Origin of the sequence: Chungangia koreensis, from assembly GCF_042651785.1 — a bacterium.
Taxonomy (GTDB): Bacteria; Bacillota; Bacilli; order Bacillales_A; family Planococcaceae; genus Chungangia; species Chungangia koreensis.
In genome coordinates, this window is record NZ_JBHSEC010000019.1 from 115,343 (window position 1) to 173,013 (window position 57,671).

56 protein-coding genes and 1 riboswitch (1 of these 57 cut by a window edge) are annotated in these 57,671 nt (G+C 44.0%); of the genes, 15 read left to right on the forward strand and 41 right to left on the reverse strand.

Annotation, left to right across the window (positions count from 1 at the left end; translation table 11 throughout):
• Positions 1-615: 615 nt before the first annotated feature.
• From rho to ACFOZY_RS09720, 6 genes are all read right to left on the reverse strand, one after another.
• On the reverse strand, positions 616-1,902 hold the full coding sequence (rho, locus tag ACFOZY_RS09695) for a transcription termination factor Rho (RefSeq protein ID WP_378154804.1): 1,287 nt from the start codon (positions 1,900-1,902) through the stop codon (positions 616-618).
• Positions 1,903-2,060: 158 nt separating this feature from the next.
• Entirely contained in the window at positions 2,061-3,074 is a 1,014-nt protein-coding gene (glpX, locus tag ACFOZY_RS09700; RefSeq protein WP_378154806.1) for a class II fructose-bisphosphatase, read from the reverse strand.
• Between the two features lie 12 nt (positions 3,075-3,086).
• Positions 3,087-4,394 (reverse strand): UDP-N-acetylglucosamine 1-carboxyvinyltransferase, encoded by a 1,308-nt coding sequence (locus tag ACFOZY_RS09705; protein ID WP_378154809.1) that lies wholly within the window; start codon positions 4,392-4,394, stop codon positions 3,087-3,089.
• Between the two features lie 65 nt (positions 4,395-4,459).
• Positions 4,460-5,113: a fructose-6-phosphate aldolase gene (gene fsa, locus ACFOZY_RS09710; RefSeq protein ID WP_378154811.1), complete on the reverse strand. Its 654-nt coding sequence runs from the start codon at positions 5,111-5,113 to the stop codon at positions 4,460-4,462.
• 82 nt (positions 5,114-5,195) lie between these two features.
• Positions 5,196-6,053: a class II fructose-bisphosphate aldolase gene (locus ACFOZY_RS09715; protein WP_378154813.1), complete on the reverse strand. Its 858-nt coding sequence runs from the start codon at positions 6,051-6,053 to the stop codon at positions 5,196-5,198.
• Between the two features lie 301 nt (positions 6,054-6,354).
• Complete coding sequence (locus tag ACFOZY_RS09720) at positions 6,355-6,711, reverse strand: response regulator (RefSeq protein ID WP_378154815.1); 357 nt, start codon at positions 6,709-6,711, stop codon at positions 6,355-6,357.
• 155 nt (positions 6,712-6,866) lie between these two features.
• On the opposite strand from ACFOZY_RS09720, the gene ACFOZY_RS09725 reads away from it, so the two are divergent.
• Positions 6,867-7,379: a DUF2529 family protein gene (locus tag ACFOZY_RS09725; RefSeq protein WP_378154817.1), complete on the forward strand. Its 513-nt coding sequence runs from the start codon at positions 6,867-6,869 to the stop codon at positions 7,377-7,379.
• A 47-nt stretch (positions 7,380-7,426) separates the two neighbouring features.
• On the opposite strand, the gene ACFOZY_RS09730 is transcribed toward ACFOZY_RS09725, so the two are convergent.
• The 7 genes from ACFOZY_RS09730 to ACFOZY_RS09760 all read right to left on the reverse strand — a co-directional run bounded on the left by ACFOZY_RS09730 (position 7,427) and on the right by ACFOZY_RS09760 (position 17,352).
• Positions 7,427-9,028 (reverse strand): CTP synthase, encoded by a 1,602-nt coding sequence (locus ACFOZY_RS09730; RefSeq protein WP_378154819.1) that lies wholly within the window; start codon positions 9,026-9,028, stop codon positions 7,427-7,429.
• A gap of 237 nt (positions 9,029-9,265) precedes the next feature.
• A complete protein-coding gene (gene rpoE, locus ACFOZY_RS09735; protein WP_378154821.1) occupies positions 9,266-9,820 on the reverse strand; it encodes a DNA-directed RNA polymerase subunit delta in 555 nt (184 codons plus the stop codon).
• Between the two features lie 463 nt (positions 9,821-10,283).
• Entirely contained in the window at positions 10,284-13,538 is a 3,255-nt protein-coding gene (icmF, locus tag ACFOZY_RS09740; RefSeq protein WP_378154824.1) for a fused isobutyryl-CoA mutase/GTPase IcmF, read from the reverse strand.
• Between the two features lie 21 nt (positions 13,539-13,559).
• Positions 13,560-14,186, reverse strand: coding sequence for a TetR/AcrR family transcriptional regulator (locus ACFOZY_RS09745; protein WP_378154826.1), 627 nt, complete (start codon positions 14,184-14,186; stop codon positions 13,560-13,562).
• An 8-nt stretch (positions 14,187-14,194) separates the two neighbouring features.
• Positions 14,195-15,334, reverse strand: a complete 1,140-nt coding sequence (locus ACFOZY_RS09750; RefSeq protein ID WP_378154828.1) for an acyl-CoA dehydrogenase — start codon at positions 15,332-15,334, stop codon at positions 14,195-14,197.
• A 14-nt stretch (positions 15,335-15,348) separates the two neighbouring features.
• The gene (locus ACFOZY_RS09755) at positions 15,349-16,485 is read right to left on the reverse strand and encodes an acyl-CoA dehydrogenase (RefSeq protein ID WP_378154830.1); all 1,137 of its coding nucleotides are present in this window, start codon (positions 16,483-16,485) and stop codon (positions 15,349-15,351) included.
• A gap of 15 nt (positions 16,486-16,500) precedes the next feature.
• Complete coding sequence (locus ACFOZY_RS09760; protein ID WP_378154832.1) at positions 16,501-17,352, reverse strand: 3-hydroxybutyryl-CoA dehydrogenase; 852 nt, start codon at positions 17,350-17,352, stop codon at positions 16,501-16,503.
• Positions 17,353-17,411: 59 nt separating this feature from the next.
• On the opposite strand from ACFOZY_RS09760, the gene ACFOZY_RS09765 reads away from it, so the two are divergent.
• Entirely contained in the window at positions 17,412-17,588 is a 177-nt protein-coding gene (locus ACFOZY_RS09765) for a hypothetical protein (RefSeq protein ID WP_378154834.1), read from the forward strand.
• 150 nt (positions 17,589-17,738) lie between these two features.
• Here ACFOZY_RS09765 and ACFOZY_RS09770 read toward each other — a convergent pair whose 3' ends face one another.
• The 10 genes from ACFOZY_RS09770 to speE all read right to left on the reverse strand — a co-directional run bounded on the left by ACFOZY_RS09770 (position 17,739) and on the right by speE (position 30,771).
• Positions 17,739-18,926 (reverse strand): acetyl-CoA C-acetyltransferase, encoded by a 1,188-nt coding sequence (locus ACFOZY_RS09770; protein ID WP_378154836.1) that lies wholly within the window; start codon positions 18,924-18,926, stop codon positions 17,739-17,741.
• Positions 18,927-19,225: 299 nt separating this feature from the next.
• The gene (locus tag ACFOZY_RS09775) at positions 19,226-21,376 is read right to left on the reverse strand and encodes a (Fe-S)-binding protein (protein WP_378154838.1); all 2,151 of its coding nucleotides are present in this window, start codon (positions 21,374-21,376) and stop codon (positions 19,226-19,228) included.
• A gap of 287 nt (positions 21,377-21,663) precedes the next feature.
• Entirely contained in the window at positions 21,664-22,650 is a 987-nt protein-coding gene (locus ACFOZY_RS09780) for a nuclease-related domain-containing protein (RefSeq protein WP_378154840.1), read from the reverse strand.
• Between the two features lie 156 nt (positions 22,651-22,806).
• Complete coding sequence (locus tag ACFOZY_RS09785) at positions 22,807-24,255, reverse strand: adenosylcobinamide amidohydrolase (protein WP_378154843.1); 1,449 nt, start codon at positions 24,253-24,255, stop codon at positions 22,807-22,809.
• Position 24,256: 1 nt separating this feature from the next.
• Positions 24,257-25,249, reverse strand: coding sequence for a FecCD family ABC transporter permease (locus tag ACFOZY_RS09790; protein WP_378154845.1), 993 nt, complete (start codon positions 25,247-25,249; stop codon positions 24,257-24,259).
• The gene (locus tag ACFOZY_RS09795; protein WP_378154847.1) at positions 25,242-26,210 is read right to left on the reverse strand and encodes an ABC transporter substrate-binding protein; all 969 of its coding nucleotides are present in this window, start codon (positions 26,208-26,210) and stop codon (positions 25,242-25,244) included. Before ACFOZY_RS09795 ends, ACFOZY_RS09790 begins: the two co-directional genes overlap by 8 nt.
• Before the next feature lie 120 nt (positions 26,211-26,330).
• Positions 26,331-26,511, reverse strand: a riboswitch (cobalamin riboswitch).
• Between the two features lie 336 nt (positions 26,512-26,847).
• A complete protein-coding gene (argS, locus tag ACFOZY_RS09800) occupies positions 26,848-28,515 on the reverse strand; it encodes an arginine--tRNA ligase (protein ID WP_378154849.1) in 1,668 nt (555 codons plus the stop codon).
• Entirely contained in the window at positions 28,512-28,940 is a 429-nt protein-coding gene (locus tag ACFOZY_RS09805; protein ID WP_378154851.1) for a YwiB family protein, read from the reverse strand. Before ACFOZY_RS09805 ends, argS begins: the two co-directional genes overlap by 4 nt.
• A 121-nt stretch (positions 28,941-29,061) precedes the next feature.
• Positions 29,062-29,934, reverse strand: a complete 873-nt coding sequence (speB, locus tag ACFOZY_RS09810; RefSeq protein WP_378154853.1) for an agmatinase — start codon at positions 29,932-29,934, stop codon at positions 29,062-29,064.
• Between the two features lie 3 nt (positions 29,935-29,937).
• The gene (speE, locus tag ACFOZY_RS09815; protein WP_378154855.1) at positions 29,938-30,771 is read right to left on the reverse strand and encodes a spermidine synthase; all 834 of its coding nucleotides are present in this window, start codon (positions 30,769-30,771) and stop codon (positions 29,938-29,940) included.
• A gap of 191 nt (positions 30,772-30,962) precedes the next feature.
• Between speE and ACFOZY_RS09820 the strand changes: the two genes are divergently transcribed.
• Positions 30,963-33,008 (forward strand): transglycosylase domain-containing protein, encoded by a 2,046-nt coding sequence (locus tag ACFOZY_RS09820; RefSeq protein WP_378154857.1) that lies wholly within the window; start codon positions 30,963-30,965, stop codon positions 33,006-33,008.
• Positions 33,009-33,147: 139 nt separating this feature from the next.
• The gene (locus tag ACFOZY_RS09825) at positions 33,148-33,363 is read left to right on the forward strand and encodes a hypothetical protein (RefSeq protein WP_378154859.1); all 216 of its coding nucleotides are present in this window, start codon (positions 33,148-33,150) and stop codon (positions 33,361-33,363) included.
• Between the two features lie 202 nt (positions 33,364-33,565).
• Here ACFOZY_RS09825 and ACFOZY_RS09830 read toward each other — a convergent pair whose 3' ends face one another.
• A complete protein-coding gene (locus ACFOZY_RS09830; RefSeq protein ID WP_378154861.1) occupies positions 33,566-34,090 on the reverse strand; it encodes a YwhD family protein in 525 nt (174 codons plus the stop codon).
• 66 nt (positions 34,091-34,156) lie between these two features.
• Between ACFOZY_RS09830 and ACFOZY_RS09835 the strand changes: the two genes are divergently transcribed.
• Positions 34,157-34,342, forward strand: a complete 186-nt coding sequence (locus ACFOZY_RS09835; RefSeq protein ID WP_378154863.1) for a 2-hydroxymuconate tautomerase — start codon at positions 34,157-34,159, stop codon at positions 34,340-34,342.
• A gap of 70 nt (positions 34,343-34,412) precedes the next feature.
• On the opposite strand, the gene ACFOZY_RS09840 is transcribed toward ACFOZY_RS09835, so the two are convergent.
• From ACFOZY_RS09840 to ACFOZY_RS09850, 3 genes are all read right to left on the reverse strand, one after another.
• A complete protein-coding gene (locus tag ACFOZY_RS09840) occupies positions 34,413-34,742 on the reverse strand; it encodes a hypothetical protein (protein WP_378154865.1) in 330 nt (109 codons plus the stop codon).
• A gap of 88 nt (positions 34,743-34,830) precedes the next feature.
• Positions 34,831-35,340 carry a YwgA family protein gene (locus ACFOZY_RS09845; RefSeq protein ID WP_378154867.1) on the reverse strand — a complete coding sequence of 170 codons (510 nt, stop codon included), beginning with the start codon at positions 35,338-35,340 and terminating at the stop codon, positions 34,831-34,833.
• A 17-nt stretch (positions 35,341-35,357) separates the two neighbouring features.
• A complete protein-coding gene (locus ACFOZY_RS09850; RefSeq protein ID WP_378154869.1) occupies positions 35,358-36,659 on the reverse strand; it encodes an HD domain-containing protein in 1,302 nt (433 codons plus the stop codon).
• Between the two features lie 208 nt (positions 36,660-36,867).
• Here ACFOZY_RS09850 and ACFOZY_RS09855 point away from each other — a divergent pair, with 208 nt between their 5' ends.
• On the forward strand, positions 36,868-37,509 hold the full coding sequence (locus ACFOZY_RS09855; protein ID WP_378154871.1) for an RsfA family transcriptional regulator: 642 nt from the start codon (positions 36,868-36,870) through the stop codon (positions 37,507-37,509).
• A gap of 113 nt (positions 37,510-37,622) precedes the next feature.
• Here ACFOZY_RS09855 and lipL read toward each other — a convergent pair whose 3' ends face one another.
• On the reverse strand, positions 37,623-38,438 hold the full coding sequence (gene lipL / locus ACFOZY_RS09860; protein WP_378154873.1) for an octanoyl-[GcvH]:protein N-octanoyltransferase: 816 nt from the start codon (positions 38,436-38,438) through the stop codon (positions 37,623-37,625).
• Between the two features lie 174 nt (positions 38,439-38,612).
• Here lipL and hemQ point away from each other — a divergent pair, with 174 nt between their 5' ends.
• The gene (gene hemQ / locus ACFOZY_RS09865; protein WP_378154875.1) at positions 38,613-39,368 is read left to right on the forward strand and encodes a hydrogen peroxide-dependent heme synthase; all 756 of its coding nucleotides are present in this window, start codon (positions 38,613-38,615) and stop codon (positions 39,366-39,368) included.
• A 78-nt stretch (positions 39,369-39,446) separates the two neighbouring features.
• The gene (gerQ, locus tag ACFOZY_RS09870) at positions 39,447-40,028 is read left to right on the forward strand and encodes a spore coat protein GerQ (RefSeq protein WP_378154877.1); all 582 of its coding nucleotides are present in this window, start codon (positions 39,447-39,449) and stop codon (positions 40,026-40,028) included.
• A 48-nt stretch (positions 40,029-40,076) separates the two neighbouring features.
• Here the strand turns inward: gerQ and ACFOZY_RS09875 are convergent, their stop codons facing one another.
• From ACFOZY_RS09875 to ACFOZY_RS09900, 6 genes are all read right to left on the reverse strand, one after another.
• Entirely contained in the window at positions 40,077-41,117 is a 1,041-nt protein-coding gene (locus ACFOZY_RS09875; RefSeq protein ID WP_378154879.1) for a hypothetical protein, read from the reverse strand.
• A 123-nt stretch (positions 41,118-41,240) separates the two neighbouring features.
• The gene (locus ACFOZY_RS09880; protein ID WP_378154881.1) at positions 41,241-41,615 is read right to left on the reverse strand and encodes a DUF423 domain-containing protein; all 375 of its coding nucleotides are present in this window, start codon (positions 41,613-41,615) and stop codon (positions 41,241-41,243) included.
• Between the two features lie 15 nt (positions 41,616-41,630).
• Positions 41,631-41,873 carry a YwdI family protein gene (locus ACFOZY_RS09885; protein WP_378154883.1) on the reverse strand — a complete coding sequence of 81 codons (243 nt, stop codon included), beginning with the start codon at positions 41,871-41,873 and terminating at the stop codon, positions 41,631-41,633.
• A 58-nt stretch (positions 41,874-41,931) separates the two neighbouring features.
• The gene (locus tag ACFOZY_RS09890) at positions 41,932-42,054 is read right to left on the reverse strand and encodes a hypothetical protein (RefSeq protein WP_378154885.1); all 123 of its coding nucleotides are present in this window, start codon (positions 42,052-42,054) and stop codon (positions 41,932-41,934) included.
• A 50-nt stretch (positions 42,055-42,104) separates the two neighbouring features.
• Complete coding sequence (locus ACFOZY_RS09895) at positions 42,105-42,770, reverse strand: uracil-DNA glycosylase (RefSeq protein ID WP_378154887.1); 666 nt, start codon at positions 42,768-42,770, stop codon at positions 42,105-42,107.
• Positions 42,754-43,533 carry a DUF4230 domain-containing protein gene (locus ACFOZY_RS09900; RefSeq protein ID WP_378154889.1) on the reverse strand — a complete coding sequence of 260 codons (780 nt, stop codon included), beginning with the start codon at positions 43,531-43,533 and terminating at the stop codon, positions 42,754-42,756. Before ACFOZY_RS09900 ends, ACFOZY_RS09895 begins: the two co-directional genes overlap by 17 nt.
• Before the next feature lie 192 nt (positions 43,534-43,725).
• Between ACFOZY_RS09900 and pdxK the strand changes: the two genes are divergently transcribed.
• The gene (gene pdxK / locus ACFOZY_RS09905; protein ID WP_378154891.1) at positions 43,726-44,559 is read left to right on the forward strand and encodes a pyridoxine/pyridoxal/pyridoxamine kinase; all 834 of its coding nucleotides are present in this window, start codon (positions 43,726-43,728) and stop codon (positions 44,557-44,559) included.
• 56 nt (positions 44,560-44,615) lie between these two features.
• Here the strand turns inward: pdxK and ACFOZY_RS09910 are convergent, their stop codons facing one another.
• From ACFOZY_RS09910 to ACFOZY_RS09925, 4 genes are all read right to left on the reverse strand, one after another.
• The gene (locus tag ACFOZY_RS09910) at positions 44,616-46,424 is read right to left on the reverse strand and encodes a cation:proton antiporter (RefSeq protein WP_378154893.1); all 1,809 of its coding nucleotides are present in this window, start codon (positions 46,422-46,424) and stop codon (positions 44,616-44,618) included.
• Between the two features lie 248 nt (positions 46,425-46,672).
• On the reverse strand, positions 46,673-47,701 hold the full coding sequence (locus ACFOZY_RS09915) for an ABC transporter permease (protein WP_378154895.1): 1,029 nt from the start codon (positions 47,699-47,701) through the stop codon (positions 46,673-46,675).
• On the reverse strand, positions 47,698-48,585 hold the full coding sequence (locus ACFOZY_RS09920) for an ABC transporter permease subunit (RefSeq protein WP_378154897.1): 888 nt from the start codon (positions 48,583-48,585) through the stop codon (positions 47,698-47,700). Before ACFOZY_RS09920 ends, ACFOZY_RS09915 begins: the two co-directional genes overlap by 4 nt.
• A 99-nt stretch (positions 48,586-48,684) precedes the next feature.
• Positions 48,685-49,725 carry an ABC transporter permease gene (locus tag ACFOZY_RS09925; RefSeq protein ID WP_378154900.1) on the reverse strand — a complete coding sequence of 347 codons (1,041 nt, stop codon included), beginning with the start codon at positions 49,723-49,725 and terminating at the stop codon, positions 48,685-48,687.
• A gap of 151 nt (positions 49,726-49,876) precedes the next feature.
• Here ACFOZY_RS09925 and ACFOZY_RS09930 point away from each other — a divergent pair, with 151 nt between their 5' ends.
• The 3 genes from ACFOZY_RS09930 to ACFOZY_RS09940 all read left to right on the forward strand — a co-directional run bounded on the left by ACFOZY_RS09930 (position 49,877) and on the right by ACFOZY_RS09940 (position 52,466).
• Positions 49,877-50,230 (forward strand): YojF family protein, encoded by a 354-nt coding sequence (locus ACFOZY_RS09930; RefSeq protein ID WP_378154903.1) that lies wholly within the window; start codon positions 49,877-49,879, stop codon positions 50,228-50,230.
• Positions 50,231-50,241: 11 nt separating this feature from the next.
• Positions 50,242-50,928, forward strand: coding sequence for a bacillithiol biosynthesis deacetylase BshB2 (bshB2, locus tag ACFOZY_RS09935; RefSeq protein ID WP_378154905.1), 687 nt, complete (start codon positions 50,242-50,244; stop codon positions 50,926-50,928).
• Positions 50,929-51,119: 191 nt separating this feature from the next.
• Positions 51,120-52,466, forward strand: a complete 1,347-nt coding sequence (locus ACFOZY_RS09940) for a YjiH family protein (protein WP_378154907.1) — start codon at positions 51,120-51,122, stop codon at positions 52,464-52,466.
• 156 nt (positions 52,467-52,622) lie between these two features.
• Here the strand turns inward: ACFOZY_RS09940 and ACFOZY_RS09945 are convergent, their stop codons facing one another.
• Positions 52,623-53,564, reverse strand: coding sequence for an L-threonine 3-dehydrogenase (locus tag ACFOZY_RS09945; RefSeq protein ID WP_378154909.1), 942 nt, complete (start codon positions 53,562-53,564; stop codon positions 52,623-52,625).
• A 183-nt stretch (positions 53,565-53,747) separates the two neighbouring features.
• On the opposite strand from ACFOZY_RS09945, the gene ACFOZY_RS09950 reads away from it, so the two are divergent.
• Genes ACFOZY_RS09950 through ACFOZY_RS09960 form a run of 3 tightly spaced genes read left to right on the forward strand, consistent with a single transcriptional unit; the run spans position 53,748 to position 54,743 of the window.
• A complete protein-coding gene (locus ACFOZY_RS09950) occupies positions 53,748-54,380 on the forward strand; it encodes a hypothetical protein (RefSeq protein ID WP_378154911.1) in 633 nt (210 codons plus the stop codon).
• A 5-nt stretch (positions 54,381-54,385) separates the two neighbouring features.
• Complete coding sequence (locus ACFOZY_RS09955) at positions 54,386-54,556, forward strand: hypothetical protein (protein WP_378154913.1); 171 nt, start codon at positions 54,386-54,388, stop codon at positions 54,554-54,556.
• A 55-nt stretch (positions 54,557-54,611) separates the two neighbouring features.
• A complete protein-coding gene (locus ACFOZY_RS09960; RefSeq protein ID WP_378154916.1) occupies positions 54,612-54,743 on the forward strand; it encodes a hypothetical protein in 132 nt (43 codons plus the stop codon).
• Here ACFOZY_RS09960 and ACFOZY_RS09965 read toward each other — a convergent pair.
• Both ACFOZY_RS09965 and ACFOZY_RS09970 read right to left on the reverse strand, forming a co-directional pair.
• A complete protein-coding gene (locus ACFOZY_RS09965; protein WP_378154918.1) occupies positions 54,733-55,923 on the reverse strand; it encodes a glycine C-acetyltransferase in 1,191 nt (396 codons plus the stop codon). The genes ACFOZY_RS09960 and ACFOZY_RS09965 overlap by 11 nt on opposite strands.
• Before the next feature lie 118 nt (positions 55,924-56,041).
• Positions 56,042-57,671, reverse strand: partial view of a hypothetical protein gene (locus ACFOZY_RS09970; RefSeq protein ID WP_378154921.1) — the 3' portion only. Its footprint extends 482 nt past the window's final position; the window shows 1,630 of its 2,112 coding nt (coding positions 483-2,112); its start codon lies off the right edge, out of view; it ends in the stop codon at positions 56,042-56,044.

Here is a 57,671-nt window from a genome sequence, read left to right on the forward strand (position 1 = left end):
AAACTACTATACCATAAAAAGGGAATAAAACCCAAGTAATTAGTTGTGTACGGAATGACGGTTAATGAGTCGATGCCTGTTTACACCTATCGATTTTATTATGTTAATAGTAACTGAAAATCGTAATCGGTAATATATCTCTATAATCGGTTATATATTTGGGTAATCGGTAATATATCCGGATAATCGGTAATAAGTGTCCCATAATCGGTAATAAAACCACTTAATCGGTAATAAATAAATTGGCTGGTGATCCAGTCGATTTATTTTAAACAACTGTCGTTTGTCGTAACCTCAATTCGGTAATCGGTTATATATTTGGATAATCGGTAATATATCCGGATAATCGGTAATAAGTGTCCCATAATCGGTAATAAAACCACTTAATCGGTAATAAATAAATTAGCTGCTGATCCAGTCGATTTATTTTAAACAACTGTCGTTTATAGTAACCTCAATTCGGTAATCGGTTATATTTCTCTATAATCGGTTATATATTTCCACAATCGGTTATAAACTCGGATAATCGGTTATAAAACTAAATAATCGGTTATAACACCTTTTCAACTTACAAAAAACAAGCCCGGTTTCAATATCCGCCGGGCTTGTTTCTATTTAGAGAAGACCTTTCCCATTACGATGGGCTTTCATCTCTTCATTTAACATATTAAAGAATTCTTCGTTTGTTTTTGTTTGGCGAAGCTTTTTCATGAAGCGCTCTGTAAAGTCTGGTGAGTCAGAGAAGGTTTTGCGGATGGCCCACAGTTTTTCAAGCTGATCCGGTTCCAAAAGTAGTTCTTCTTTCCGCGTTCCTGAACGACGGATATCAAGTGCTGGGAAGATCCGACGTTCGGCAAGTTGGCGGTCAAGATGAAGTTCTAAGTTCCCTGTACCTTTAAATTCTTCGTAGATGACTTCGTCCATACGTGAACCAGTGTCTACAAGAGCGGTTGCCAAGATGGTCAAGCTTCCGCCTTCCTCGATGTTACGAGCAGCTCCAAAGAACCGTTTTGGGCGGTGGAATGCAGCTGGATCGATACCGCCGGATAGTGTACGGCCGCTTGGCGGGATGACAAGGTTGTATGCACGGGCCAAACGCGTAATGGAATCCATCAGGATAATGACATCCCGTTTATGTTCAACGAGTCGCATGGCTCGCTCTAAAACTAATTCCGCCACTTTTACGTGGTTTTCCGGCACTTCATCAAATGTAGAGCTGACAACGTCTGCGTCTACTGAACGCTCAATGTCCGTTACTTCCTCTGGGCGTTCATCGATTAGCAGGACAATTAGTTCTGCTTCGGGATAGCTCGTTGTGATGGCATTGGCAATTTCCTTCAAAAGTAGCGTTTTCCCGGCTTTCGGAGGTGCAACGATCAGTCCACGTTGACCGAAGCCGACTGGTGCCACGAGGTCCATAATCCGGGTAGAAAGTTTTTGAGGAGTTGTCTCAAGTTTGATTTGACGGTCAGGGTAAAGTGGCGTCAATGCAGGGAAATGAACGCGCTCTTTTGCTGTTTCCGGGTCTTCTCCGTTTACTGCTTCTACTTGAAGAAGTCCATAATATCGCTCATTTTCCTTTGGCGGACGTACTTTTCCGGTTACCCGATCACCATTCCGCAGATCGAAGCGTCGGATTTGGGAAGCGGAAATATAAATATCCTCTGAGCTTGGTGAATAATTGATTGGGCGCAGGAAACCGAATCCTTCTGACTGGATAATCTCCAATACGCCTTCCATGAAGAAATAGCCCTCTTGCTCCGCGCGTACTTTTAAGATTGCAAATATCAGTTCTTTTTTTGTTAGTTTGCTATAATAGGAAATTTTCAAATTCCGCGCAAGCGCATAGAGCTCCTTGAGCGTCATATTTTCCAATTCTGCAATTGTCAATGTCTGTGACATTTGGAAACACCACTCTTTTTTATTTTGTTGTAATGATGGTCAATTTTTTGGGGAAGGATTTTGTCTACTAGTTGTTGATGAGAAGAAGTGTGCGGGTTACCGCAGGGATTTCCCCCGTCATGTAACGGCATGACGGGATCCCTCTAATCAAAGACCGATTAGTCCTCCATAACAAAGTGAGGTTTTTTCTTTAAGCTATGGCGTCCTTCGACGAAGCGGACCGTTCCGGATTTTGCACGCATAACAAGTGAATGTGTCAAACCGAACGTCCCCTTGAATTGGACACCGGAAAGAAGTTCTCCGTCCGTAACGCCAGTTGCTGCGAAGATACAGTCATCGCCTTTCACAAGGTCTTCCATGCGAAGAATACGATTGACGTCCAATCCCATTTTAATACAGCGTTCTGCTTCAGCGTCATTGGAAGGTAACAGTTTACCAATCAATTCTCCGCCTAAACATTTGAGACCTACTGCAGCGATGACCCCTTCAGGTGCACCGCCTGAACCAAACAGGATATCGACACCCGTTTTGTCGAATGCCGTATTGATGGCACCCGCTACGTCTCCATCATTAATGAGTTTAATGCGAGCGCCTGCTTCGCGAATTTGTTGGATGATGTGTTCGTGACGGGGGCGGTTCAACACAGTTGCCACAACGTCCTCGATATCCTTATTCTTCGCTCTTGCTACTGCTCGGAGATTATCAATGACAGGAGCATCGATATCAACTTGTCCGACCGCTTCAGGTCCTACTGCGATTTTCTCCATATACATATCAGGTGCATGCAATAAATTACCCCGATCTGCTATCGCTAAAACTGCTAAAGCGTTCCAGCCGCCGGATGCAACAATATTTGTACCTTCTAATGGATCCACGGCTACGTCAACTGCCGGTCCGTGGCCCGTTCCTAATTCTTCTCCAATATATAGCATCGGTGCTTCGTCCATTTCACCTTCACCGATTACAACGACACCTTGCATCGGAATCGTGTCGAACACCGTACGCATCGCTGTTGTCGCTGCGTCATCGGCTTCGTTTTTCAGTCCTCTTCCCATCCATCTGGCTGAGGAGATCGCTGCCGCCTCCGTTACCCGTACTAATTCCATTGATAAACTGCGTTCCATTGCCGTTGTTCCTCCGTTCGCTTGTCTGTCCTTAAAACCATTTTTCATTGTAGCATAACTTTAATCGTTGCGTTTCGTAGATCTTTCGGAATCCTCTTTGGAAGATGTAGGGTCCGGCACCACTTCTTTACGGATTTCAGCCCCAATTCCCCTCATTTTTTCGATCAGATCACTGTAACCGCGTTCAATATGTTGGATTTCTTGGACTTCCGTTTCACCTTCTGCAATAAGACCTGCAAGAACAAGTGCTGCACCCGCACGGAGATCGGACGCACGTACTGTAGCCGCTTGGAGTGTGGCCGGTCCGGAAATGATGGCCGTCTGCCCCTCCACTCTAGCGCCCGCGTTCATTCTGCGGAGCTCGTCTATATGCTTAAATCGCGCACTATAAATCGTATCTGATATGACAGATGAACCAGCAGCTTGTGTAAGCAATACAGAGAAAGGTTGCTGAAGATCGGTTGGGAATCCTGGATACACCAAGGTTTTGACATCCACCGATTGAAGGGTAGGCGCTTTCGGAATGAAAATACGCTCCTCTTCCTCCACGACCGTCACACCCATTTCACGAAGCTTTGCGGTGAGAGCTTCTACGTGGAATGGAATAACATTGTCGATGGTCATTCCATCACCTGCTAAAGCAGCCGCAATCATGAAAGTACCTGCTTCGATCCGGTCAGGAATGATGGTATGGTTTGTGCCATGGAGTTTTTCAACTCCGTCAATCCGAATGATGTTGGTTCCGGCACCTTTGATGTTTGCCCCCATATTGGACAGCAATGTTGCTACATCAATGATTTCCGGTTCCTTTGCAGCATTCTCGATAATCGTCCGGCCTTTTGCCAATACAGCAGCCAGCATGATATTGATGGTGGCACCTACGCTGGCAACGTCCAGGTAAATTTTAGCACCGCGAAGTTCTTCAGCTCTGAGATAAATCGCTCCGTGTTCATTTGTCACCTTCGCACCGAGCGCTTCAAATCCTTTAATATGTTGGTCAATCGGGCGAGGCCCTAAGAAACAACCTCCTGGCAGACCGATGGCAGCCTTTTTGAAACGCCCAAGCATGGCACCCATTAAATAATAGGAAGCACGCAGCTTTTTCACATTCCCATTGGGTAAGGGAATATCGATCATCGGTCTCGGGTCAATCGTCATGGTGCCGTTTTCGAAAGAGACGTCACCGCCGATTTCTTCTAAAAGTGCTTTCAACGTCCAAACATCTAAGATTTCCGGGAGTCCTTCGATTGTAACAGGGGAATCGGCAAGAATGGAGGCGGGAATGAGAGCGACAGCGCTATTTTTCGCGCCGCTCACTTTGATAGTTCCTTGTAGCCTCTTACCGCCGGTTATTTTATAAACTTCCATAGGGATAAGATTCTCCTTCTCTTAGAACGGAAGAGTCACGATCTAAGATCATGCCTTTAGTTCAATTACAATTCGCTGTTGTTGCGATTGTTCCAGTCTTTTAAAAACCCTTCAATTCCTTTGTCTGTCAGTGGATGGTTAAATAACATTTTCAATACTTTGAATGGCGTTGTCGAGATATCAGCTCCACTTAATGCTGCATCTGTAATATGCTGCGGGTGTCGGATGGAAGCTGCGATGATTTCCGTTTTAATATCGTGAATCGTGAAGATATCTGCAATTGTGCGGATCAGTTCCATGCCATCTTGGCCGATATCGTCGAGACGACCTAAGAATGGAGAAACATATGTCGCACCAGCACGTGCAGCAAGCAACGCCTGGTTCGCACTGAAGATCAACGTGACATTCGTTTTGATTCCTTCTTTTGCAAATGTGGAACAAGCTTTCAAACCTTCTGGAGTCATTGGGAGCTTAACCGTAATATTTGGGGCAATTGCTGCAAGTTCGCGTCCTTCTTTGATCATCCCTTCAGCATCGAGCGCAATCACTTCTGCGCTGACTGAACCATCCACTAATTCGGTAATCTCACGAAGGCGGTCATGGAATGAAATATTCTCTTTCGCCACAAGGGATGGATTCGTCGTTACTCCGGAAATAATGCCCCAGGAGTGTGCTTCTTTAATCTCTTCAAAATTAGCTGTATCAATGAAAAACTTCATTCGTTTTGCCTCCTGTATAATGGAAAAATAGGAGAAGTGTCCAATGACACCTTCTCCTTTTTTAGCAGTTCAATCTGATCAATCACGCTTTTTGGGAGCTGCCAAAAATACGCATTTTCTCTTTTACTGTTTCTTTGATGGCTTCTCGTGCTGGACCTAAGAATTTACGTGGGTCATATACATTTTTATCGTTTTCAAGGATTTCTCGGATCACTTTCGTAGCCGCAATTTGGTTTTCTGTATTGACGTTGATCTTCGCTGTTCCAAGTGAAACCGCACGCTGGATATCCTTTGTCGGAATTCCTGTACCCCCGTGTAATACGAGTGGGAGTTCAGACTGGCCAGAGATCTCTTCCATTTCTTTGAAGCCTAAGTTCGGTTCTCCCTTGTACGGGCCATGAACAGAACCGAGTGCCGGTGCCAAGCAGTCAATGTTCGTACGTTTAACAAGCTCTGCACATTCCGCAGGGTCAGCATAAATGACGCCATCCGCCACTACATCGTCTTCTTGTCCGCCAACTACACCAAGTTCAGCTTCTACTGACACTCCGCGTTCGTGTGCATACTCAACAACTTTGGATGTGATTTCAACATTTTCTTCAAATGGTTTATGTGATGCATCAATCATTACCGAAGTGAAGCCAGCATCGATCGCTTCCTTACATTTTTCAAAGCTGGACCCGTGATCGAGGTGAATTGCCACTGGCACAGTGATGTTGTAGGACTCCATAAGCCCTTTCACCATATGTACAACCGCTACAAATCCGCCCATATATTTACCCGCACCCTCTGATACACCAAGGATGACCGGGGATTTCTCTTCTTCTGCAGCCTGAAGGATCGCTTGCGTCCATTCAAGATTATTAATGTTAAATTGGCCGATTGCATAGCCTTCTTTCTTACCTTTGATCATCATTTCCTTCATTGAAACTAATGCCATTGGGGAAGCCTCCTTTTGAGATTAAGCACATGCCTATTCAACTGATTCCGTTGGACGCGCGCTTTCCACAGGCCAACAGGATGTTGGTCAGAAAGGCGTTTCCACAGGTCGTGGCGCTTTTAGCCTTGGACCGACATGACATCGGTCAGAAAGGCATTGCCTGCCTCGCTATTCCCGCATGAGTCTCGCGCCTTACGCTTCAATCATTTGATTCAGCATAGCTTGTAATGAAACATTTCCCTATTAGTTATAACCGTTCTTATCATAACAAAAACAGGCTGTGTATTCCACTGCCTGTGTTTTACCGGATGGCTTCGTTGACGGCGTCCCGGATTTCGTAAATATTGAAAGGTTTTGTAAAGTATTTTGCGGCGCCTAATGACAAGGCTTCCTGGATCAGATCCAATTCGCCGTATGCCGTCATCATCATGACGGGAACGTCTGGCCATTTGGCTTTCATGTTTTTCAGAATTTCCAGTCCGTCCATGCCGGGGATTTTCATATCAAGGAGGACACAATCAATTTTCTTTTTCTCTGCTATGCTGAGTGCTTCCAAACCATTTGAAGCCAGGAAAGTTTGATATCCTTCCCTTTTGAACACTTCGCCCAATAACAATCGGATTCCATGCTGATCATCAACAATCAATAATTGTTTCACGCTGAAACCGCCCCTTCTATATGTGCATAGATTACTTCTGTATTACATTCATTTCGATACTTTTACACAAATTCCTTCTTTTTCAAACGGATATTGGAAGTTTTTGCGTTTTCATGCGCTGGCCGATATAATTTAACGCTGAGGTGAAAGATAACATGAAGATGCTTACTACACAATTAACCGGTCTTTTCCAACGAATTTCGACGAATGAGGAGGAATTGGTGGAAGAAACTGCCCGTTTGTTAGCCCAAGCCGCTGTCGGCGAAGGCGTGATCTATTTTGCAGCTTTTGGCGAAATGAAGGCTGTTGCCTTGAATGCATTAGAAAGTGCAGAGCCATTTCAACGTGCAAAGCTTTGGACACCGGACACCGAAGTAAAGAAATCTGACCGGGTATGGATTTTAACACGCCATGCAGATCACCAGGACGCTCTGGAACTTGCCCAACAATTGTTTGATGAGTTCATTCCGTTTGCTGCCATGGCAGCCGAGCCTGCTGGAGAAGGTAACCGTTTGAGTGACTTGGCGTATACATATATCAGTCTACGAATTTCCAAAGGACTATTGCCAAACGAAATGGGCGAACGAGTCGTGCTGCCACACGCATTGGCTGCTTTGTATGTATATGAAGCAGTGAAACTGGAATTTGACGAAATGGCTTCCGAATAAACATGATAACGGGCAGCAACCTTTTTCAATGGTGCTGCCCGTTTTTTTTATTTTTGATTTTCCAATGACGCTTTGATGAATTCACGGAATAACGGTGTTGAGCGTGTCGGGCGGGATGCGAACTCCGGATGGAATTGGCAAGCGACAAACCACGGATGATCCGGAATTTCAATGATTTCCACAAGACGGTCGTCAGGGCTTGTACCAGAGAAGACGAATCCTGCAGCTTCAAATTGTTCACGGAATGCGTTGTTGAACTCATAACGATGACGGTGGCGCTCATTGATAAGATCTTCGCCATACGCCTCGCGTGTTTTCGTACCTTCCTTCAATTTACAAGGATACATACCAAGACGTAATGTTCCACCGATGTTCAGAACATCTTTTTGATCCGGCATTAAATCGATGATCGGGTAAGGAGTATCATGCTGAAGTTCCGCGGAGTGAGCCCCTTCCAATTTCAATACGTTGCGTGCAAATTCAACAGACGCCAATTGCATGCCAAGGCAGATTCCGAAGAATGGAACATTATTCTCACGTGCATATTGAGTTGCTGCAATCTTTCCTTCAACGCCACGATCTCCGAATCCACCAGGGACAAGGATTCCATCTGCATCTTTTAATAACTCTGCTACATTTTCAGTGTTCACATGCTCGGCGTTAATCCAATCCACTTCAATATCTGCATCGAAATCATAACCTGCATGACGCATCGCTTCAACGACTGAAATATACGCATCTTGCAGCTCTACGTATTTTCCGACAAGTGCAATCCGCACTTTCTTCCGGAGGTTTTTAACCCGTTCAACTAAAGCAATCCACTCGGACATGTCCGCTTCCTTAGCTTCAAGTTTCAAGTGATCGATCACGATTTGGTCCATATGTTGATTTTGAAGCATCAACGGTAATTCATATAATGTTTCAGCATCAATGGATTCGATGACTTCACTTGCTTCGATGTCACAGAACAAGGCAATTTTGTCCTTCATGTCTTGAGGAACAGGAATTTCAGAGCGAACGACAATAATGTTCGGCTGGATTCCAAGACTGCGTAGTTCTTTAACGCTATGTTGAGTCGGTTTTGTTTTTAATTCCCCAGCTGCACGGATATATGGCACGAGCGTACAGTGTACGTACATGACATTCGTTTTGCCAAGATCATTACGAAGTTGACGGGCAGCTTCAAGGAACGGTAATGATTCGATATCACCAACAGTTCCGCCGATTTCTGTAATGACCACATCTGCATCGGTTTCCTTGCCAGCACGCTGGATCCGTTCTTTGATCTCATTTGTTATATGCGGGATCACTTGAACAGTTCCCCCAAGATAGTCGCCGCGGCGTTCTTTCATAAGAACTTCCGAGTAGACTTTACCTGTCGTCACATTACTGAACTTATTTAAGTTAATGTCAATGAAACGCTCATAGTGACCTAAATCGAGATCCGTCTCTGCACCGTCTTCCGTTACGAACACTTCCCCATGTTGGTATGGGCTCATAGTTCCCGGGTCAACGTTGATGTACGGATCAAATTTTTGGATTGTGACTGAAAGACCACGGTTTTTTAATAATCTTCCGAGGGAAGCAGCTACAATCCCTTTTCCTAATGATGATACTACGCCGCCTGTTACAAAAATATACTTTGTCAAAGCTCTTCCTCCGTTTCGTTATTTATGAGCTTCACACGGACAGGATGTGACCAATTGAATCCATTTAGACATGATTGTCGCTCTGAATCTGATTTAGTTCAACTCCAGCAATCCATGCGGATAAAAAAAGAAAAGCGCTCCTCCTGCGGTTGCAGGGGGAACGCATAACGTTTGAGTCGTATCTCCTTTTTAAGGAGCCCAATAAAATCTTATCCAGAATGGATGGTGATGTCAAGGTTAATCTTCTTCGACTTCTTCGTCATCGATGGCTTCTTCGTCATCATCAATGATTTCGAGATCATCGTCATCTTCGATCAGATCTTCTTCGATTTCTTCAATTTCATCAATTTCTTCATCTTCTTCAAAATCGATGTCCTCTTCATCTTCCACATCATCGTCTTCAACGAACTCATCGAAGTCTTCCTCGAATAGGATTTCATCCTCTTCAAGCTCTTCTTCCAATTCGTCGTCGTCCAAAGAAGCTTTCGCTTTCTTCTTGCGAATTTTAACCGTAGGCGCTGTTTCTTCTTCAATTTGGTCAACAGGGTACCATTCACGGAGCCCCCATCGATTTCCATCAATTGCCAGGAAACGTCCGTCGATATTCATATCTGTATAAAATTGCAAAGAACGATCCTTCACTTCTTCTTCTGAAAGGCCGGTCAAATTTTGAATTTCTTTCAACAGTTCTTGGAATGTCAGCGTCTCACGCTTCTCCTGTAAAATTGAGAAACTTAAATCGATGAGTGCTTCTTCTTCTAATTGTTCTTTCGTCATATCACGAAAACTCATTCGTGCACGTCCTTTCCAACTATGTTCACTATAGGCATAGTACCCATTATATACAACCTTTTTAACCTTATGCTACAATCTTTTATTCTTTTTAATCAAGCTTATTTTGCGCAGCACTAAAAAGAACAGGTACCCTGACAGAAAGAGCAAGGGAATTGCACTAAGCATCTTATTGTACAGCACAAATGTCAATACGAGGCAAAGTCCTACCACTAAAAAATGGACGATATTCCCCATGTTCTTTCCTCCTTTTTCCTATAGTTTCATTATACTAGATGCGTTGAAAATGTGCCCAATTTTATTCCGACAGATTTCTCACCTATTTGTCGTTGAAAACTGAAGGTTCAATAACAAATCCCGCGTTAATATAGCACTTCCCTTGAGAGTCTGAAACTAAACGACGATCCACAGGCTTTACTGCCAAACGAAAGCGGCCACCATAAAGAGGGGCCGCTCTGTCAACTTACATATTTCTTCGGTATTGACCACCGACCTCGTATAGAGCCTTAGTAATTTGGCCAAGGCTTGCGACTTTGACGGTTTCCATCAATTCCGCAAAAATGTTGCCGCCAGTGACAGCCACTTCCTTCAGGCGCATCAACGCTGCTTCTGCTCCCTCCGTATGGCGGGATTGGAAGTTACGAAGATTATGGATTTGTGTCTCCTTCTCCTCTTTCGTCGCCCGAGCCAACTCCATATTATCAATGGATTCTTCAGATGGCGGATTCGGGTTCAAGTATGTGTTAACCCCTATAATCGGCAGGTCACCGGAGTGTTTCTTCATTTCATAATACATCGATTCTTCTTGGATTTTACCGCGTTGGTATTGGGTCTCCATTGCACCTAATACGCCTCCGCGATCATTGATCCGGTCGAATTCAGTGAGTACTGCTTCTTCTACCAAGTCAGTCAATTCTTCAATGACAAATGCGCCTTGGAGCGGGTTTTCATTTTTCGATAATCCGTGTTCCTTCGTAATGATCATTTGGATTGCCATTGCACGGCGGACGGATTCTTCTGTCGGCGTTGTGATTGCTTCATCATAAGCATTCGTATGGAGTGAGTTGCAATTGTCCTGCAATGCCATAAGCGCCTGTAATGTCGTACGGATATCATTGAAGTCGATCTCTTGCGCGTGAAGAGAACGTCCGGACGTCTGTACGTGGTACTTCAACTTTTGGCTTCGTTCATTCGCACCGTATTTCTCACGCATCGCCACTGCCCAAATGCGGCGAGCTACGCGTCCGATGACCGTGTACTCCGGATCGAGGCCGTTCGAGAAGAAGAACGACAAGTTCGGAGCGAAATCATCGATATGCATGCCGCGGCTTAAGTAATACTCGACGTAAGTAAAGCCGTTCGACAGCGTGAACGCCAATTGCGAAATCGGGTTCGCTCCAGCTTCTGCAATATGGTAGCCTGAAATTGAGACGGAATAGTAGTTCCGGACTTTGTGGTCGATGAAATACTGCTGGATATCCCCCATCATCCGTAGAGCGAATTCTGTCGAGAAGATGCAAGTATTTTGACCTTGGTCCTCTTTTAGAATGTCTGCTTGTACGGTGCCCCGCACTACTTGTAGCGTCTGCTCGCGCACTTCCGTGAATTCTTCCAATGTGAGTGTCCTACCCAGTTCTTCTTCACGGATCCGAACTTGCTGATCGATTGCCGTATTCATGAACATCGCCAAAATGATCGGCGCTGGTCCATTGATGGTCATCGAAACGGATGTGGAAGGAGCACATAAGTCGAAGCCGTCATACAGTTTCTTCATGTCATCGAGCGTACATATACTAACGCCGGACTCTCCCACTTTCCCGTAAATATCCGGGCGGTAATCCGGATCTTCCCCGTATAGTGTCACGGAGTCGAATGCAGTGGAGAGACGTTTCGCATCGTCGTCCTTCGATAAGTAATGGAAGCGGCGATTCGTGCGCTCAGGTGTACCTTCACCTGCAAATTGACGTTTCGGGTCTTCCCCTTGTCGTTTAAATGGAAATACACCAGCTGTATACGGGTAGGATCCCGGCACGTTTTCTTTGTATACCCAACGGAGAATTTCACCATAGTCCTTGAACTTTGGCAGTACTACTCTCGGAATCTTTAAGCCAGATAAACTCTCAGTGCGCAAGATTGTGCGAATTTCTTTATCACGGATCTTCGTGACAAATTCGTCCCCGGAATATGCTTCTTTCAGCTTTTCCCAGTTTTCCAAGATTCGCTTGGATTCAGCAGATAATTCATTTCGGACGCCTTCAGCCAAAGATTGAAGGGATTGAATTAATGCATCGTCAGGAGATGTCTCCTTGACTGCTTCCAACGCACCTTCCAGTTGGAATAAACGGCGTGCAAGTTCAACTTGCTGTTCTGATTTTTTATGATAAGCGCGGACTGTATCCGTGATTTCCCGTAGATAATGTCGACGATCATTCGGAATGATGACGTTCTGTTTTTGCGTTTTTACGAACTGCTCATACGTTGTTGCCCAGTCCGTTCCGCATTTTTCTTTCAGCTTAGATATTAACGCTGCGAATAAGGAATTAGTTCCCTTATCGTTGAATTGGCTCGCAATTGTGCCGTATACAGGCATCTTGTCGAGCGGTTCGTCAAACAGCAGATGGCTTCGTTGGTACTGCTTTTGTACTTGGCGAAGTGCGTCCTCTGATCCTTTTCTCTCGAATTTATTGATAACGATCAGATCGGCATAGTCGATCATATCGATCTTTTCCAATTGGGACGGTGCTCCGAATTCGCTTGTCATCACATACATGGAAACGTCGGAAATGCTTGTAATTTCAGCATCCCCTTGCCCGATTCCGCTCGTCTCGACGATGATCAGGTCATAACCTGCTGCCTTGACGACATCCAATACGTCTTTGATGGCACCAGAAAGTTCCGATTTGGAACCGCGCGTTGCTAAACTGCGCATGAACACGCGCTTATTGAAGATGGCATTCATTCGAATCCGGTCCCCTAATAGTGCTCCGCCAGTTTTCTGCTTCGTCGGATCTATTGACAGGATGGCTACCTTTTTCTCCGGAAGCTCCTGTAAGAACCTGCGGATCAACTCATCGGTCAATGAGCTTTTTCCTGCTCCGCCCGTTCCTGTAATTCCGATAACAGGTGTGTTTTTAGAATTTGCACGGACTTGAGTCAATAATAGATCCGAGTCCGTACCTGAACTATGTGCTTCTTCTGCGACTGTGATTAGGTTTGCTAAAACTTCCGGACGGTCCGTGGATAATTCATTTGTAAGTTCTACAGGGTTTTCTTTCGCGGTCGAAAAATCACATTCTTCGAGCATGCGGTTAATCATCCCTTGAAGCCCTAACTTGCGGCCGTCTTCCGGTGAGAAAATCCATGAGATGCCGTAGTCATGCAATTCTTTGATTTCCCTCGGGATGATTACTCCACCGCCACCGCCGTAAATACGGATGTGCGGTGCCCCTTTTTCCTGAAGCAGGTCATACATATATTTGAAATATTCAACGTGGCCGCCTTGGTATGATGAAATGGCAATCCCTTGTACATCTTCCTGAATTGCTGCATTTACCACTTCCTCGACGGAACGGTTATGTCCTAAGTGAATGACTTCCGCACCGCTTGCCTGCAGGATTCTGCGCATGATATTAATCGATGCATCATGCCCGTCAAATAGGCTGGATGCCGTTACAAAGCGAATATGGTGTTTCGGACGGTAAATTTCTGCCGTTGCCATAGTGCTCCCCCTTTTCGGTGATTATTCTCCCAATACCCCGTGTAGTAGAAATGCTGTTTGGATGCTAATAAATTGTTCAAGTGTATATGTTTTGTGAATTGCCCATCTGCGGAACGCCCACATTTGGCCTTGGACCACGACATGGTGCGCCGCAATTGGAATCTCCTGTTCGTTCAGATGGATTTCGCCGGATTGGACACATTTTCGGATCCGGTCTTCAAATAGCGAGACCATTTCCATTTCCTTCGTCAAGACGTATTGGAGTGCATCCTTTGGAAGCGATTTGGATTCCTGATACATGACGACGAATTCATCGTTCATATCATCGATAAGTTTGTAATAATGCCCGATTGCCGAACGGAGACCCTCGATTGTTCCGTCCTGGCCCTCCAATTCGGACAACCGCAAATTCACTTGCTCGTAAATGCTGTCACACACCAGGTAGAGAACGTCCTCTTTCGTCCTGATATATTCATACAGCGTCCCGATGCTGAATCCAGCTTCTTTGGCAATTTCCCGTGTCGTCGTCCGGTGGAACCCTTTCTCCTTAAAGAGTTTCACCGCTCCCCGGATCATCTGGTTCCGGCGTTTCTCGATCAGTGTCTCATCTTTGACCGAAGTCAGGATTTCTCGTTTATTCTCCATCATTCTTTCCGTCACTTCGTAATCATGCGGGAAATGACAAGGCGCTGAATTTCCTGCGTTCCCTCATAGATTTGCGTAATCTTCGCATCCCGCATAAAACGTTCTACCGGATAATCCTTCGTATAGCCGTATCCACCGAATACTTGAACTGCATCGACTGTTACTTTCATTGCTGTATCGCCTGACATTAGCTTCGCCATTGCGGATTCTTTTCCGTACGGAAGACCGTTCGATTCCAACCATGCTGCCTGGTACGTGAGAAGACGAGACGCTTCGATGGAAGTCGCCATATCCGCAAGTTTGAAGCTTACGCCTTGATTCGCTACGATCGGCTTTCCGAACTGAACACGTTCCTTCGAGTAGCCAACAGCAGCATCGAGTGCCCCTTGTGCAATTCCGACCGCTTGAGCAGCAATCCCATTACGTCCACCGTCCAGAGTTTTCATGGCAATAACGAATCCTTCGCCTTCTTGGCCGAGTAGATTTTCCTTCGGTATACGGCAGTTATCAAAGACGATTTCCGTAGTCGGGCTGGAACGGATTCCAAGCTTCTTCTCCTTCTTGCCGACAGAGAATCCTTCGAAATCTTTTTCCACGATGAATGCACTCGTACCTTTATGTTTAGATTCAGGATCTGTTACAGCAAACACTATATAGATGTCAGCTACTCCGCCGTTTGTAATGAAAATCTTTGAGCCGTTCAATACGTAGTGCTCGCCGTCCAACTTGGCAGTCGTTCTCATACCGCCTGCGTCAGAACCAGAACCCGGTTCAGTCAGCCCATATGCACCGATTTTCGTGCCTTCCGCCATCGGCCGAAGGTATTTCTGTTTTTGCTCCTCCGTACCGTACTTGAAGACCGGCCAACCTGCGAGGGAAGTATGAGCAGATAGTGTCACTCCTGTTGAAGCGCAGACACGTGATAGTTCTTCCACTGCAATGACATATGCCAAGTAATCGCTGCCGATTCCGCCGTATTCTTCCGGCCATGGAATCCCTGTGAGGCCAAGTTCCGCCATTTTGTCGAAAATCTCACGGTCAAAGCGCTCTTCTTCATCGCGTTCTGCAGCTGTTGGTGCCACTTCATTTTCAGCGAAGTCACGGACCATTTTGCGGATCATTTCATGTTCTTCGGATAATTGAAAGTTCATATTCATTCCCACCCTTATTTGAGTAAATGTTTGCTGATAACGATTCTCTGGATCTCGCTTGTACCTTCATAGATTTCGGTAATCTTTGCGTCGCGGAAATACCGTTCAACCGGATAATCCTTCGTATAGCCATAACCGCCGAACACTTGAACTGCTTCGATCGAATTTTCGACCGCGGTTTTAGAAGCCATGAGCTTCGCCATCGAAGCTTCCTGGGCACATGGTAGACCTTTTGCCCGTAGCTCAGCTGCCCGGTAGACGAGAAGTTTAGATGCTTCAAGGGCTGTTGCCATATCAGCAAGTTTGAAGCCGACGCCTTGATTGGCCGCAATTGGTTTACCGAACTGGATGCGCTCTTTTGCGTAATTGACGGCTGCATCATACGCTGCTTCTGCGATCCCAAGTGCCTGCGCCGCAATTCCGATCCGGCCTACATCGAGATTGGAAAGAGCGATTTTGAAGCCTTCCCCTTCATTTCCAAGCAGGTTTTCTGCTGGCACCGCCATGTTATCGAATGTGAGCTCGACCGTCATCGAACCGTGAAGCCCCATCTTCTCTTCGTTCTTTCCAATGATCAGTCCTGGCGTCCCCTTTTCAACGATGAACGCCGATACTCCTCTGCTGCCGAGTTCCGGTTTCGTGGCAGCGAACACAATATAGATATCCGCTTCCCCGCCGTTTGTAATAAAGACTTTGGAGCCGTTTAGGATGTAGTGGTCTCCCTTTTTTACTGCTCTCGATTTCATTGCCGCTGCGTCTGAACCAGCAGACGGTTCTGTGAGGCAGAACGCCCCTAAATATTCACCGCTTGCCAGCTTTGTCACATAGCGTTGTTTCTGATCTTCCGTTCCGAAATAAAGAATCGGATTCGTCGCCACCGAAGTGTGGACAGATAGGATGACCCCAACTACCGCACTCACCTTGGATAATTCGTGAATGGCAATGATATACGATAAGAAATCCATTTCAGAACCGCCGTACTTTTCCGGTGTGGTGATCCCCATAAGCCCTAACTCGCCCATTTTCTTGAGGATTTCTCTCGGGAATTCCCCTTCTTCCATCCGTTCGATGAATGGCTCGATCTCTGTTTTTGCAAAGTCCCGGACCATGTTGCGCATCATTAGCTGTTCTTCCGTTAATGTGAGATTCATGTTGAAACGTCCCCTTTATTCGTAAACATAGAAACCGCGGCCAGCCTTTTTGCCGAGCCATCCGGCTTTCACGTATTTTCTTAAGAGTGGGCATGGCCGGTATTTACTGTCCCCAAATCCTTCGTGAAGTACTTCCATAATGTAAAGACATGTATCGAGTCCAATGAAATCCGCCAACTGGAGCGGTCCCATCGGATGGTTCATGCCGAGCTTCATCACTTCATCGATCGCTTCCTTGGAAGCTACCCCTTCGTATAATGTGTAAATCGCTTCATTGATCATCGGCATGAGGATTCGGTTCGACACGAATCCCGGGAAGTCGTTCACTTCAACCGGTACCTTCGACAAGTCTTTCGACATCTGCTCAACCGTTTGATACACTTCGTCAGACGTTGCCAGACCACGGATGATTTCCACCAACTTCATGACCGGTACCGGGTTCATAAAATGCATCCCGATGACTTGCTCTGGACGGTTCGTTGCCGCTGCAATTTCCGTAATCGGCAAGGACGATGTGTTCGTTGCTAAAATCGCGTGTTTCGGCGTAATCTCGTCGAGCTGCTTGAAGATGGATTGTTTAATTTCCATATTCTCGACGGCAGCCTCTATGACAATATCAACATCTTGTGCATCCGATAGATTGTGGGAAGGCGTGAGTCTGCTTAAAACAGATGCCTTCTCCTCCTCGGATAGTCGGCCTTTCTCGACATTGCGGGAAAGGTTTTTTGTAATATATTGAACCCCTTTTTCAATTGACGCTACATTAATGTCATTGAGTTTTACATCGAAGCCTGCTTGTGCACAGACTTGAGCGATACCAGACCCCATCTGCCCGGCACCGATGACCATAACTTTTGTGATTTTCATATCATGCAAGTCCCCTTTGTTTTGAATCTTGTGGTTGTAGAACGGATATCAACGATTATTTGGATATATCAACGATAGTTGGTGGATATCAACGATTGTCTGGATTTATCAACGAGTCGGATGGATATCAACGATTATTCGGATTTATCAACGATTGTTGGGTGGATATCAACGATTATTCGGATTTATCAACGATTGTTGAGCGGATATCAACGATTGTCTATTTATCTGGATGATTTGAAAAATGCTTTTTTCATAATCGGTAGTAAATCGAACATAATCGGTAGTAAACCTCAAATAATCGGTTGTAAAAGCACAATAATCGGTAGTAAACATCGAACAATCGGTAGTAAAACCTACAAAATCGGTAGTAAGCTCACCCTAAGTTATTTCACTTCAATCATGACGGCATCGCCTTGGCCGCCGCCGGAGCAGATGGCTGCGATTCCAATTCCGCCGCCGCGGCGTTTCAATTCGTATGCAAGTGTTAAAATAATGCGTGCTCCACTTGCGCCGATGGGATGTCCGAGTGCAACCGCTCCCCCGTTGACGTTCACTTTGTTCGGGTCAAGTCCTGCAATCTTGGCACTTGCCAATGCGACTGCCGAGAAGGCTTCATTAATTTCGAATAAATCGATGTCCTCTAATTTTTTGCCAGTCTTTTCTAATAGGGCATTGATGACGAGTCCTGGTGTTTGAGGGAAGTTTTCCGGTTCAATCGCCACTTCCGCATGACCGAGGATTGTTGCTAATGGCGTTTTCCCTTCTTGCAATGCTCGTTCTTCATTCATGAGAACCATTGCACATGCTCCATCGTTCACTCCTGGAGCATTACCCGCTGTAATCGTGCCGTCTTTGCCGAAAGCCGGTCGTAGTTTAGCTAAAGATTCCACCGAAGTATCTTTACGCGGCGCCTCGTCATGCTCTACTTTCAACGGCTCACCTTTCCGTTGTGGGATTTCGACCGCCACGATTTCCTTTGCCATTTTTCCTTCTTCGATCGCTTTTAATGCTAAGTCATGACTGCGATATGCCCATTCATCTTGTGCTTCACGTGTCAACTCGAATTCTTCTGCTGTCCGATTTCCATACGTCCCCATGTGAACGCGGTCCGGATTGAATGAACAGGAAAGTCCGTCGTATATCATTCCGTCAACTACCACCGAGTCACTCATGCGGAAGCCAGTGCGAGCCTTCGGTAAATAGTAAGGCGCATTGGACATGGATTCCATACCACCTGCAACGATCACATCTTCATCTCCAAGACGAATCAGTTGGTCAGCGAGTGTGACACTGCGCATACCTGATGCACAAACTTTGTTTACCGTTTCTGTTTTCACATTCCAAGGAATTCCCGCTTTTGTAGCTGCCTGGCGTGAAGGAATTTGCCCTTGCCCCGCTTGGAGAACAGACCCCATAATCACTTCATCCACTTCTTCAGCAGCCACCCCTGCCCGCTGAAGAGCTTCTTTCATGGCGATTCCGCCGAGATCGCTTGCCGAAAGCGGGCTTAATGCCCCTAAGAATTTTCCGAATGGTGTACGTGCTCCATCCAAAATCACTGTTTTCGTCATATCAAAAACACCCCTTCTTTTTTGTGAACGCTTTCAAAAATCCCCTTTTGTGTAGCTGATATTATGCCTGATGCTGTATTATCCTTTCTCGTTTACAAAGCCTTTTTTACGTTCCATTTGTCGGCTATTTCGTGAAAGATCAGCTCTTCTGTCGAATGTTTAATTTCCTGAACGAAAAGGTTCAATATATTTAACTTTAACGAGCGACTGAACGCTCGCTCGGTTTCAAACTGAATGAAAAGGGAGTCTGCAGCACTCCCTGATCACTCCATTTTATTCAACTCAATAAGAACTGATGACTATTGTAGAACTGGTTCGTTTTCCTCTTCTTCGACTGGCGGTTTGTATTCGCCGCATACGGAACGCTCAAGTAATTCAGCGATATCATATGTTCCGACTTTTTCTTCCACCTCGACTGCCTTCGTACCATCTGATAGCATCGTCAAGCAATATGGACAGCCTGAACTGATGATACCTGGATTAACTTGAAGAGCTTGCTCAGTACGAGCGACGTTGATACGGTGACCTGTGTCTTCTTCCATCCACATGAGTCCCCCACCAGCACCACAACACATGGCGTCTTGACGGTTACGCTCCATTTCAACAAGTTGGACGCCCGGAATCGCCTTCAGGATTTCTCGCGGCGGATCGTATACGTCGTTGTATCTTCCTAAATAGCAGGAATCATGGAATGTAATGGTTTCATCAATTGAATACTTCGGCTTAAGCTTTCCGGACATGACCAATTCGTAAAGCATTTCAGAATGGTGAATCACTTCTGCGTTGAAACCGAAATCCGGATATTCATTTTTGAAAATGTTATAGGCATGCGGGTCGATCGTGACAATCTTCGTAATGCCCGCTTTTTCAAATTCGGCGATATTAGCTGTCGCCAGCTCTTGGAATAAAAACTCGTTTCCAAGTCGGCGGGGCGTATCACCGGAGTTCTTTTCTTTATTGCCTAAAATAGCGAACTTGACGCCAGCCTCATTCATAAGACGGGCAAATGAAAGAGCGATTTTTTGAGAACGGCTATCGAATGCTCCCATGGAACCAACCCAGAAGAGGAATTCGAATTCTTCCCCTGCTTTGTTTGCTTCCTTCACCGTCGGGATGTGAAGATCCGGACGCTCATCGCGCCAGTTTTCTTTCTCCTTACGGTTAAGACCCCATGGATTTCCTTGACGTTCGATGTTCGTCATCGCACGTTGTGCATCCGGGTTCATACGGCCTTCCGACATAACTAAGAATCGGCGAAGGTCGATAATCTTGTCGACGTGTTCGTTCATAACCGGGCACTGGTCTTCACAGTTTCGGCAAGTCGTACATGCCCAAATTTCCTCTTCTGTAATGACATCGCCTATTAACGACGGGCTGTAGATATCTTCAATCACAGCACCTTCCGCTCCAGCAGCAAGTGCCAATTGGTTGCCCTTCGTGTTTTTGAATGCAAAAGTTGGTACCCAAGGCTGCTTATGTGTCATGACCGCACCTGTTTGAGTAAGGTGGTCACGAAGTTTTGTAATCAAGTCCATCGGCGATAGCATCTTGCCCGTACCGGTTGCAGGGCACATATTCGTACAGCGGCCGCATTCTACACAAGCATAGAAGTCGAGCATCTGCTTCTGATTGAAATCAGTTACATTTCCAACACCAAAAGTTGGCATTTCTTCGGATTCTTCGTCCTCTTCCGCTTCTTCGAAATTGATCGGGCGAAGTTTTGCCGGAGGGTCCAAACGCGTTAAATACGTATTCGCTGGCCCTGCGATTAAATGCGCGTGCTTCGATTGAGGCACGTACACTAAGAATGTAAGCAGGATCAGTAAGTGGATCCACCAGAATACGAAGAACAATGCAGCTGCTGCTGTTGCTGGCAAGAAGCTGAAGATTGCAGCGATTGACGATGCCACCGGCTCTGTCCAAGTAGCTTCATGGCCATGCCAAATGATATTCATTCCGTTTGCAAATAAAGTCGAAACCATCAGGCCTCCAATAAAAATTAAAACAAGTCCTGATTTCCATCCACGCTTCAGACGTACAAGTTTTTCAATATAACGGCGATAAAACGCCCAAATAACAGCAACTAAAATCGTTAGTGCCACAATTTCCTGGAAGAATGTAAATGCCGGGTACAGCGGTCCGAACGGCAAGTGCGAATCAGGTTTGAGCCCCTTCCAGATCAGATCGATGGCTCCAAATTGAACTAATAGGAAACCGTAAAAGAACATGACATGAATCGCGCCGCTCTTTCGATCTTTCAATAATTTCTTTTGGCCGAACACATTCACCCAAACTTTTCGTAGACGCTCTGCGACATTATGATCAAACTCCGCTTTTTTCCCGAGCTTCATATACTCAATCCGCGTCTTGATCACATACGTGAACAATGCCACCGCATAAGCAGTTACCATCAAGAACAAAATCCAGTTTGCGATAAGCAATGGACTCATTGCATTTCCCCCCTCTATGATGATCCCCAATTATGAATATTAACAACAGTGTAGTAGATTCAAAGAAAACTGTCGATATATAATTATTAGTTTATTTTATGAATGAGCATTCAGTCAACTGAAAGATGATAGAAAAGGCAACTTATGTACGAAAGTTGCCTCAAACAAAGTGGAAATAAATTTTTATTACCGATTATAAAATTTTATTACCGATTAACTGCATGTTATTACCGATTATCCAAATATATTACCGATTCTGAGTTTATTTTACCGATTATGAAGATATATTACCGATTACGTTTTTTGAAACTTTCTTTATTAAAAAATTCCAATAAATCCATTGAGTAGACTCTCCCTTTTCGTTCTCCCTTGCTTATTAATCCGCTACTTTCTAATATTCTGGTAGCAGTCTGTGCCTTTTCAATCTGTAAAAACCTTCGACACTCTTTATTCGTCAACTTACCTCCAAATAACATGAACCAGTCAACTATGGCCTGTTGGTGGGCATTTCGATCAACAAAGCCACATGGCAAGCAGGACCATCCCTTTTTCAGTTTCACCATTCCCAACTTGGCACAATGCTTACATTCAACACCAGTCATCACCGAGGATTCTGGAATCCGAAAAGTTTTACAAATTGGAAACGGGTTAAAAACAACGTGGCTGTTAGCTAATTCGTGAGCCAACATTTGAAAGGTTCCGCTGTCCAACTCTCTACCGGGGTTATGGATTTTGCGAAGATACACAGGAAGTTCGGATGGGAATAAAACCTTAAATGGCGGAGTGTTTTCAAATTGAGTGCTTGAGCGGGCAAAGACGACGGCTCCGTAAATCGGAAGGTCAAAGCCTCGATCGAAAAGCCATTCTTTCAACAACATACTATTTTTTTCTAATTGGACTCCAGGACAATCGTACGCATCTTGTTGTCCGTTTGGCATCGTGCGAATCATCTGTCTTGGGTTTTCTTCGAATCGGACACGTCCAGCAAAGTTTTTCATTTCTAAGACGACGACATAGGAAGGTGTAAAAAAGACAGTGTCGATTTGAAAGTTAGAGTTAGCGCTTAGATGAAGATCATGAATGATACGATATTCGTGGTTAAATTTGTTATTTAGGAAAACTCGATCTAATATCTCTTCCCCGCCTACACCTGCCTGAGCAGAAAGCCGCTTCCTGCGAATATAAGAATAGTTTTCGTCTTCGATACCCAATCTTTTCTCCAAGGCACCGAGTCCATACAATTTTAATGGTACAGCTCTCTCCTTCAATACCAATGCCTCACCCCCATTTCGGGCATCGTATCATTGAACATTTAGCCTGTCTATGGGGTTCTTCATCTTTGTATTTTGAACAGCTTTTTCGCAGCAAAATCTAATTTTGCCCACTAAAAAAACCGTTCCACAGCTTCACCAGCTGTAGAACGGCTATTTTCATTTATTCAAACGAATCGCTTTTACTGTACATTCAAAGACTCCTCGACCGATCAACTTGCCAAGTTCGGTTGCGGGTCCAGCGAACGGCAATTCCACACCGGCTTGGGTTGCAGCCACTAATAGACTGTCAGTTGACGTTCCAGTTGCAAGGGTTCCGGTTATCGGATCCTTCACGCCTTCTGCGACGAGCGCTTTCGTTTTGGCTTCGGTAGCGGTGATCATCGCTTGGATAAAGGCTTCATCTGATAAGCGCCCATTTATGATCACCCATGTATTGATGGTCCCGACGCCTGGTGTTTCGTTATGCCGATAGGCTTCTGACACGTCTACCGCATGCCCGATACCAGCAGTCACGATGACAAACAGTTTTCCGAAGCTTCCTTCATATTCACTGATGATCGCTTCGTCAGTCTTAACGGCTGTCATCATCGCCACCGTATCAGTTTCCGGGTAGCCATGTGCTTCCAAAAACTCGATCATCTCTTTTCGAGGATTTGAGTGGTCATAAGTACCTTCAACGTGCCGATTGATGAAATTCCGGAACCAGCCGGAACCAGGATTCAATACCGCAGACGATACGGTTTTCAAGGGGAATTCTGAATGGAGTGTGACGAATCGTTCAGATGCTTGGAACATGTCTCTCTTCACATTTTTATTCCCCGCTAACGACATATCCGGAAGGAGTGTCACTTGCGGTTTCGGCTGTTCCGGATGTGGGTGCGTCCCGATTTTCACTTCATATGCCGAACCGATCTGATCTTCTTTGACTACACGATGTGGTTCACCCACTATTTTCACTTCGCCGTTTTCTATCAATAGCAGCCGGTCGCAATACAACGAAGCGAGGTTAATATCATGGAAAATCGATACGACCGTCATTCCCCGACTATCGACTTCCTGTCTGATTGTATCGAGCAGATGCTTCTGATGCGCGATATCCAAATGGTTTGTCGGTTCGTCGAGCAATAAAAGCGGGGCTTGCTGTGCCAAAGCTTGCGCTACAAATACTCGCTGCCGTTCACCGCCAGAAAGACGGTCGATGGGAAGATCCTCAAATTCCTCGACACCCATCACTTCCATCGCTTCTCGCACAGCCGATTCATCGTCCTTTGACCAAGAGGAAAACCATCCTGTTTGATATGGATACCTGCCAAGTGAAACAGTTTCTCTAACGGAGTAGGAGAAAGCATGTTCATGCAGCTGGGGCAGTACGGCCATTTTCCGGGCAAGATCCTTTTTTGTATAATCGGCTAACGGTTTTTCATTAAGTAACACTTCCCCGCCGCCGATTGGAAGAATCCCGGAAATCATCTTCAACAATGTTGACTTTCCGCTGCCGTTTGGACCTAATACGCCTAATATTTCACCTTTATCGACTTCGAAAGACACATTCTTGAGTACATCAATCCCGTTGTACCCACCGGATAGAAATTCCACCTTCAGCACGTCATGCCCCTCCTCTCTTCCGCTGTCGGAAGAAAATGAATGCAAAAACCGGTGCGCCAATAAATGCAGTGATGACACCGACAGGTAATTCCGACGGGGAAATGATCGTACGCGCCACTAAATCACAGATGATCAGTAGGGTGGCACCATTCAAGAATGATAAAGGCAATAGGTGTCTGTGATCTGCCCCCCATAACAACCGAGTCATATGCGGAACGACCAGACCGACGAAACCAATTGTCCCCGAGACCGCTACTGCAGCACCGGTAAGCATCGAGCCGCCTGCTAAGATCATCATCTTTCGTTTCTTCACATCTACGCCCAAATGGATTGCCCGTTCTTCTCCGAACATCATGGCGTTCAATTCGCGGCGATTCAGCCAGATCAATAAAGCTCCGATCGCTACAAATGGAACGTCCATGGCGACATAACTCCACCCGCGCATGGACACGCTTCCTAACAACCAGCCGATAATTTGCCGTAGTTCTTCACCTGTTAATGCAATCATAAGTGAGATAATCGAGCCCAAAAAGGAACTGAAAATGATACCGGTTAAGATGATCGTTTCCATTTTCATCGCCCGATCGACCAGTCTCGCAAACCCCACCACAGCAAGCATCGTCACGAATGCACCCATCATGCTCATCACCGGCAATGTATAAAGACCGAGTAATGGTAAGCTTAATCCGAAGAAAATCGTGATGACTGCTCCGACTGACGCACCGGACGATACGCCCAATGTGTACGGGTCGGCCAAAGGATTCTTCAATAATCCTTGGAATGCTGCACCGGCCAAGGCCAATGAAGCCCCGACCAATGCAGCTAAGATCACCCGTGGCATACGGATTTTCCAAAGGATATTCCATGCAGCTTCATCACTTGAGTCCCATAATGTTTGAAACGGAATCGGCACAGAGCCGATGGAAACGCCCAGCCAGACTGCGATCACTAAAAGAATGATCGATATGCCATAAGCGATTCCTATTTTACTCACCGAAAACCTCTGGATAGATTGCCTTCGCAATTGTTTCAAGACCATCAGCTAAACGTGGGCCTTGGCGGTTCGTCAAATCCGCATCGAGATCAGCGATGGCGCCTTCCTTCACAGCTGTCACCGAGTCAAATCCATCACGGTCAGTCACTTCAGTTAGTGGATCCTCCACATATCCGCCGTAAGTTGTTAAAATGACATCCGGATTGCGTTTCACGATTTCTTCAGGATCCACCTTCACCCAACCTTCAAGGTCGGAAATGACGTTTTCAGCATTCATCATTTTCAACATCTCGTCCATGAACGTATCGCCAGCAGGTGAGTAAATTTCCGGACGAGGAGACGTTTCGACTAAGACCGTTTTCGGTTCAACATCCGCTACTTTCGCCTGAATCTCTTCCACTTTCGCTTTCATATCCGAAACGATTTGTTCTGCTTCTGCTGTCTTTCCAGTGAGCCTGCCGATTTGTTCGATGGTCACATACGTCGTTTCAAAATCTACAGCGTTGGAAACGACGAACACTTGAATACCCGCATCACGAATTTGCTGATAACCAGCTTCACCTGTGCTAAGTGCCGATTCATGGGCAAATACGACATCAGGGCTAAGTGAGACGATTTTCTCAACATTGAATTCCATGCCGCCGATTTTTTCTTTTTCAGCCGCTTCAGCTGGATAGTTATCGAAATCTGTTACAGCTTTAACTTCTTCCCCAAGGCCCAACGCGAATAAAATCTCCGTATTGCTTGGCATCATAGAGACGATGGCATCAGGCGCTTCTTCGATCGTAATATCATTGCCGACTGCATCCGTAACCGTTACAGGAAATGCCGCTTCCGCTTCCTTTTCTATTTGTGCCGGACTCTCATCCTTAACAGCCGGCTCAGTAGAATCCTGACCGCATGCTGCAAGCAATAGTACCGCCATTGCAGCAGTCATCCATAATTTCCAAAGTGACTTCATGTTCAATTCCTCCATTTTATGTAAAATAAAAAACCCTCCCGTAGACATACGAGAGGATTGAATGATCTGAATCGGCATAGAGCAAAAATTGCGATCCACACCAATCCTATCCTCGTAGGTTCCGGGTGTATCGTAAAGGCAGGTCTCCTGGCTCGTGGTCGACGCTCGCCGTGCCTTCCCGGTTTCCCAGTGGCATGTTACGGCTTGCTCGCACTTACAGTGGCGGGACCGCGCCGGATTCTAACCGGCTTCCCTTTTAACTCTGTGATTGAAACAGAGCACCTTTACGCGAAAAATATAAAGTTGGTTGACGTGCACCATTTATTATACATGAACCACAAAACTTGTCGACGGAAAATTTCAAACTGTTTTAGAAGAAGGATTACAACTAAGTTATCGAAGTTTCCAACCAATTAAGGAAAGTTTCCAACCAAACCTAAAACTTTCCAACCATTTAGTCGAACTTTCCAACGAAACACAAAAAGATTCCAACCATTCCACTAAACTTTCCAACCAATCAAAATTTCCAACCAAATGTTCAAAGTCTACAACCAAACTCCAAAAGTCTACAACCAAATCCCCTACACAAAAAGGAATCCCCCAGCCGCAATCGCGACCGAGGGATTATTGTAATATATTACATTCTTTCCGGTGCTGACACACCAATTAGCTTAAGTGCGTTCGCAATCGTTGTGCGTGTTGCTGTAATTAGTGCGATCCGAGCTGATGAAAGTGCAGGATTCGCTGCATCCAATACCTTATCAGCATTATAGAAGCTGTGGAATGCTGCTGCCAGTTCTTGGATATAGTTCGCTATCCGATGTGGTGCACGAAGTTTTGCTGCTGTTGCGACTTCTTGTGGGAAGTCACCCAATTTTTTCATGAGTTCCGTTTCTTTCTCCGATTTCAACAGGCTAAGATCGGCATTGTCGCCAGTTTGGCCCAATTCCACTGCTTGACGGAGGATGGAACTGATTCGCGCATGTGCGTATTGGGAGTAGTAAACCGGGTTTTCATTGGACTGGGAAACCGCCAAGTCGAGGTCGAAGTCCATATGTGTATCTCCGGAACGCATCGCGAAGAAATAGCGGACTGCATCGAGTCCCACTTCTTCTACAAGCTCGCGAAGAGTGACCGCTTTACCGGTACGCTTACTCATTTTCATCTTTTCGCCGTCTTTGTAGAGCTGAACCATTTGGATGACACTCACTTCAAGCGTGTCTCCGTCATAGCCAAGCGCCTGGATTGCCGCCTTCATACGCGGGATGTAGCCGTGGTGATCTGCGCCCCAAATGTTGATGAGTTTGTCGAAGCCGCGCTGTAGTTTATCTTCATGGTAAGCAATGTCCGGCGTTAAATATGTGTAAGAACCGTCATTTTTAATTAAGACACGGTCTTTATCATCACCAAAAGTCGTTGAACGGAACCAAGTCGCACCGTCTTCTTCATATACGTGACCATTGTCGCGGAGTTTTTGAAGCGCCACGTCAATTTTGCCGTTCGTGTAAAGGGAGGTTTCGGAATACCAATTGTCAAACGCAACACGGAAGTCTGCCAAATCCTTCTTCAATTTATCGAGTTCTACATTCAAGCCGTAATTGCGGAAGTAATTGAAGCGTTCCTCGTCCGAAAACTTTACATAGGTGTCGCCGAATTCTTCGGCAAGTTGCTTCCCGATTTCGATGATATCTTGTCCGTGGTAGCCATCCTCCGGCATTTCCTTTTCCATGCCCAATGCTTGGAAGTAGCGAGCTTCTACGGATTTAGCCAAATTATTGATTTGATTGCCGGCATCGTTAATATAGTATTCGCGTTGAACATTATACCCTGCAAAATCCAATACATTACAGAGAGAATCCCCTACTGATGCACCCCGCGCATGGCCTAAGTGAAGGTCGCCTGTCGGATTTGCGGAAACGAACTCCACTTGGATTTTTTCCATTCCGCCAGAAGTAGATCGTCCGTAGTTTTCACCTTGGTCCAAAACTGCTTTTACCACATCCGCTAAGTAATCTGTGTTTAGCGTAATGTTAATAAAACCTGGACCTGCAATATCGACTGTTTCAATCGCTGTATTTGTTTTGTCTAAGTTGGCGACGATTGCTTCAGCAATGGCACGCGGTGGCTTTTTAGCAATTTTCGTCAATTGCATCGCTAAGTTGGTAGCATAGTCACCGTTTTCCTTGTTTTTCGGAGTTTCAAGCAAGATGTCGATTTGCTGATCCTCGGAAATTAGAGCGCCTTTTACTGCTGCACTATGTAATGCTTGTTTGATCCCTGCTTGCACTTTCTCTACTGCGTTCATGAGGTTCCCTCCGTATATGTAAATTCCAATTTATAGTCTCCGACATGATTACTACCGGACTTCAAGGCGTATTCAATCGTAAATCTTCCATCACGATGGTCAATCGAAAGGGTCGTTGTCGTGACGAGCATCGTCCCGAACTCGCCTTCGAAACTTCCGTTTTGTTCGCTGGCCATTGAAAATGGCAGCCTCATCGTAAGCCCGCCGCTCCTCAAGATGAGTGCTTCCGTTTCACCAAACTTGACGGTCGTTTTAATGTTTCCGGTGACATGTTCCTGAATTTCTTCGTATGTTAGATACGTCTTCCCTGCTTTTTCGACTTGTCTACCTTCCGCCCACAGTTCAAACGTTTCCGTTTCCTGGTCCGGGTGCCGGATGGTCGTGACGAGTTTGATTTTCACTAATTTTTCTACCGTTTGTGGCAATATCCTGACTCCCTATCTTTCATAATTCTTTTATTATAGACCATTTTCTCCTGTAAGGCACGGCCAAGCAGGTCGTGAAATGAAAAGAGGAATTCCGGTATGGAATCCCCCTTCACTCATCTTATTTTACCCATCCAAGAATCATTTCACGGATCAGCTTGCTGGCAGTGTTTGCGGTTTGTTCAGAGTGGTCATAAATTGGTGCAACTTCAACCAAATCGAACCCGACAACATTGACATCAGATCCAGCGATTGCATGGATGGAAGCCAACAATTCACGTGACGTGATTCCGCCTGCATCTACAGTTCCTGTCCCTGGTGCATGAGCAGGGTCAAGAACGTCGATGTCAATCGTGACGTATACCGGACGGCCTGCCAATGAAGGAAGTATCTCTTTCAAAGGCTCCAATACTTCAAACTTTGAAATATGCATGCCGTTTTCTTTTGCCCATTCGAACTCTTCCTTCATTCCGGAACGGATACCAAAGGAATATACATTGGTTGGTCCGATATGCTCGGCGATTTTACGGATCGGCGTCGAGTGCGAAAGCGGTTCACCTTCGTAATCGACCCGAAGATCCGTATGCGCATCGAAATGGATAATCGCCAAGTCAGAATATTTCTTCGCCACAGCACGCATGACCGGCCAAGAAACTAAATGTTCTCCGCCCATGCCTGCCGGAATCTTATCATCCGCCAGTACTTTCTCAACAAACTCTTCAATTGTGTCCAAGCTCTTTTGCGGATTACCGAATGGCAGCGGGATATCGCCTGCGTCAAAATACTTGACCTCATCCAGTTCACGATCTAAATATGGGCTGTATTCCTCAAGTCCGATCGACACCTCACGGATACGTGCGGGGCCGAAACGGGAACCTGGACGATAGCTGACCGTCCAGTCCATCGGCATGCCATATAGCACGACTTGTGCATCTTCATATGTCGGATGGCTTTTAATGAATACGTTGCCGGAGTATGCTTCTTCAAATCTCATGTTTTATTCCCCCGCCAAATCTTTCACGAATTTCGGAAGAACGAATGCCGCTTTGTGAAGCTCTTTCGTATAGTACTTCGTCTCAATTTCATGGAAACGGTCTTCTGCCACTTCAAGAGGATCATACTTCTTCGATCCTAAAGTGAAGCACCAAAGTCCACTCGGATAAGTCGGGATGTTCGCCGTATACATGCGAGTAACCGGGAAAATATCCTTAACATCTTTGATCACTTGACGGATCAAATCCGCTTTAAACCAAGGGTTGTCTGACTGAGCAACAAAAATACCTTCTTCCTTCAAGGCCTTTGAAATTCCTGCATAGAACCCTTTCGTAAAGAGGTTTACAGCCGGACCAACTGGTTCCGTGGAGTCGACCATGATCACGTCATATGCATTCTCAGATTCCGCGATATGCATGAATCCGTCACCGACAATCACTTCTACACGAGGATTGTCCAATTCCCCTGCAATTTCAGGCAAGAATTTCTTCGAGTACTCGATTACTTTCCCATCAATATCAACAAGCGTCGCCTTTTTGACGGAAGGGTGCTTCATCACTTCACGGATGACTCCTCCGTCACCTCCACCTACGACAAGTACATTTTCAGGGTTCGGGTGTGTGAATAAAGGAATGTGCGCCACCATTTCATGGTAGACGAATTCATCCCTCTGTGAAGTCATGACCATACCGTCCAAGAACAGCATATTCCCCCACTCAGCAGTTTCCGCCATCTCGAGATATTGGAATTCTGTCTGTTCTGTATGCAAAGTACGGTTCACCTTCATCGTAATCCCGAAATTCTCGGTCTGCTTTTCCGTATACCAAAGTCCAGCCATTTTTATATTCCTCCTTACAATCATTTTTCTACTCTTAGTGTTGCCGCATTCTGTCGAAAAACAAATACAGAAAAAGTATAGAGGTTTTGCCGGAAAGTGCAACTATTTTTTCATCACTTTTCCGTTTAGATTATGGACCCAGCTCGCATACTGTTAGCAAATGAGAAACGGAGCGTTGCTGTATGCAAAGAATGACGTATCAGAAAAAGAGAAAACGGCGAAATCGTTGGCGTAAAATTGCGCTGATCAGCTTATCGGTTTTGACCGCTGCTGTGACAGCTTTTATATCATTACGATTATACGCACAAATTACCGGGGCCCCTTCCCTTAGCGTGCCGAAAGCGACCATCTTCCTTGACCGTAATGGCAACGAGATCGGTGACCGCTTCGCAGCCGAACGTCGATATTGGGTCTCTTTAGATGAGATTTCCCCATTTTTAGTAGATGCAATCATTGCGGTGGAAGATAAAGATTTTTATGAGCATCACGGGTTTGATTACTCACGGATCGCCTCTGCCTTACTGAAAGACATTAAAGCGTTCCGTAAGGTTGAGGGCGCGAGCACAATCAGCCAACAGTATGCCCGTAATCTATACCTTTCCTTAGATAAGACATGGACCAGAAAAGTGAATGAGGCACTCATTGCGTACCGGATGGAAGTTTTCTATGACAAGGATGTCATTTTGGAAGGCTATTTAAATACCGTCTATTTCGGACATGGGATGTACGGAGTTGAAGCGGCAAGCAAGTTTTACTTTGGAAAGCCCGCAAAAGAATTGACGCTGGCCGAGTCAGCCTTACTTGCCGGGATCCCGAAAGGTCCAAGCATTTATTCACCAGTGGAAAGTATGGAGAACGCAACAAATCGTCAACAAGTGATTCTCTCACTGATGGAAACTCAAAATTATATTACATCGGAACAACGCGAGCATGCTAAAGCTGAGCAGATTGTCTTGAAACACGAGGAATGGAGGGATACGAAACTCGTAGCACCTTATTTCTTGGATGAAGTCTGGAAGGAAGCGGAAAAAATTTTGACAGATAAAGGTCGTCTCCTCTCAGAAGGAGGCTGGACGATCCAGACGACCTTGAATGTACATCATCAGCAAGTCGCTGAAGAATCCATTCAAAAATGGATGCCAAATAATGATTTGCAAGTAGGATTCGTTGCGATGGAACCGGATACGGGCTATGTAACGGCCATGGTCGGCGGACGTGAATATACAGCAAGTCCGTTTAATCGGGCGACTCAAGCAAAACGGCAGAGCGGATCCGCTATGAAACCGATTCTGTATGCTGCTGCAATCGAAGAGGGCTTCTCGCCATTGACTTATCTTCGTAGTGAGGAAACCGTCTTCACGTATGATGGCGGCCGTGCGACTTACGAACCGAGTAACGTGAACGGAAAGTTTGCACATCGACCTATTTCGCTGGCTCAGGCTCTCGCCATTTCCGATAACATTTATGCGGTGAAAACATTAGAAGAGATCGGGTATGAGCCTTTCCGTAATGTGACGAAACGATTTGGCGTCGATGCAAAGATTTTAGATACACCTGCGATGGCACTCGGTACATCCGAAGTAACATTGGAGGATATGACAAACGCCTATAACATCATTGCTGCACGCGGTGAAAAAACGGAACCCGTGATGATTTTGTCAATCAAAGACGAGGACGGCCGGGATGTCTATGTACGAAAAGAAGGAAAACGGAAACGTGCCCTGTTAGAGGAAGATGCGTTTATCCTCACACATCTTATGACCGGCATGTTCGACCCTGTTTTTAACGACTACACTCCAGCAACCGGATTATCCATGCGAGCAAAACAAACTCGTCCATATGCCGCGAAGTCAGGAACCACATTATCTGATCAGTATTTAATCGGTTTTTCACCGTCTTTAACCGCAGGTATTTGGACAGGCTATGACGTCGGAAAACAACTTACGGAAGCGAGCGACAAACAGGCGACGAAACAAATTTGGATCGAATTCATGGAAAAAGCATTAAGCGGCCAGCCCGCAGAACCATTCCTGCCGCCAAAAGGCGTGACCGGTGTAATCGTTGACGTGGAAACAGGAGGTATTGCCGTTTCCGCTTGTGAAAAGAAGCGTCTGATCTATGTAAAGGATAAAGATATCCCGGATAAACTTTGTACCGATCCCGCACTTCGGGCTGAACGGTCAAGCGGCGAAAAAGACGAAGGTTTCCAACTATTCCCATTCTCGTTTTTTGATTGAAATAAAGAAAGGCGGAGTTCCTCTGAATGAAGGGGAATCCGCTTTTTTTGTGATTATTACCGATTGTTGTGGTTTTATTATCGATTTTCTTTATTTTATTACCGATTATGGCTGGTTTATTACCGATTATTGAAAATGTATGAGATCTGGTTTTAAAAACCTGCTTGAGCATCGACAATTTACTTTACTACCGATTGTTAGACGTTTACTACCGATTATGAGTCAATTACTACCGATAATCACTCGCTTACTACCGATTATGCTTCGTTTACTACCGATTCCAATAAAAACGTTGGTCACCTCTGAAATCTTTGTTCATAAATCCGCCTCGTTAATATACCTATATAACATTTAATCCATAAACAAAAGGCCGCCACTAACGTGACAGCCTTCTGTTTGTTCTTCCATATGTGGGAATCATGGGGCATTGGGCTTGGGTTTGACGCAATTCCGCATGGCCCCCAACGAAATATGGAAAAACTATGTCCTAGCTCACATTTGTAAGCTAAGATTAGTTTACTGCCTTTCCACGTCACATTCAATAAAACAAATAGTTTTCACAAATTCGCCAAATCTGACTTCAGTTTTTCTTCGCTGTGTTCCCACAATTCCGGATTGAGATTGGAAAGAAAATCGGCTAATACTTTTTTGGATTTATCATCCATTTGTTCTACTATAATTTTTCGCTTCATGGATTTATCCATTTTGTTGACATGATCGGCTAAAATCTTGTAGCCTCTACGCTTTGCTTTGTTGACGACCATTTCACATGCTGTCACACCAGCATAGTATGGACCGTCCTCTTTATAATCAATCGTGACCCATACTAACCAGTAAGGTTTGCGACCTTCACCATCGGAGTCTTCGCGATTAGTCGTGAATTTAACGCCTCTCTCCACTTCACTTCGAGCATGCATCGCACCGATGTCAACAAACGCCCTGCCTTCTTCTATATCAATGAACACAGGCGACACGTTTTCCAGCGACAGGGAACCGATGCCGAATCCTTTGTGGCCGTCCGTCGGATCGTCCTTGATAATGGTAAAGCCTAATTTATCTTTTGGTTTTTGTTCATTTGCCATACGTTGTCCCCTCCATTCTGCTATTATATCCAATATAACCACTTTTGTGAAAAAGGAGGATTTCCTATGCCTTATGTAACAGTTAAAATGCTGGAAGGTCGTACCGAGGAACAAAAACGTGATCTTTGTGAAAAAGTGACGAAAGCCGTTTCTGAAACTACTGGTGCTCCGGAAGAAAATGTCGTCGTTTTTATTGAAGAAATGTCGAAAAATCACTATGCAGTTGCCGGTAAACGTTTCAGCGATCAATAATAGACAATCATGCGAAAGGAGCCGATAATCGGCTCCTTTTTCATCCTTCATAAAAGCACCTCTACCTTCATTAATCTATAAAGTATGGGAAATAGACGATTATTGCGATGACGAAACTTACAGCAGCGTATAGTAGCATGCCTGTCCGGACTGGATCCAGTTTGAAACTGAATGGCAACCGCTCCTCTGCAGTTGAGGCCCATGCCCTTTCGTAAGCATTGTCAATGTTCGTAACTTGGTAGGAATTGTATTTAATCAAATACACTAATCCGAAGAGGGAAATCCCCCCTAATGCACTTATATCAACATATGACCAGCCAAAATAAGTCGAAACGCCAAAGAACACGATCGCTTCAAACACAATAACCCCTAAGCACAATATGACCGATTGCTTTTTCATCCTCTCACCCCAACTTAAATACGCATACTATTCAAAAAAGTTTCAAAAGCAAAAAGAAAAAGCACTACAGAGAGTGCTTTGATCATCATCATGAGGCTACTGTACATGCTTTCAATTGTTCGATGAAGGCAAATGCTTCTTCCATTTCCTCTTCAGTAAAATTCAATTTTCCTTTGACGGCTTTTACTTTTTCGATTCGCTCTGTATTAGGCAAGTGATCGAAATACAGCAAAGTCGAGACCAATTCCAAGAAACGGGCACTTTTTTTGTTCAATAAATCGATGCACTTTGTTAAATGATCATTTTCTTCGCAAAGTGTTTCGATAAACGTCGACCCTTCGTCCGTTGTCCTGTAAGAGTATTGAACGTACGACCCCTTGTCTTCTTTATTTTCATTTAAAAAGCCCATTTCACATAACTCTTCAACACGAAGCGTCAATTCTTCCGAATATGGACCATACATATGTAGTTCGTATTTTTCAAAAAAGGGGAATCTCATTTTCTTAGCGATATAGATCATCTTCTGCAACTTTTTCCGTCCGGTCACTCCATTCGCGATGGAGACGAACTGTACAATTTTAGCGTGTTCCTGCAGCAAGTCGTGTCCCTCCTTTCTTATTCTCCACGAAGGACGGATAAGATTTGTTTTTTCAACGTTTTCTTCTTCCCATCTTCCGTAAGCACATCTTCCGGAAAATAGAGTTTATGATCAGTTCTTCGTTTCCCCGAAATCGCATCGACAACATCAGAGGATCGTGATAGTTCCCGTAAATCATTGTTCGGCATCAAAAGGTGGATCGGCAGTCGTTCCTCTTCTTCACCGGGCCTATAAAAATCGTAAGGCAAATCTGATGAGGAATCGACAACGAGATAGTATTCCGGGTTAATGCCTGCTTTTTTGAAAAGTTGCTCGAGCTCTGACAGTTTACGATACTCTTTCGCAGGGTCAAAGTTAATGTATTGGAATAGCTTCCGATTAACGAAGCGGTCGCAAAGATCGGCTAATATAAAGTCTTCTTCCTTCATCCATTCTTGGAAGTAGGTGAACATGATGCTCTCGTCCAATGCAATGTAGTCCTCAAGCGTCTCTTCATGACAGAAAAAAGATTTGAAGTGATCGGGTTCACGCTTAAACTGATAGCCTGTCCCATTCAACTCTTTTGCACGCTGTAGAATTTTGGTCAGGATCACTTCTGCACTTCGCGATACTGGGTGGAAATACACTTGCCAATACATTTGATAACGGCTCATGATGTAATCTTCAACTGCGTGCATCCCGCTATATTTGAAGACGACCTGATCTTCCCTCGGCCGCATGACGCGCAATATACGTTCCATGTCAAAATGTCCGTAGCTCACACCTGTGAAATATGCATCGCGTTGAAGATAATCCATTCTGTCAGCATCGATCTGACTGGAAATAAGGCTAACGACGAGTTTGTCAGGATAGGTCTTTGCAATGACATCCGCTACTTTTTGTGGGAAGTCCTCCCCTGCTTTACGTAAAACGGCATTCACTTCCGTCTCACCAGTCAGGATTGCTTGCGTGAACTGCTCATGGTCCGTTCCAAACACCTTTTCAAATGCATGACTAAATGGACCGTGTCCCAAATCATGTAGTAGTGCAGCACATAAGACTACAATTCGTTCACTTTCATCCCATTCCGGACGGCCTTTAAAAGTATCATCAATGATTCGCCGGACGATTTCGTAGACACCTAAGGAGTGGTTGAATCGGCTATGCTCCGCCCCGTGGAATACAAGATACGTCGTACCCAGCTGTTTAATCCGGCGCAGGCGCTGAAATTCTTTTGTCCCGATCAGATCCCAAATGATTTGATCACGGATATGTATGTAACGGTGGACCGGATCTTTGAACACTTTCTCTTCTGCCAATTTCCGGCTGGCATAACTCATTCAACACACCTGCTTCCTTGACACATCATATACCCAATTATAGTAGAATCAGTCTTCAAATAAAAGATGCTCGCAAACTGTTCCTTAATTTGAAATGTTGTTTTCAAAAAAATGGGTTACGTGATTAATTGAATGAATAAAAGTCAGAGTTTCCGCCCAAACTTGGGGATGTACACATAAAACTATTAACATGGCAGGAGGCTCTATCATGGTGAAAGTCCGGCAGGATGCATGGTTAGAAGAAAACGATGAATTATTAGCAGAAACGGTGCTCCGGCACGTTCGAGAGGGCAGTACACAATTGAATGCGTTTGAGGAGGCCGGGGATGCGCTGAACCGGACAGCAGCGGCTTGCGGTTTCCGATGGAATGCAGTCGTACGACGCGAATATGAAAAAGAGTTGTCCGAGGCGAAAAAGGAACGTAAGCGCAATATGCGTTTGCTTGGGAAAGAATACCGCCGTCGCAATCAAGGACTCTATGTTGTTCCAGCTACAGGGGACCATACGGAAAGCCAACCAACGGCGTCCATTCAACTTTCCTCACTATCTCTCGATGTTGTCATTGCATACCTTATGCGATTACAGCATAGTAGTTTAGTCGACTCGGAAGCTGTTAAATGGAGACATATGGCGAATGCTGCTAACGAAAAAGCTTCGAAATTGGAAGCACAGGTTCGTAAACTTGAAGAAGAAAATATCGCAATCCGTGAAGATTACGAAGCATTCGTCCAAATTATGAATCGCGCACGCAGGCTTGTGACTCTTGATGAGGAACAAGAACGAGTGTCCCCAGTTTTCAAAATGGAGAAAAACGGGAATCTTGTTACGAAAGAACCGCCAACAAATTAATAGCTTTACAACCGAATTAAAAGAAATCTGCATATTCTCCTAAGGTAGGAATGAATAGACCTCATCGAAGTTATAATTAAGTTTCGATGAGATTTGCAGATTTCTTTTTTTCTTTATTCGGATAAAAGCTTACGATTCCGTTCGATGAGCCGGTTCAAGTAATAATCATATAGTTTCAATTCTTCTACTGTTAAAGAATTCTTGTTCAATTGACCAAGCGTTGTAAGCATGGCTTCAATCCGCGCTACCGTTTCTCTGACAGTGAGCTCTGCTCCAATCAGTTCACTAAGGGATGCCATCACTTCCGGCTGAATGTCAGGGTAGGAAAACTTCGTTTCAGTCCCCTGTATACCAGCGTTATAGAATTCACGAATCAATTCCGCTCGTTTAGCACCGCTACCTTCTATACATAAATAGATTTGCACGGCGATTCCTGAACGGATCCGGCGTTGAGAGATGCCTGCGAATTTCCTGCCTCCTATACTTAAATCGTATGAACCTGGGCAATATGAGCCGACAATTTCATAGGCTTCGATTTCATTAGCCGCTTCTGGAAACAATCTTTTAATAAAAGCGACCATAATTTCATAGGCGGCGGGAATATCCACTGAGTTCGTTTTTTCCGACAGGACAATTGAAACGTTCAAAACACCGGAATCAAGGACTACTGCCAGTCCTCCCGAATTTCGGACAATCGGTTGATAGCCAGCCTGTTCAATCACCTTAACGGCTTCATCCAGATATGGAAGCCGATGATCCTGTATGCCCAATACAACGGAATGATCATGCACCCATGTTCTAAATATTTCAGAACTTTGGCCACTGCCGACAAGGTGGCAAAGAGTATCGTCCATTGCGAAAGACTCTAAGGGTGAGCGCTCCACCAGACTGACCGACTGGTCGAGGTAGCGCCATTTCGTACGTGACATTAGTTCGAGTTCATGCATAGTTCAATCTCTCCAAACGACTTTTCTTCTGATAGCATACACGAAAAAGCAAGACTCATGTCAAATTGGTGACAGTAGGCTTTGCGATTGAACGTTTCAATCGACAATATGCTAAACTGAAGGGGAATAAATACAGGTTGAAGGAGTGTCCGAACAATGAACGAAGCAGCACAAACATTGGATGGCTGGTATGCCCTCCATGATTTCCGTTCGATGGACTGGCCAACGTGGAAATTGCTTCCGCAAGAAGAACGCCAGGCAGCACTTGATGAGTTTTATGGGTTTGTGGAGAAATTGAATACAGCACATGTTGAGCATACAGGAAGCCACGCAATCTATACAGTTGTCGGCCAGAAAGCTGATTTTATGCTGATGATTTTACGTCCGACGATGGATGAATTGCAACAGCTTGAATTGGAATTCAACAAATTGGCGATTGCTGCCTATACGATTCCAACATATTCGTATGTATCCGTCGTAGAGCTTTCCAATTATCTGGCTGGCGGCAATTCCAACGAAGACCCATACGAAAATCCACATGTCCGCAAACGGCTTTATCCTGAGCTTCCACGTTCCCAATATGTATGCTTCTATCCGATGGACAAACGTCGTCAAGGCGATGACAATTGGTATATGCTAAATATGGACTCCCGTAAAGAATTGATGCGCAGCCATGGCCAAATCGGCCGCACTTATGCCGGTAAAGTCAAACAAATCATCACTGGTTCTGTCGGTTTCGATGATTGGGAATGGGGCGTGACGCTATTCGCTGATGATGTCCTCCAGTTCAAGAAATTAGTATATGAAATGCGTTTTGACGAAGTGAGCGCTCGCTACGGTGAGTTCGGTTCCTTCTATGTCGGTACACTGCTTGAAGGCAATGAAAAAATGGATGAATTCTTCCGCGTATAAGGTTTATAATTCCGCAGGCTAATGCTTGCGGTTTTTTCGTGTCAAAGATTAGGGCCATGCCAAACATTCGTTCAGTGTTTGAAACTGAAAACCAGCCGATCATTCCGTTATCTTCGTAAGTACGTGCCGATTTATGTACTTTTGCTTCAAACGCTTGCATATATTTTCAACGAAGAGGTTGCGCCTTGTCATTTGAAAAAGCCTCTGAAAAAAGGGCAATTTGCTCGTATCTTCCACTTCCACTCTGAGCAATTGCCACAAGTTAGAAAACTTAACGGAAAGGGTGAAGAAATGGTCCAATATTATTGGAACCCGGGAATGGGAGTCATGCCCCAAGCCCAGCAGATGACTCCCCCACAAATACCTGCAGCCAATAGAGGCCGTGAGGAGTCTTACATTGAGAATATCTTGAGATTGAACAGAGGAAAAATCGGAACTTTCCACTTTTCATTCGAGAATGCGATGTCAAAAAGTGGGTCGAACGTAGTCAACATCCGCGGATATGTCGAAGCTGCGGGACGTGATCATGTAATCATTCGGGAAGCAGCAACGGATAAGCGATTCCTCATGCCGATGATCTATTTCAACTTCGCTGAATTTGATGAAGAATTGTATTACTTCAATCAGGGTCCTCGAGCAGGGGCACAAACAGGGCAATAAGCGTAAAAAAGAATCTGGACCTTTGGCTTGAAAGGTCCAGATTCTTTTTTATATTAACAGGCGCTTCAATTGGTTCGGATCATCAACCTTCAAAGCAACTTTGCCGTAACTTTTCCTCATTCCCATAAATAATGTCGCTTCTAAAGATTCTTTCAAATGAATAACACAATCAGGCTTTGGCGTTTCAAAGTCCTGAGCCATGAATGCAATTAAATTTTTGTCCTTTAAATTGACATTTTCCGCATCTTTCCCCCAGTCAATTGAATCTATTGCCTCGACTGGAATGGTCATTCTCTTACCTAATCCAAGCGATACATGGAGTTTTCCGTCCCGGACGATCATTGGATTCAAACGGACTGCTTGAATATCCCCAAGGATGTAGACTACCGAATACACGTTCAGAATAAGGAGTACTAATGACAGAACCAAGGACTTCTCATGTAGCCACCAATGAAAACCGATCGTTTCAATGACGATTGCATGTATGAGCATGACGTAGAAGGCGACCATGCTGGTTTTTTTATGAAGAGTTAATACATCTTCCCCATTGGGTGCGGTTTGCTTCCAGGAACCAAATGCATAATAGAGCATAAGCCCTTCGGCAGCCACGATTTTAATCAACGGGTGACTGCGGACCTTTTCCTCTACAACTTGAGGGAAAGCGAATAGGGCGCCGAGATCATGTTGTTTTGTTGCGGTAATAATAGCGGGTAAACGTCGGACTAACAGGAAGATCAACCCGATTTCCGCAAGGACGAGCAAAGCTTCTGCTGCTATGGCCACGTACGGAATAAACGTAAACGGTTTGAAATAGTCCATCGGAATGATGAAGCGTGCAGCAATGATACCAATGACCATCCATGTCACGAAACGTTTCAGTGTAAAGCCTTTATTGCGGGTCAGTGCCAAAATTAGAAATGGAACGATGATTGAGAAATCAATTAAAGAGCCGATTACGACTCCACTTGTTTCTGGAGTTAGAATCCATGATGATAAAGGCGAGCGGTATAGAAGAATATTCGATGTGATGACTAAGGTGAGGATACTTAGAAGTAGTGGTTTATAATTACGGTCTTTCAGGGCTACCATGTGCAAACACCCCTTTTCTTTTAGTGTAGCATTCAGTGGATAGTCACTTCACTCCTACATTTGACAAAAATATGAAAAAGCAGAGGTTTCCCCCTGCTCTGAATGTTTCCTTTTAAATTTACTTCAAAATTTCAATACGGCTAAAATCAATAATACCCATGAAACGATGAAGGCGACTCCACCGATTGGTGTGATGGCACCCAATACGCCAATTTGCGTAAGGCTTAGTACATATAGGCTTCCCGAGAAAATAATGATGCCGGCAAGCATTAAATAACCTGCCCAATTCAATTGGGTTAATGGACCGAGTAACGTGGAACTCATTAGAATACCGATTACGATTAAGCCTAATGCATGATACATCTGATATTGCGTGGCTGTTTGCCAGATGGCAATGTACTTTTCTGGCATCTTCCCTTCCAAAGCATGTGCACCGAAAGCACCGAAAGCGACAGAAATCAGTGCATTTACTGCTCCTGCAATTATAAAGAATTTCATATCCATCCCTCTTCTCTAAAAATCAAAAATGGAGTCCCCATTCGCATCTTCCTCCTGAAGCTTCTCATGACGAAGGACGGGTGGTGACTGTTGAGCAGTTAGTTTGAGAGAGCCAGGATGACTTTCCGCACTTAAAGCGACTTCACAAAGCGAACGAATGGCTGAAAGAGCCTCTCTCATCATCTGTTCATCTCCAGCAGTTTTCGCAGCCGCCAGCTGTTTCTCCATTTCCGACAATAATTTGTTCATCGGTATCATGGTCGCTTCCCCTCTTTCTGTTCAAAACGCAAGCAATCCATTCCTGAGGACCGCTTGACTACTGCAGATGGAAGCTCACGAGTTTTGAATCCATATGCCTTGCAGCCACGAGGACTTTTAGAATCCCAAGTAACGATAAAGTTTCGGCATTGAAAACAATTGACCGCCATGATGACCCCACCTCACTTCCTCCACTTTACCACGGAATTGTGGACGAGCAAAGTGACGGATTTATAAACAAAAATCGATTGGCTCTTGTCCAAATTCCCTTAGCTTTTCATTGATCGCCGAATAAGGTCTACTACCAAAGAATCCACGCCTTGCACTCAATGGGCTCGGATGGACGGATTCGATAACCGCATGCCGCTCTGTATCAATAAGCATTTTTTTCTTTTGGGCCGGTTTCCCCCAAAGTACGAATACAATCGGCTTTTCCCGCTCTGACAGTTTACGGATGACAGTATCAGTAAATGTTTCCCACCCCATACCTTTATGGGAATGAGCTTCCCCTTCTCTCACGGTTAAAACAGTGTTGAGCATTAACACGCCTTGGTCAGCCCATTTCGTTAGGGTTCCGTCTTTAGGGATTTCACAGCCAAGATCATCCTTTAACTCCTTTAACATATTTCGTAGACTTGGAGGATGCTTGACACCCGGCTTCACTGAAAAGCTTAGGCCATGAGCCTGCCCCGCTCCGTGATAAGGATCCTGCCCTAAAATCACAACCTTCACTTGTTCAAACGGAGTATGGTTAAACGCATTGAATATGTCGTCCTTTGGTGGATAACTGGTCTGCGCTTCATATTCTTCCTCCACAAAACCCATCAAATCAGCGAAGTACCCCTTCTCCGTTTCCGAGTTCAGAACTTCCTGCCAGTCATTATTGAATAGTTGCATTCTGATCAGGCTCCTTAAATTCGATTTCCACATCGTATCCTGTAATCGAGAACATTTCTTCAACGGTTGTACGTGCATTTTCCTCCGCCATTTGCAGAAGCCCTTGGCCAGCGGATTCTTCTATGATTAATTTCTTCGCTTCCTCTGCAAGTTCATATGCTTCTTCGATATTCGCTTCTGTCCGGAAAAGACCTTCATGGGAATAGATCTCTACATGATTGAAATCCAAAGATGGTTCACCTAAAAATTCCGCTGCGGGAAGAGTCAGTTTCATGGTCTTGTCCTTTTCATTGACATCTACGTCACCCGAATCGACCTTAGAAAAGTCCACACCCGCCTTGACAGAGCCGGGAATCACAACCAATAACTCCCTCTTAGTTCCTGGTATATTCAGCCCGATATCTTTTCCGAATAACTGGTTGTCTTCCCTTTCCACTAACACTTTTGTGTAAGATTCTGCGGTAGCTAACTCTTGCAAATCTATTATCTGCTCAACCACTGCCCCTTTCTTTTCCATGAAGGTACTGCCATTTGTTAAGTAGTTAAACGTTATGAAAGGAAGGGCAATCAGCAATGCAATGACAATGAGTGCAATCCATAAGTATTTGGTCTTCCAGAAGAAACGAAGGAAGCTCCGAAATGTGAAAACTTTCGGTTTACTCCATCTTCCTGCCGCTTCTTCAACTGTAACGGAAGTTTCATCCTGCGCTTTTAATTCGTTCAATAAATGTTCCAACTCTTCGATTTTCTTTTTGTTAGGCATCGGAAACCTCTCCCCTTTCTGCCCTTTTCGACAATCTATAACGTTAACAATATAGAAAAGTTCCAAGTAGAACAATGGTCCAGTTCTTGTCATTCCTCCTATACATCAATTTTGAACGGCATAAACGCCAATCGTTGTAATTCACTCAATTTTTGTTAAAATTGAATCGTAAATAGAAAGGGGCCTTTAACGATGACATTGAAAAAAACACTTACAATCGCCGGTTCTGATACATCAGGCGGCGCAGGTATACAAGCAGATTTAAAAACGTTCCAAGAACATGGCACATACGGTATGAACGTATTAACTGTAATTGCTACGATGGATCCGGATAACGGCTGGAGCCACGGCGTCTATCCAATGTCGACTGAAGTGATTGATGCACAAGTGAAAACAGCTGCGTCCACTGGAATCGACGCTGTTAAAACAGGAATGTTGGCAAATGAGGAAATTATCGAAGCCGCAGCACGTGGTATTGAAGCAACTGGTACGGACAAGGTTGTCATCGATCCTGTTATGGTATGTAAAGGTGAAGATGAAGTATTGAATCCAGGTACAGTCGATGCGATGATCGAATATCTTCTACCTAAGGCGCTCGTCGTCACACCTAACTTATTTGAAGCAGGTCAATTAGCTGGCAACGGACCCCTACGTTCAATCGAGGACATGAAAGAAGCAGCTAAAAAAATTCATAAGCTTGGCGCAAAATACGTAGTCGTTAAAGGCGGCAAACAGTTGAAGCATGATACAGCAGCGGACCTTTTCTACGACGGGAAAACGTTCACGTTATTGGAATCTCCTAAAACTGAAACGATGTACAATCATGGTGCCGGGTGTACATTCGCAGCGGCCATCACTGCTAACTTGGCAAACGGCCTTGATGTTTCTGAGGCAGTATTGGAAGCGAAGAAATTCGTTGCAGCTGCTATCGAACATGGCTGGAAGTTAAATCAATATGTCGGTCCAGTCTTACATGGTGCAAAAAACAAATACGGTACACCTGAGGTAACTACTCGGGAAGTGTAAGATCCCTGACTTTAAATGAAAAAGGGTAATGACGATTTTCTGTCATTACCCTTTTCTTATTTGGTCGGATCTTTTGTTAAGACCACCAGTTGGTCCCCTTTTTCTAACGAGATTTTCTCCTTCAATGTAACAAAGTTTAATACCCCATTTTTGTTCTTCATACATAAAGGAATCCCGTGATTTAACATATTATCTTTCTTAATGGTTTCCTTCGCTTGAACCTCTATCGTTTCCAAAGAATAGCCCGTATTGATTTTTTTATTTAGCTCATTAAATGTTTCCTCTTCACCGAACAAAATATTCGCCTTCAACGCCGGAGCAATTTCTTTAAACTCAGGTCGTTTCGTTGATACGGGTAAAGAAAATGTATTATGGTAACCAAATTCCGGCATATAGGATTGGCAAACAAGTGCATTGTACGCCGCATCCCCTTTCATGGCCAATATCGAGTCATATGGGGTCATATCAATTTCAAAATCGCTATGCTCAGATAGAATTTCTCCATAATACGTATGAATACCTAAGTCCTGTGCCCGATAGAGTCGGTCTCCTGAAGTGTCCGCGATCAATACATTAACGCCCATTTCCTTCAAATGATTGGCAAAGGCCACCGAAAAGCTGCTGGCTCCCACAATCAGCACTCCTGCAGAGCCATCGGTGGATAAATGTAATTTTCGCGCAAGTGGTCCCAGTGAAAATCCATGGAAACAAACCGTCAAGAAGACCAACGCCAACGTGAGTGAAGTCAATATTGATGCATTTTGATATCCATCCCTAAGCAATAAGGATGCAAAATATCCTGAAACCACTAATGCCACAATTCCTCTCGGCGCAATCCAGCCAACAAGCGTTCTCTCTTCTAACGTCATTTCAGTGCCGATTGTCGAAATCCAAATGGACAATGGTCTCACAATAATTAGCATGGCGATTACAAAAATCATAATCGGCCATGTGAAAATTTCCATGATTTGATCGCGCGTCAGAGATGCTGTGAGCAAAATAAATACAGTGGATGTCAATAGTATCGAGATATTTTCCATGAAATGACCGATACTGCCAAGAGAATGTAGATATTTCTTTGACCGTGCCAATGTGAGTCCCATGATGGTTACGGCAAGCATCCCCGTTTCATGCATGATCACTTCACTTGCCGTGAAGGAAATTAATACGAAACAGAAGATGATGGGCGTCTTTAAATACTCAGGTATTAACCCTTTCCCTACTATATAACTTACGGCGATCCCGATTAGAAATCCTAATAAGGCTGCCATGAGCGCACCACTGAAGAATGGAATGAAATCACCAAAACTAAATGATTCTGCAGATGTAATCTTAATGATTTCATAGGCGAATAAAGCTAACAATGGGCCTATAGGGTCAACAATAATACCTTCCCATTTCAATATTGTGGAAACCCTCGGTTTTAATTTTGCTTGCCTCAAGAGCGGGATAATGACGGTAGGTCCTGTAACAACAAATAGTCCTCCGATGATAAATGATATCTCTAAACTTAGACCTGCGATGAAATGCGCAGCTAACGAGCCGGCAATCCAGGCAATGAATGTACCGAAGGTCACGATTCGATAAACCGACTTTGATATCCCCTTCAATTCACGAATATCCAAGCTTGTACTACCTTCAAATAATATCAAAGCTACAGCAAGAGAAATAATCGGACTATAAAGGTCTCCCAACACTTCTTGCGGATTGACCATTCCAAATACGGGGCCGATCAAAATTCCAGCCAATGACATAATAACAATGGACGGCCATTGTATTCTCCAAGCAACGAACTGCGAGAAAATGCCGATTGAAATGATAACCACAACAGTCAAGATCGCTAATTCAGATTGAATAATAATCACCTACATCATTCTTTTTGTTTTCCATTACATTTAACGTTTACTTTTTCATGTAAAGGTAAGAGAGCTACATCTTATCAAATTTATTACCCAATGTTTATTCATAACACTTCAATGATTTCATCGTTCTTTTGAAGATTGACTTTACCACCATCAAATTGTCAATTATCCAATATGGTAAATGAAAAGGAACCCTTATGTAACGGGTTCCCATCTGTTCTGAAATAGCCAGTTTCAATGAATTATAGATCTTACCGCTGACCCGATTTCATAAGGGTCATTTTTTCTTTCAATTGTTCCCGGTTCCATTCAATGACTTCATCTGGAATTGACGTTATTCGCTTACGTCTTTTAACTGAAGCTTGGCTGTTTGTCGCCCGTGTAAATCCTTCCATCATCGCTGACACAGCAAATATCAGGATAGCAAAGAAGATAGCTGGAGTTAAGGGAAGCCATGGTGCACCCATTAGAGAGCGGAATGTATCCCCGAAGAGGCCAGCCCATTCGTAAGAAATGGACATAGGCGGGTCACCTATCAAATCATAGGATACCTTTGTTCCTCCTAAAAACAGTTTCATCATGCCTAAATGCGTGAACAAAATTAGCGTCTCAACCAATTGCTGCCCATATAGAATAAACAGTTTTTCACGCAATTGCGGCAACAAGTGTTTGATGATAATTCGACCATTGCTTGCCCCTAATGTTTTTGAAGCTAAAATATATTCTTGTTTATATAACAAAGCAGATTCATTCGCAACGAGTGCAGTTACAATTGGCGCAGTTAAAAACGCCAGAATGACAATTTCAATGACGATCCGTTCAAGCAGTGTCGACGAAAATCCTTCTCTTGGCATCCATAGAATCGGAGTTAAGATGTAAATCGCAAAAATCGAAACTGGCAAGTAGTGAATCGGGTCAATAAGACTGTTAATTGCTGGTCGGAATCTGCGTAAAGATGTTCCGATAATAAAACCGATCGGAACCGCAATGAGCATCCGTAAAGCAGCGATGGCCATTGCAGACAAAATCGTATATTTTGCTCCTAAGATGATTTTGCTGAATAAGTCGTAGCCAAGCTGGTCGGTACCAAAAATATGGACAGGACTTTCAAGCCTTGGAGAAATGGGCCAGCTTTCAACCGGACGTCCATCTTCCTCAATCCAGTAGGTTTGGCTTGGTTCATTTCCGAAAATCCATTCGTATACAAAGCTTCCAGCTAACAAACCGAAAACGATGGTAAAACCGATCACAAATAAAGGCTGTCTCCAAACATTCTTCAAGTGGATACTCCCCCTTTGTTGACACGGCGGAGGAAGTACCACTCACCGATACTATATATGATGAACACAGGGACGAAGAATACGAATACGGTCAGTAAGAAGATTTCCGTCGTAAGATGCTCTGCTAAAAAATTCATGATTCCGGGCATATTAAAGAACAATTCCAGAATGAACAAATTTGACAACATAAACCACATCGTTTTTTTCGATTGGAAAAAGACACTGACAATGGCATTCCGATAAATATGGAAAAAGAGGATGACCAGTTTCCCAAAACCGAGAGACCTTGCGAATTCCACATACAATTTCCGCTCTTCCGCTTCAAATGTCAGCATGCTCAACCGGTATAACTGAATCATTGGTAAAATCATTAAACACAACACAGGCAGCCAATATATCCGTTCATCTTGGATCACGGCAACTTTGGAAATCAGGACGCCTGTTTGTTTAAAAATCATCACAACTGACAATTGGGCGAGCATTATCACTAAAATATCAGGCATGGATTCAAGAAAATAGAAAGTCAACTTAATGCGCTGTCTTGTTTTTTCCTTAAATAACATCGTAATGAAAGTTCCTAAGATGGCAAAGATTACGGCAGCCGCCAACGCCAGTCCTAAGATTTGCAGTGAGTATTCCACGTATTCCGACAATGTCTTGGCGTAAGTATACTCTTTTACTCCCGCCCAGCCCTGGTCATATTGAAATACATAATCCTTAAGTGGAAAAAGATTTTTGACAGACTGAATGACGATTTCCACTGTTTTTTCTAACCAAAGTTCCCCTTGTTGCAACCCCCTGATGATTATTGGTAATCCGCTCATCACAATCATTGCTGCAAAAGCAATGATGATTTGCATCAGCCATTTTCCCAGACCCTTCATATCGAGTCCCCCTCTTTTTCTCTCTACTGTTAAAATTCTGATAGTTAACATGATAGCATACGATCTTTATGTTAAAAACTTACTTTATAAATTCTTTTTTTATTTCTGTACTTGCTTTAACAGCTCCATCTTTTCACGGAGTTGCTCTCTGTTCCATTCGATCACTTCATCCTGAATACGAGTGATGCGCTTTCTTTTCCTCGGTATTAACTCAGGATTCGTTGCCCGAATATATCCTTCCATCATACTGGATATGGCAAAAATCAGAACTGCAAAAAAAGCTGCCGGTGTGAGTGGGAGCCAAGGTGCACCTACTAAGTAGCGGAATGTATCACCTAAAAGTCCTGCCCACTCATAGGAAATAGACATTGGTGGATCCGGCATTTCGGGATCGTAAGAAACTTTAGTGCCTCCTAAGAAAAGCTTCATGATTCCCAAGTGAGTAAACAAAATAAGTGTCTCCACCACTTGTTGGCCGAAAATGATGACGAGTTTTTCACGTAGTTGAGGAAGAATATGCTTAATAATCAGCCTTCCGTTCCCTGCACCGAGCGCCTTAGATGCTAAGATATATTCCTGTGTATAAATTAAGGAAGTTTCGTTAGCTACCAATGAAATGACAATGGGAGAAGTGAGTAGTGCCAAAATAATCACTTCTATCATGATTCGTTCCATTAAAGTTGACGTAAATCCTTCCACAGGCATTAGTAATATGGGTGACAGTATAAACACAGCAAAAATCGTCATGGGAAAATAGTGGATCGGATCCATCAGGCTATTTATGCCATGACGGTATTTACGCCAGTACGTTCCGATGATCAGGCCGACCGGAACAGCAAGTAACATCCGAAGTGCAGCCACACCCAACGCTCCTAATATCGTATACTTTGCCCCTAAAATAATCTTCGTGAGCAAATCATATCCGTGTTGATCCGTCCCGAAAATATGTATCGGATGTTCAAGTCTTGGTGAAATCGGTTGGCCTTCCACCGGTTTTCCATTCTCTTCAATATAAAAGGTCTGACTTGGAACGTTTCCATATATCCATTCGTATACAAAACTCCCGCCAATCAGGATGGTTATCAGTACGAATCCTATTACAAAGTACGGTTGTTTCCATATGGCACTGAATTTCCTCAACTGAAATCCCCCCTCTTTCTCTTTTCTTAGGTTTAAAAAATTACAGCAAAGAATTGGACGTATTGCAATCTGATTTCGAAACACGAAAATCGCAATTTTTCTATGCTTTGCTATACTTAAAATTGAAAGCAGCGAGTCGTTAGGAGGATTAATGATGGAACCAGTAAAGACAGAGCATTTGCAGCAATTGCTTCAGTCGTTCTCTAAAAAGGATGTTTATATCCATTTGGAAACGACTAATGGAGCATACGCTTCACATAAAGACGAAAAAGTATTTAACGCAGGCGCATTTATTCGAAATGCAGTCATCCAATATGAATTAGGTAAAGTAACGCCAGATTTCCCTCATAGGGTTGGACTGAAACTTCCAAACGGTTGGGTTTATGCACAAGGAATTACACATTACGAAATGGATGAGCATGGCCGACTACTCATGGCAGGGCTCGATCACGATGGAAAACTGGCGGTCGCACTTCAAATTAGCGACACTCCATTTTCTTATTAGGAGGAATGAACATGACATTAGCAAAAGAAAAACAAGTGCTCGTCATATTCCCTCACCCGGATGATGAAGCATTCGGCGTCTCTGGAACAATATCTACGTATATTAAAATGGGTATTCCTGTAACATATGCCTGTCTAACATTAGGTGAAATGGGAAGGAATTTAGGAAATCCTCCTTTTGCCACACGGGAAACCCTCCCACAAGTCCGTAAAAAGGAACTACAGTCATCCGCAAAAGCAATGGGACTGACTGATTTGCGAATGATGGGTTTGCGCGATAAAACAATTGAATTCGAAGATGATGAGGATATGGTGAAACTCGTAGATGACTTAATCACTGAGCTCAATCCGTCTCTAATTATTTCCTTCTATCCCGGATATTCTGTTCATCCGGACCATGAAGCAACGGCAAGAGCCGTAGTGCGTGCGGTTAGGAGGATGCCTGAAGCAGATCGACCAAAACTTTACCTTGTAGCATTCGCTAATAACACATTTGCAACACTCGGAACTCCTGATGTCATTCATGATGTTCGGGATGCCCAGGAAAATAAATTGAATGCCATGAAAGCTCATATCTCCCAAACAGGTTGGATGATGCCTGAAATTGAGGAAAAACTAAAAGCTGAAGATCAGGAAATGATAGATTGGCTATCAAAGGAACGGTTTTTCCTTTATAAATGGAAGAGGGACTTTGAGTAATTCATATTAAAGCATCGTTAACACTTAAAGGCTCATACTCATGATTGAGTAGGAGCCTTTTTATAGGGTATAGTATTTTGAATAGTAGGTCTATTCCATGTTCCATTGACTTTTTGCTCATCTGTTCTTATTATGTATATTCATACGATATATACGAATTATTATACACTTATTTTACAGGGGGACTATTCTTGAAAAAATTCTCACCATCTACATGGCTGATTTTTCTGTTGCCGTCAATTATAGGCATTTTGTTATTCATGATTCCATTACCAACTGAAGAGGGATGGAAAATCCCGGTTGCCATGCTCGCCAATTGGGTGGCAGGGTATGTGGAGCCGATCATGCCTTGGACAGTCACCATCGTCCTCGTCATTACCGCAATTTTAACATTGGCGATGAAATTTATCCGTTCAAATGACACCCATTCATTTATCGGTAATCTATTCAATGTGAATTGGTTTTGGACAATCGTTCGGGTATTAGGTGCGATTTTCGCCCTTATGGTCGTACTGCAATTCGGACCTGAATCTTTTTGGAATGAAAACACTGGCGGACTATTATTAGCGCCAGATGGACTTGTTTCCTTCCTATTCACTATTTTCCTATTCGCCGGCTTGTTCCTGCCTTTTCTATTGAACTTTGGATTGTTAGAGTTTTTCGGCTCAATGATGGTCAAAATCATGCGCCCCTTATTCAAGTTACCGGGCCGATCTTCCATCGACGCTTTAGCATCTTGGATTGGGGACGGAACTATCGGAGTATTGTTGACAAGTAAGCAGTACGAAGATGGTTTCTATACGAAGAAAGAAGCGGCAATTGTCGGAACCACATTTTCGATTGTCTCCATTACATTCGCAGTTGTTGTCATTGAGGAAATGAATTTAAGTCAATACTTCCTTCCTTACTATGGAACGGTCGTTTTAGCAGGTTTTGTCTTAGCCCTCATCATGCCAAGGATTTATCCATTATCCCGGAAGACGGAAGAATACATTGACGGCAGACCGATTGATAAGAATGCTGAAGAGTTGCCTGAAGGCTATAATGTTGTTTCGCATGGTGTAGAGAAAGCATTAGAAAAGGCGTCATCTGTAGGTTCATTCGGACAAGTCCTAAAATCCGGTTTAAAAAATGTCATTGATATGTGGGTGTTCATCCCGCCAGTCGTTATGGCATTTGGTACAGTCACACTTGTAATCGCTGAATATACACCGTTCTTTAAATGGCTTGGTTCTCCATTCATCCCGATCTTAACTGTGTTAGGAGTGCCGGAAGCAGCAGAAGCTGCTCAAACAATGGTTGTCGGATTTGCAGATATGTTCTTGCCTGCTATTTTAGGTTCAGGAATTGAATCCGAATTCACACGTTTCGTCATTGCTACGATGTCTGTTACTCAATTGATTTACATGTCCGAGGTCGGAGGACTGCTCCTCGGTTCCAAAATTCCTGTAAACTTTAAGGACCTTATCATTATCTTCTTACTTCGTACAATTATTTCTTTACCGATTATTGTCGGAGTTGCACATTTGATTTTCTAATAACCTTAAGGCTCCCGTTATTGCGGGAGCCTTTTGCTATTCTTCTATCATGAAATAATATGTAGTATTACTCCAATATTCATTCTCCTGCTCTCCCTATTAATGCAATAAAAAGGACTGCTCTCGATGCTTTTGCAATCGAGGCAGTCTTAGGATTTATTTTTTCAATCTATCAGTTAGTTTTTCAATCATTTCTTTCGTCATCGAATCAAGATCGTATTGTGCTTTGAATCCCCACTCCTCTTTAGCAGCTGTCGCATCTATGGAGTCTGGCCAGCTGTCTGCAATCGATTGGCGGACAGGATCGACCTCATAGTTCAATTCAAATGTTGGAATAATCTTTTTAATGGATGCCGCAATCTCTGCCGGTTCAAAGCTCATCGCCGTCACGTTGAATGCATTTCGGTGAATCAACTTGGATGGTTCCGCTTCCATTAAGTCGATGATCGCTTGGAGTGCATCAGGCATATACATCATATCCATATAGGTACCCTCGGCAATGAAGGACGTGTATTTACCCTCTTCAACCGCTTTGTAGTAAATATCAACCGCATAGTCTGTCGTTCCCCCGCCAGGAGGGGTAACGTAGGAAATCAATCCCGGGAAGCGGACGCCACGCGTATCAACGCCGAACTTATGATAGTAATAATCGCATAACAACTCTCCTGCGACTTTATTTACCCCATACATGGTTGTGGGACGTTGCAATGTGTCCTGTGGCGTATTTTCCTTCGGTGTGGACGGACCAAATGCACCAATGGAACTTGGAGTGAAAAATTGCATATTCAATTCACGTGCAGTTTCCAAAGCATTCACGAGTCCCCCCATATTCAAATTCCAAGCAAGTAACGGCTTCGCCTCTGCGGTTGCCGATAGTAATGCCGCCATATGCATAATAGTGTCTGCCTTGAATTCCTTAGCCAGCTCACGCATACGGTTTGCATCCATGACATCGAGTACCTCAAACGGTCCTTTTTGAGTAGTGCATTCTCTAATATCAGTAGCCAAAACATTTTCTGCCCCATAGGTTTCGCGTAGTTTGTCAATTAATTCGGAACCGATTTGCCCCAAAGCCCCTGTTACCATAATCCTTTTCATATTCTCTCCCCTTAAACAATTGTATTTTCAGAGTGTACATATCATTATAAGAAAACATTGATTTATCAACGATTATTACATCTATTATTATATTTTGTCTTTGCCTAATATACAATATTAATCCTTTGCCCGCCACATTTTTCATTTTTGTTATAATGGATGAAAAACAATTAGAGGTGTACGATGCATATAGTGTTTTTAACAATTATTTTCTTAGTTCTAATTTCCATCTCTTCTATGCTGATTCAAATCGGGGTTGAAAGATGGCTCGTATTCTTCTTGATGGTCCTTGCCTATTTCGCTTTGTTGATCGGCCCATCTATGTGGTATACATATAAATCCAATTCCTTAAAAGCCATTGGCCGGTTCCTAAAAATGTACAAAAACAAACCGTTGTACTCCTATCCTTATTTGTTGGCACACGGAAATGAAGCGGAATTGAAGGAATCTCTTAAGAGGATTCTCACTAAATACCAGCAGGCTTCTTTGCAACATACATATGGTGCTATTTTAGCTGCCATGGAAAATGATTTACCTACAATGAAGGAACATGCTGAAAAGATTGGGACAGAACCCTTACAATCTTATTATTTGGCTTATCATGCTATTTTAAAACGGAAGTTTAATCAGGTCGATGAGTGGAAAAATAATATAAATGAGCCGTGGATGATTCATGCATTGGATGCATTAGTAGCAAAGGAAAATGGGGACATGGAAACCATGAGGAAAGAAGCCGACGAAGCGGTCCGTCTTACTCGGGGTATCCAAAAATATTCACTTTACTATTCATTTAAACGCAGCGATGAGTGGAGGTGAGTTTCATGTATGTTGAAGGAGAGTACGTTGAACTTTCGGATGGCCGAATTGGTTTAATCACCCTGGAACGATTGGATGAGCATACGACCCGTTACGATATTGAATTGGGAGACGGCGAACTGACGACGGTGCATGAAATAGATGTAATCCAAACGGTTGAATTGCCTAAATCATAATAAAATGATAAATCACCTGCCTCAGATTTGAGACAGGTGATTTTTTAGGTCAAATTTGTGGTTACTACCGATTATTGATGTTTTACTACCGATTTTAACTGTTTTACTACCGATTATAGAGGGTTTACTACCGATTTCCGGCCATTTACTACCGATTATACGCCTCTTATTACCGATTATGAAATAACGCCAAGTTCTTTCCCGACTTTTTCATAAACCTCAATCGCTTGGTCGAGCATTTCTTTCGTATGCGCGGCTGTTGGCATATTACGGACACGTCCTGTTCCCTTTGGAACTGTTGGGAAGACGATCGATTTTGCGTACACACCTTCTTCAAACAAACGCTTTGAGAATTGCTGTGTAAGCTTCTCATCACCAATAATGCAAGGTGTGATCGGTGTTTCGGAATTTCCGATGTTAAAGCCCAATTTCTTTAATCCAGCTTTTAGATAATCACCGTTTTCCCAAAGCTTGTCATGCAGCTCTGTCGAATCCATGATCATTTGAACGGCTGCAGTAATCGCTGCGACGTCACCCGGTGGTAAAGCTGTGGAGAATAAGAATGGACGTGAACGGACTTTCAGCCAGTCAATCAGGTTTTTCTTACCTGCTACGTATCCTCCTACAACACCGATCGCTTTTGATAACGTACCGATTTGGAAGTCGATTTCTTTCTCAAGACCGAAATGTTTAACTGTTCCTTTACCTTTGCCCATTACACCTGAACCGTGGGCATCGTCTACATACGTAATCAGATCGAATTCTTTCGCAATCTCCACGATTTCAGGAAGCTTTGCCAAATCGCCATCCATTGAGAATACGCCATCTGTAATGACCATTACTTTGTTGTATTGCCCCGACTCGACAGCTTCTTTAGCTTTCGCACGCAAGTCTTCCATATCAGAGTGATTGAAACGGATTGTTTTCGCGCGGGATAAACGACAACCATCGATAATGGAAGCATGGTTTAATTCATCCGATAAAATCGCGTCATTCTTGTCCATGACTGCGGAAATCGCTGCCATATTACAGTTAAAGCCTGATTGGTAGGAAATCGCTGCTTCCGTTCCTTTAAACTCTGCAAGCTTCTCCTCTAATTTCACATGGAGGTCTAGTGTACCGTTAATCGTACGCACTGCCCCCGCCCCTACTCCGTACTTCTCAATCGTTTCTTGGGCAATCTTCTTTAAATCATCGTTTGTTGCCAAACCAAGATAGTTATTGGAAGAAAGGTTAATCAAGTCTTTCCCGCCAATTTTTATAATAGGTCCGTTTGCACCTTCAACCGGGTCAATTTCATTGTATAATCCTTGACCACGTAGATCTTCCAAGTTTTCATTCAAAAATGCTTCTAACTTCTGCGACAATTGAATCTTCCTTTCAAGAGGATTTCTTGCCTCCATTCTATCATAAAAGGGGAAGTCTCACGTATTGCCTTCACTCAACAAAAGAGCGGACTCGATTTGAGCCCGCTCCTTAAGTGGATTATTTTATTTTTTTCTTACCGTTGTTTGATTTCAAACCAACTTCGTATGTGAATTCAACAGGGTTTTTGTCTCCTGCTTTAGCAGCATAAGTAGTGATCATTTGAACATTGCCTTCAGTCAAGAAGTTACGGATTTGAAGAGCTTCTTTGTCATTCACGTTGAACGGATCCACGTGAACAACTTTTTGGCTTCCGTTTTTCTTCGTTTGGATGAATGTCACTGTGAAGTCGACATATTCACCTTTCACTTCTGCAAGAGATTTGAATGGTTCAACAGAAGAACCGTCAGCAGTGAATCCTGCTTCTGCTACTTCGATGTTCTTGATGTACCAGCCTGGTTCTTGAGAAGCCCAGTCTGTTAAGTAACGGAAGGAAACAAGAACTTTTTCGCCAGCATATTCACTAAGGTCAAATGATTCTGCAGTCCATTCAGCGTTTGTACCTGTGAATCCTGGCATATTGTCTTTAATTGTTGGATATCCTTGCGGCACTACCGTGTTCTTCGTATTTTCATTAGATAGACTATTCCATGTTTCCCCATTGTCTGTAGAAACTTGAACGACACCGAAGTCCCAGTCTTCTTCGATATTATAGTAGTGATCGAAGTTCAACGTTGCAGAAGTTTGGTTTGTAAGGTCAGCTTCAAAAATCAATGTATGATCCGCTTCGCTTGCGTTACCTCCATGAAGAACTTGCTCACCGGAGTCAAGTGGATCTGTTACCGTTTGCCATTGAAGAGGCAAGAAGTCAACACCATTGAATTTCAATGTACGAGCGTCTTTACCGAAGTCAAGAGACTTGAAGTCTCCACCCCAAGCAGGAACCCCTTCTTTTTCAAACGTCAATGCTTGTTCAAAGTCAACAGTTTTACCGCGTTTTTCGCCAGTGTTTCCAACTGGAAGTTCACGGATATCAATGCTGTCGAAGTTATAGTCATTGCTTACTTTGTCGCTATCAAGAGCCAAAGCCGTCATGAAGTTTTGGTAAACTTGTAAGAAGTTTTTACCTGTTTTATCTTCAATAAGCTTGTTATTCACACTTTCAATACCTTGGTACTCACCATCAGTAGCCAAGTCACGAATGAATTCTTTACCGAACTTGTCGTACATGTATAGTGTGAACAAGTATGTTTGGCCGTAGTCTGCAATCGTTTCAGGACCTGTTACAGCACCTTGGTGTTCATCCCAGTTTACAAGTGAGTTTTCTGGGTGATCAAGGTAGAAGTTGATGGAACTTGCATCATGTCCGTAACCGCCAAGGTATTCAGAGAAAGTAGAGAATCCTTCATTCAACCAAGACTCTTCTGCACCGTCATGATCGGCTTGGATCAAGTGCTGAAGCTCATGGATTGTCGTTCCAAAGAACGTAGACTCAAGACGAGTGTCCCAAGAATTTGAATCGATTGTAATGATGTTACGGTCCATATAGTTTTCAAGGGTTTGCCAGAAGAACCCGGCTACAAAAAATGGATAGCTTGGATTATTCCAACCTTCATCTTTTACGTTATCAACAAGCATGATGACTTTATCAGATCCTTCATAATAGTCATCTGGCAAGCCTACCATCCCTGGTAGAGGTGAATTAGAACCGTCTAACGCTTCAGGAGTTCCGAAGAAGTCCGTTGCTTTT

Coding starts and splice junctions, on each gene's coding strand:
- rho (WP_378154804.1), bottom strand. CDS start 1,902: ATGTCACAGACATTGACAATTGCAGAATTGGAAAATATGACGCTCAAG.
- glpX (WP_378154806.1), bottom strand. CDS start 3,074: ATGAAAAATGGTTTTAAGGACAGACAAGCGAACGGAGGAACAACGGCA.
- ACFOZY_RS09705 (WP_378154809.1), bottom strand. CDS start 4,394: ATGGAAGTTTATAAAATAACCGGCGGTAAGAGGCTACAAGGAACTATC.
- fsa (WP_378154811.1), bottom strand. CDS start 5,113: ATGAAGTTTTTCATTGATACAGCTAATTTTGAAGAGATTAAAGAAGCA.
- ACFOZY_RS09715 (WP_378154813.1), bottom strand. CDS start 6,053: ATGGCATTAGTTTCAATGAAGGAAATGATGATCAAAGGTAAGAAAGAA.
- ACFOZY_RS09725 (WP_378154817.1), top strand. CDS start 6,867: ATGAAGATGCTTACTACACAATTAACCGGTCTTTTCCAACGAATTTCG.
- rpoE (WP_378154821.1), bottom strand. CDS start 9,820: ATGAGTTTTCGTGATATGACGAAAGAACAATTAGAAGAAGAAGCACTC.
- icmF (WP_378154824.1), bottom strand. CDS start 13,538: ATGGCAACGGCAGAAATTTACCGTCCGAAACACCATATTCGCTTTGTA.
- ACFOZY_RS09745 (WP_378154826.1), bottom strand. CDS start 14,186: ATGATGGAGAATAAACGAGAAATCCTGACTTCGGTCAAAGATGAGACA.
- ACFOZY_RS09750 (WP_378154828.1), bottom strand. CDS start 15,334: ATGAACTTTCAATTATCCGAAGAACATGAAATGATCCGCAAAATGGTC.
- ACFOZY_RS09755 (WP_378154830.1), bottom strand. CDS start 16,485: ATGAATCTCACATTAACGGAAGAACAGCTAATGATGCGCAACATGGTC.
- ACFOZY_RS09760 (WP_378154832.1), bottom strand. CDS start 17,352: ATGAAAATCACAAAAGTTATGGTCATCGGTGCCGGGCAGATGGGGTCT.
- ACFOZY_RS09770 (WP_378154836.1), bottom strand. CDS start 18,926: ATGACGAAAACAGTGATTTTGGATGGAGCACGTACACCATTCGGAAAA.
- ACFOZY_RS09775 (WP_378154838.1), bottom strand. CDS start 21,376: ATGAGTCCATTGCTTATCGCAAACTGGATTTTGTTCTTGATGGTAACT.
- ACFOZY_RS09795 (WP_378154847.1), bottom strand. CDS start 26,210: ATGAAGTCACTTTGGAAATTATGGATGACTGCTGCAATGGCGGTACTA.
- argS (WP_378154849.1), bottom strand. CDS start 28,515: ATGAACGCAGTAGAGAAAGTGCAAGCAGGGATCAAACAAGCATTACAT.
- speB (WP_378154853.1), bottom strand. CDS start 29,934: ATGAGATTTGAAGAAGCATACTCCGGCAACGTATTCATTAAAAGCCAT.
- speE (WP_378154855.1), bottom strand. CDS start 30,771: ATGGCTGGACTTTGGTATACGGAAAAGCAGACCGAGAATTTCGGGATT.
- ACFOZY_RS09820 (WP_378154857.1), top strand. CDS start 30,963: ATGACGTATCAGAAAAAGAGAAAACGGCGAAATCGTTGGCGTAAAATT.
- ACFOZY_RS09825 (WP_378154859.1), top strand. CDS start 33,148: ATGAGATCTGGTTTTAAAAACCTGCTTGAGCATCGACAATTTACTTTA.
- ACFOZY_RS09830 (WP_378154861.1), bottom strand. CDS start 34,090: ATGGCAAATGAACAAAAACCAAAAGATAAATTAGGCTTTACCATTATC.
- ACFOZY_RS09835 (WP_378154863.1), top strand. CDS start 34,157: ATGCCTTATGTAACAGTTAAAATGCTGGAAGGTCGTACCGAGGAACAA.
- ACFOZY_RS09840 (WP_378154865.1), bottom strand. CDS start 34,742: ATGAAAAAGCAATCGGTCATATTGTGCTTAGGGGTTATTGTGTTTGAA.
- ACFOZY_RS09850 (WP_378154869.1), bottom strand. CDS start 36,659: ATGAGTTATGCCAGCCGGAAATTGGCAGAAGAGAAAGTGTTCAAAGAT.
- ACFOZY_RS09855 (WP_378154871.1), top strand. CDS start 36,868: ATGGTGAAAGTCCGGCAGGATGCATGGTTAGAAGAAAACGATGAATTA.
- lipL (WP_378154873.1), bottom strand. CDS start 38,438: ATGTCACGTACGAAATGGCGCTACCTCGACCAGTCGGTCAGTCTGGTG.
- hemQ (WP_378154875.1), top strand. CDS start 38,613: ATGAACGAAGCAGCACAAACATTGGATGGCTGGTATGCCCTCCATGAT.
- ACFOZY_RS09875 (WP_378154879.1), bottom strand. CDS start 41,117: ATGGTAGCCCTGAAAGACCGTAATTATAAACCACTACTTCTAAGTATC.
- ACFOZY_RS09880 (WP_378154881.1), bottom strand. CDS start 41,615: ATGAAATTCTTTATAATTGCAGGAGCAGTAAATGCACTGATTTCTGTC.
- ACFOZY_RS09885 (WP_378154883.1), bottom strand. CDS start 41,873: ATGATACCGATGAACAAATTATTGTCGGAAATGGAGAAACAGCTGGCG.
- ACFOZY_RS09895 (WP_378154887.1), bottom strand. CDS start 42,770: ATGCAACTATTCAATAATGACTGGCAGGAAGTTCTGAACTCGGAAACG.
- ACFOZY_RS09900 (WP_378154889.1), bottom strand. CDS start 43,533: ATGCCTAACAAAAAGAAAATCGAAGAGTTGGAACATTTATTGAACGAA.
- pdxK (WP_378154891.1), top strand. CDS start 43,726: ATGACATTGAAAAAAACACTTACAATCGCCGGTTCTGATACATCAGGC.
- ACFOZY_RS09920 (WP_378154897.1), bottom strand. CDS start 48,585: ATGAAGGGTCTGGGAAAATGGCTGATGCAAATCATCATTGCTTTTGCA.
- ACFOZY_RS09930 (WP_378154903.1), top strand. CDS start 49,877: ATGATGGAACCAGTAAAGACAGAGCATTTGCAGCAATTGCTTCAGTCG.
- bshB2 (WP_378154905.1), top strand. CDS start 50,242: ATGACATTAGCAAAAGAAAAACAAGTGCTCGTCATATTCCCTCACCCG.
- ACFOZY_RS09945 (WP_378154909.1), bottom strand. CDS start 53,564: ATGAAAAGGATTATGGTAACAGGGGCTTTGGGGCAAATCGGTTCCGAA.
- ACFOZY_RS09950 (WP_378154911.1), top strand. CDS start 53,748: ATGCATATAGTGTTTTTAACAATTATTTTCTTAGTTCTAATTTCCATC.
- ACFOZY_RS09955 (WP_378154913.1), top strand. CDS start 54,386: ATGTATGTTGAAGGAGAGTACGTTGAACTTTCGGATGGCCGAATTGGT.